Here is a 50,679-nt window from a genome sequence, read left to right as displayed (position 1 = left end):
AAGCCGCGAACGGGCACCGGGCAGGTCGACACACCCAAAGAGAGCCAGCCCCTGCGGGCGGCAGGAAGTACTCGAGTCAGCCTGCCCGGCGTCCTACGGCACGTTACGGGCGGCCAACCCGATCACGAACACCGCTGCCCCCAATACAAGTCGGGAAGTACTGGCCTTGCTGGAAAGGGTGGACTACGGGCGCGGACGGGCCCCTCGGGGCCTCAGGCTCCGCCGGTCCCCGGCACGGGAAACGCCCCGGTGGCCCGCCGTGTGATCTCCCCGTACACCTCGGGGTCGGTCGTGTACGCGCCCAGCGTCACGGTCTTGCGGCTGCCGTGGTAGTCCGAGGAGCCCGTGACCAGCAGGTCCAGTTCCTTCGCCAGGCCCCGCAGCCGGTCGCGCGCGTCGGCGTCGTGGTCCATGTGGTCGACCTCGATGCCGTCGAGACCGGCCTCGGCCATCTCCGCGATCCGCGCCTCGGGGACCGTACGGCCGCGCTTGGCGGCGGCCGGGTGCGCGAACACACAGACCCCGCCCGCGTTCTTGACCAGCCGGATCGCCTCGAACGAGTCCGTCTCGTGCTTCTCCACGAAGGCCCGGCCGCCGTCGGACAGCCACTGCTCGGTGAACGCGTCGCCCACCGTCGGTACGACGCCCAGCTCGACCAGGGCCGTCGCGACATGCGGGCGCCCCACGGAACCGCCGGCCGCGATCCGCTCGACCTGCTCCCAGGTGACCGGCACGCCCAGCCCGTTGAGCTTGGCGATCATGCCCTTGGCTCGCGGCACCCGGTCGTCCCGCACCAGCTCGCGCTCGGCGAGCAGAGCGGGCTCCTCGGGGTCGAAGAGGTAGGCCAGCATGTGCATCGAGATGCCGTCGACACGACACGACAGCTCGGCACCGGTGACCAGCGTGAGCCCCTCGGGCAGCGCGGCGATCGCCTCGGCGTACCCACGGGTGGTGTCGTGATCGGTCAGCGCGACGACGTCCAGCCCAGCCGCGGCGGCGTTGCGCACCAGCTCGGCCGGGGTGTCCGTACCGTCGGACGCCGTGGAGTGACAGTGCAGATCGACGCGCACGGTGACTCCAGACGGGGGGCGTTCACGGAAGGGGACACCTAAGGATAGCGGGGTTTCGAAGCCCGGCTGTCACACCCGCACCCGCCCAGCGCCCCCTACTGCAACTCCCTGGGGCGCGAGGCTGTGTTCGAAATGCGGCTCCGCCGCGTGGGCGCGACCAGCCCACCACTCACCCGCACCCGCCGATGGCGAGCCCCCGCATCCCAGCAGGCGTCACGGCCGAAGCAAGCGCGGCGACAACGCTCCGAAGGGCACCAGATCCAGCTCCGCCCCCGCGTCCCGCAGGTCCGTGAGCACCAGCTCGTCGTACATGAGCAGGCCCGCCTGCTCGGGCCACATGACCGCCCACAGCCACATGCCGAGCGCCTCACCGGCGAAGACGGCCCGGTCGTCGGGGGTGCGGTAGACGTGCCAGAGCGGGGTCGGCCGGCCGACGGCCAGCACCTTGGCCTGGGGCGGCTTCTCGACGTTCATGTACGACCCCGGGTCCGGCCCGTCGATGCCCGCGTACCGCGCGCCGAGGCCGACGCCGAGCTCCTCGGCGACCAGGATGAGCTCGGCCGGCCCGCCCAGGGGGCCGGGTCCGGAGCAGGCGACGGCGGTCGCGCGGCCACCACTGCGGTCGTCGCCCGCGTAGGCCACGCCCGTGAAGAGCCAGCCGACGGGGAGCGGCCAGGGCATCCACACCGGAACGTGCGTGCGGTGCACGACGGCAGCGAGGGCTTCCACACTGGGCGGGATCACGGGCTGCAGCGGATACACCGTGCCGTGCACATCGCACTGCCACGAATCGGCGAAGAGTCCGGGCGCCCTGACCCGGCCACCGCACCTCGGGCAACTGGGTTCGCCCCTCATAGGGCTCCACGGTCCTACCCCGGCCCGCCCACGTCAAGGACGATCACCCGTCCGGCAAACTCGATGTAATACCCATCTGGTTCGCGGCCACCGCCGCGCCCTACTTCGCGCCCAAGATCGAGGAGTGGAGCGACATCCACATCCCGTTCGTGGTGGCGGCGGTCACCGCGCTGCTGGGTGCGGCCGTGGTCGCCGTACGGCGCCGGGCCCTCGCTCACGAGGCGGAGGAGCTGGAGACGGCGCACGCCACCGAGGACGGCGTCACCGTCTTTGCCAACTGACCGAATCCGGCCTGGCGTTGGTGAGATCGGTCACTTACGGATCAGTCGAGCGGGACGGACCTGCGGGCGGGATCCCTCAGATCCGTCCCGTTCGCGAGCCACCGCTCCTGGAGCGCCGGGGCGCCGTGCACCCGCTTCCACGCGGCCTCGTTCGGGGTCATCGGCAGCAGCGGCAGGAACCGTACGGGCTCCATCGGGTCGTCCAGCTCCAGGTCCTCGACCAGGCCGCCGGGCTCGCCCACCAGGACCGAGGTGAAGGGGGCGCCGGGCCACAGCGGCTCACCGACGTCCAGGGAGGCGCCCGGGGTCACGATCAGCCCCTCCACCTGCGGGGTCGCGGCCAGCACGGCGAGCGGGCGGAGCACCTTGTCGGTGTCGGCGCGGCCGGCGCGGACGGAGAGGACCAGCTCGGCGCGGGGGCCCTTGACCGGGTCGGCGAGCATCGCGGTGGGGTCGGTCATGGGGCGCGCGGACATGCCGAGGGTGGCGTACCGCACGACGTCCCCCTCGCTGAATCGGAGCACCTCGATGCGGTCCGTGCCGAGGAAGGTGACGGCGGCGCGCGCGTCCGGTTCGCCCAGCGCGGTGGTCAACCGTGCCTCGACCAGAGGAAGAACATCAACCATGCCGTGAGCATAGAACTCGTCAGTAGCGGGCAAAGCGGCGCCTTGACACATCGGGCGGCTGCTACGCTGAGCCGGTGGTTCGGGACAGCACGCAGAAGCGTCGCTATCGAGTCCCGACGCCGATGAGACTCCCTTACGAGGGACCGGCCGGAGGAGGTGGGGCTGTCATGGATCGAAGTCGACCGTGCAGTACCACTCGCTCTTCCGCCCGCTGATGTAGTCACTGGCTGGTTTCCGGCTGCTCTACGCCTTCCCGTGCGCGTTGCCCTTCGGAAGAGCACTTCGTTTCGCTTTGCCCTGATCGTCTGATCATCCGATCTGCCTGATCGAATCAGTTCTGCATCAGTAGCGAAGTCGCCACCGCGACGGTGCGGTGCTCCCCGCTTTGTGGACGTGCCAAACATCCCGCAGTCAGGACGTCCCCATTCCGGGTAGTTCCACCCGTCGCCGGCGGTCTTTCGTTGCCTGTCGCGAAGGAGCCTGCCCATGTCGATGATCCGCGACCTGCGCGCCGTGGTCCGTCCGTCCCGCGTCTCGCTGCGCAAGCCCACGAGCGCGTCGAACGCGTCGTACGACACCACCCGTGACCCGGCCACCCCGTCGGCCGTCGTGGACTGCGCCGTCTACCGCGAGGGCAAGCGGGTGGCGAGCGCCAAGCCGCTCAGCCCGCACGAGGCGATGCGGCAGGTGCGGCGCGACGGCGGCTTCGTGTGGATCGGTCTGCACGAGCCGACCGAGGCCGAATTCGCCGGTATCGCGAGCGAGTTCGGGCTGCACCCGCTGGCCGTGGAGGACGCGGTGCAGGCCCACCAGCGGCCCAAGCTGGAGCGGTACGACGACTCGTTGTTCACCGTGTTCAAGACCATCCACTACATCGAGCACGACCGGCTCACCGCCACCAGCGAGGTGGTGGAGACCGGCGAGGTCATGTGCTTCACCGGCCGGGACTTCTTCATCACCGTCCGGCACGGCGGCCAGGGCTCGCTCAGGGCGCTCCGGCACCGGCTGCAGGACGACCCGGAGCTGCTCGCCAAGGGTCCCTCGGCCGTGCTGCACGCGATCGCCGACCATGTCGTGGACGGCTACATCGCGGTCGCCGACGCGGTGCAGGACGACATCGACGAGGTGGAGACCGAGGTCTTCTCGCCGGGCCGCAAGGGCGGGGTGTCCCGCGGTGTGGACTCGGCGCGGATCTACCAACTCAAGCGCGAGGTGCTGGAGTTCAAGCGCGCGGTGGCGCCGCTGCTGCGCCCGATGCAGCTGCTGAGCGAGCGGCCGATGCGACTGGTCGACCCGGACATCCAGAAGTACTTCCGGGACGTCGCCGACCACCTCGCCCGGGTCCAGGAGCAGGTGCTGGGCTTCGACGAACTCCTCAACTCCATCCTCCAGGCCAACCTGGCGCAGGCGTCCGTCGCGCAGAACGAGGACATGCGCAAGATCACCGCCTGGGCCGCGATCATCGCCGTGCCGACGATGGTGTGCGGTGTGTACGGCATGAACTTCAAGTACATGCCGGAGCTGCACTGGAAGTACGGATACCCGGTGATCATGGGCATCACGGTCGCCATCTGTCTCGGCATCCACCGCACGCTGAAGCGCAACGGCTGGCTGTGAGCGGGCGCTGGATAGGCTGGGCGCATGACAAGCGAGCTGCTCGACCGGGCCCTCATCGAGGAGGCCTCCAAGAAGTCCGGCCTCATCTGGGTCAGGGCCGCCGGGGCCTCCGCCGCGCGTGCGCTGTGGCACGTGTGGCACGAGGGCGCGGTGTGCCTGGTCGGCGACGGGCCCGGTGAGCAGCCGCTGGAGGGGCTGGTCGACGGCGGCACCGCCGAGGTGACCGTGCGCAGCAAGGACAAGGGCGGCCGGCTGGTGACGTTCCCGGCGACCGTGTCCGAGCTGCCCTCCGGCTCCGAGGAGTGGGAGGCGGCCGTCGCCGAGCTGAAGGGCAAGCGTCTGAACGCCCCCGACGGGGAGCAGATGCCGGCCCGCTGGGCACGCGAGTGCCGGGTGCTGCGCCTGGCTCCGGCCGGGTCTGTGGCGCCGCTGCCCGACGGCAGCTTGGCGGAGCGGCCGGTGGCGACTCCGGCGACCACACGCCGGCCGGTCCCGGCGGGCTTGCCGAAGCTTCTCGCCAAGCGCCGCAAGGGACGGTAGCGCCCGGTACCGGCATCCCCTGCTCCGGGTGGTCGGCGGCGCCGTACCCTGCCCGGCCCGTCCGTCAGGCCCGCCTGCCCGAACGGCTACGACGTCGGCAGCTGCTTGCCGTAATCGACGGTCTCACCCTTCGCGGGCTCGGCCACGGCGAAGTCCTTACCCCAGTCGGAGAAGCTGAGGGCCCCCGCGCCGCCGCCGCGGACCAGGCGGAGGGGATACGGCGTGCCCTCCAGGGAGACGTCGAGGCTGCCGCCGGAGCCCTTGTCGCCGGTGATGCGGATGGTGCGGGTACCCGCGTCGTCGTGGTGGCCGTCCGTCGCCAGTGTGCCGTGCAGTGTGAGCAGTCCGTCGAGGAGGACGTCCTTGTCCGTGAAGCCGCTGAACTTCCGGTACGCGGGGTCTCCCTGCGGCACCTTCACGTACCTGCCGTTCAGCTTCTCCGCCGCGCCGTCGCCGCCGTCCTTGCCGTCGGCCTGGTTCCAGAAGTCCGCGTCGGCCTTCAGATACAGCTGCTTGCCGACCCGCAGCAGCTTGAAGGTCGCCCCCTTCGAGGTCACCGACCCGGTGCCGCCGTCGGCCTTCAGCCGCATGTCCAGCTGGTACGTGCGGCCGCTGGTGACCACGGTGCCGGACAGCCGTACCGCCGGGGCCCCCTGGGCCGCCGCCCGGGTCTTCGCCTGGATCTGGCCGGCGGGCAGCTTGCCCACGCCGTTCGTCCCCGCGTCCGGATCCTCGTCGCCGCACCCGGTCAGCACCGCTGAGCCCGTCACGGCGAGTGCGCAGATCGCGGTCGCCAGCGCGGCCCGGCCCCGGCGGGTACGGCCCTGGGGAATCGCAGTCACAGGTGGGGTCGCCTTTCTGACGGTTCCTGAGCGGCGTGAGGCAGCGTACCGGTGCCCCGGCCGCCCGGCGGAGCCAGTCCGTCCGGACCCCCCCACCACGGCGTATCCGAGCGGTACGGGCTAGCCTGAAGCGCACCCGAGCGGGCAAATCCGAGCAATTCACAAAGAAAGCGGAACGGCCCAGTAAAGGGCGATTCCCAGGCCACGTCAGCAGAGGAAGCAGAGCCATGGCAGCCGGCGCCCCCCGGATCTTCGTCTCGCACCTCGCCGGGGTCCCCGTCTTCGACCCGAACGGCGACCAGGTGGGCCGCGTGCGCGACCTGGTCGTGATGCTGCGCGTGGGCCGCAGGCCCCCACGGCTGCTCGGGCTGGTCGTCGAACTGACCACCCGGCGCCGTATCTTCCTGCCCATGACCCGGATCACCGGTGTCGAGTCCGGGCAGGTCATCACCACCGGCGTGATGAACGTCCGGCGCTTCGAGCAGCGGCCCACCGAGCGGCTGGTCTTCGGCGAGCTGCTGGACCGGCGGGTGACGCTGGTGGAGACCCGCGAGGAGGTCACCGTCCTCGACCTGTCCGTGCAGCAGCTGCCGGCCCGCCGGGACTGGGAGGTCGACCGCGTCTTCGTCCGCAAGGGCAGGAAGGCGAGCGCCTTCCGGCGGGCCAAGGGCGAGACGCTGACCGTCGAGTGGTCGGCCGTCACCGGCTTCTCCCTGGAGGAGCACGGACAGGGCGCCGAGAGCCTGCTCGCCACCTTCGAGCAGCTGCGCCCCGCCGACCTCGCCAACGTCCTGCACCACCTGTCCCCCAAGCGGCGCGCCGAGGTCGCCGCCGCGCTCGACGACGACCGCCTGGCCGACGTACTCGAAGAACTCCCGGAGGACGACCAGATCGAGATCCTCGGCAAGTTGAAGGAGGAGCGCGCGGCGGACGTCCTGGAGGCCATGGACCCCGACGACGCGGCCGACCTGCTCGGCGAACTGCCCGAGGCGGACAAGGAGCGGCTGCTGAGCCTGATGCAGCCGAGCGACGCGGCCGACGTGCGCCGGCTGATGTCGTACGAGGAGCACACGGCAGGCGGTCTGATGACCACCGAGCCGATCGTGCTGCGCCCGGACGCCACCGTCGCCGACGCGCTCGCCCGGGTCCGCAACCCCGACCTCTCCCCCTCGCTCGCCGCCCAGGTCTACGTCTGCCGCCCACCGGACGAGACCCCGACCGGCAAGTACCTGGGCACGGTCCACTTCCAGCGGCTGCTGCGCGAGCCGCCCTACAACCTGGTCAGCTCCATCGTCGACACCGACCTGCAGCCGCTCGACCCGGATGCGGCGCTGCGTGTCGTCGCCGGCTTCTTCGCCACGTACGACATGGTCGCCGCGCCCGTCGTGGACGAGTCCGGGTCGCTGCTCGGCGCGGTCACCGTGGACGACGTGCTGGACCACATGCTGCCCGAGGACTGGCGGGAGACCGAGTTCCACCTGAACGACGAGAACGAGGGGGTGGGTACCTATGGCTCCTGAGCGTGACACCGCGACCCGCGAGCGCACCCCGTCGGGCGCCACGGCCGCCACCCGGCCCCGTGCGCCCCGGCTGGACCAGCCGCGCCCGCCGCGCCGCCGGTTGCTGCCCGAGTGGGACCCGGAGGCCTTCGGCCGGCTGTCGGAGCGGATCGCCCGCTTCCTGGGCACGGGACGCTTCATCGTCTGGATGACGGCCGTCATCATCCTGTGGGTGCTGTGGAACATCGCCGCGCCCCACCAGCTGCGCTTCGACGAATACCCCTTCATCTTCCTGACCCTGGCGCTGTCCCTGCAGGCCTCCTACGCGGCCCCGCTGATCCTCCTCGCGCAGAACCGGCAGGACGACCGCGACCGGGTCAACCTGGAGCAGGACCGCAAGCAGAACGAGCGGTCGATCGCCGACACCGAGTACCTGACCCGGGAGATCGCCGCGCTGCGCCTGGGCCTCGGCGAGGTCGCGACCCGCGACTGGATCCGCTCGGAGCTGCAGGATCTGGTCAAGGAGTTGGAGGACAGGCGACGGCACGAAGGGCACGCCGGGCATGTCGTATTCCCGGCGGAACGGTCGGATCGGCCTCCGGGACGTGACACAGACGACCGCTGAGGGGCATCCCGGACGCCCCTCGGCGCGCCGTACCATCGTGCTTATGGCTACGGAAGACGCGGTGCGCGAGGCACTGGCGACGGTGAACGACCCCGAGATCAACCGCCCCATCACCGAACTGGGGATGGTCAAATCGGTGGAGATCGGGGAGGACGGCGCGGTCACGGTCACCGTGTACCTGACGGTCTCCGGCTGCCCCATGCGCGAGACGATCACCCAGCGCGTCACGGAGGCGGTCTCCCGGGTCGAGGGCGTCACGCGCGTCGACGTCACGCTCGACGTGATGAGCGACGAGCAGCGCAAGGAGCTGGCGACGGCCCTGCGCGGCGGCCAGGCCGAGCGCGAGGTCCCCTTCGCCAAGCCCGGCAACCTCACCCGCGTCTACGCGGTCGCCTCCGGCAAGGGCGGCGTCGGCAAGTCCTCGGTGACGGTGAACCTGGCGGCCGCCATGGCCGCCGACGGCCTCAAGGTCGGCGTCGTCGACGCCGACATCTACGGCCACAGCGTGCCGCGCATGCTGGGCGCGGACGGCCGTCCCACCCAGGTCGAGAACATGATCATGCCGCCGTCGGCGAACGGCGTGAAGGTCATCTCCATCGGCATGTTCACCCCGGGCAACGCCCCGGTCGTCTGGCGCGGCCCGATGCTGCACAGGGCCCTTCAGCAGTTCCTGGCGGACGTGTACTGGGGCGACCTGGACGTCCTGCTCCTCGACCTGCCGCCCGGCACCGGCGACATCGCGATCTCCGTCGCCCAGCTGATCCCGAACGCCGAGATCCTGGTCGTCACCACGCCTCAGCAGGCGGCGGCCGAGGTCGCCGAGCGCGCCGGCTCCATCGCGGTCCAGACCCACCAGAAGATCGTCGGCGTGGTCGAGAACATGTCCGGCCTGCCCTGCCCGCACTGCGGCGAGATGGTCGACGTCTTCGGCACGGGCGGCGGCCAGCTGGTCGCCGACGGCCTCACCCGCACCACCGGTACGACGGTCCCGGTCCTCGGCAACATCCCGATCGACGTCCGCCTCCGCGAGGGCGGCGACGAGGGCAAGCCGGTGGTCCTGACCGACCCGGACTCCCCGGCGGGCAGCGCGCTCAGGGCGATCGCCGGGAAGCTGGGAGGACGTCAGCGGGGTCTTTCGGGCCTGTCGCTGGGAATCACGCCGAAGAACAAGTTCTAGAGAGTCTTCCGGCGAGTCCGGGCACTACCGCGAAGGGGCGCCGAAACCGACCGGCGCCCCTTTGTCACGCGTAAGCGGAAACGTCCTTCACCACGGCGAACCCGAGCCCATACGCACTCATCCCCCGCCCGTACGCACCCAAGTGCACCCCCGCCGCAGTGGTACCGGCGAGCACCCACCCGAACTCCGACTCCCGGTAATAGAAAGAGGCCGCGACCCCGTCCACCGGAAGAGAGAGCCAACTCCACTCCGGCCCCTCGAGATCGTCGGCCAGAGCCCACGCCGTCTCCGTCTGCTGCTCCAGCCAGTCGTCCCGCAGACTGTGGTCCATCTGCCCGGGCCAGGTGAACGACAGCAGCCCCACCCCGGCCAGCCACGCCGCCGAGGACACCGACGTGGCCTCCAGCAGCCCGGTACCGTCGGCGCTCCTGCGGGACGGCTGGGCGGCGACGGTGACGACCACCGCGAACTTCTCCCGCAGCTCACCGGCGGAGCCGGCCTCGCCCCGTACGGTGGGCTCGTCGCCGTGCCCGATCGAACCGTGCTCGACGGCACCGTCGGCCGCCGTACCCACCTGCATCAGCCAGCGCGGCCCGGTGAACGCCTCGTCCAGGCCGTACCACGGGAAGGGTGCCTGCAGATAACCGTCGACCGTACGCCGGGCGAAGGGGAGCTGCTGTCCATCCTCCGCGGCCGGCGCGTGCGCGCCCACCCGACTCGTCGTCTCCATCTGCCCGGACGCCTCCTCGCTCTCGTCGGACCGGGATGGCCCGCCCCCCTTCGGGCGTACTCGCCGGTCCGCACAACAACTCGGCAGCATATCCACACCGATGAGAGCCTCAGGGCAGGCGCTGGATGCGTGGGTCGTGCGAACGACCTGTTCAGGCCGTGTGCGACGGGTGCGGGCTATGAAACGCGTCACGTGCGCCACATACGCACGCGTGCGCGTGTCGGCGCCGGGGTGTGCGACTAGGTGGCGTCCGCGTCGAAGGGCGGCCGCTCGTCCTTGCCGGGCTCCTCCGGCTTCTTCGTCATGTCGATACGCCCGGAGGAGGCCGAACCCGAGGAAGACGCGGACGACGAGGAGGACGCTTCGGTCTCCCGACCGTGGACGGCGTCCGTGACCTCGGCCATCTCCTTCTTCAGGTCGAACCCGTTGCGGATCTCCTTCAGGCCCAGCTCGTCGTTGTCCAGCTGCTTACGGAGGAACGTCTTCGGGTTGAGGTCCTCGAACTCGAAGTCCTTGAACTCCGGACCCAGTTCCTCGCGGATGTCCTGCTTGGCGCTCTCCGAGAACTCGCGGATCTTCCGGATCGTGCGCATGACGTCCTGGATGACCTTCGGGAGCTTGTCGGGACCGAAGACGAGCACGGCGAGCACGATGATCGTCACCAGCTCCAGTGGTCCTATGTCATTGAACACCTGACGCTCCTTGCGATGTCCTCGGTCGCTCAACGGTACCCGGCGTTCCTGTCCGACCGGTACCGTCCCGAGGTGAGACTTCTGTCAGTTCTGCGCTGCCGCGCCCAGTCGGAGCGGGACCTCCCGGTCCGTGCCGGCGCGCCGGACCGTCAGCCGCAGCCGGTCACCGGGCCGGTGGGCGCGGATCTTGACGATCAGCTCCTCGGCCGTGTGCACGCGCTGCCCGTCGACCTCGGTGATGACGTCCCCCGCCTTGAGACCGGCTCGTTCACCGGGGCCGCCCCGCGTCACGGCGGGGCCGCCGTTCGCACTCTTGCCGTCGATACGGGCGCCGTCGCCGGTGTACGCCATGTCGAGCGTGACGCCGATCACCGGGTGGGTCGCGTGGCCGTCGTTGATCAGTTCCTCGGCGACGCGTTTGGCCTGGTTCACGGGGATGGCGAAGCCGAGACCGATGGAGCCGGCCTGTTCGCTGTCCGAGTCGGAGCCGCCGTCGGCGGAACGGATGGCGGAGTTGATGCCGATGACCTGGGCCCGCGAGTCGAGCAGCGGCCCGCCGGAGTTGCCCGGATTGATGGGGGCGTCGGTCTGCAGCGCGTCGACGTACGAGACGTCGCTCCCGTCGCCCTTCTCCCCGCCGGCCGTGATGGGCCGCTCCTTGGCGCTGATGATGCCGGAGGTGACGGTGCCCGCGAGGTCGAAGGGGGCGCCGATGGCGACGACGGGGTCACCGACCCGGACGTCGTCGGAGTTGCCGAGGGGCAGTGGCGTGAGTCCGTGCACACCGTGGACCTGGACGACGGCGAGGTCGTAGCCGCTGTCGCGGCCGACCACCTTGGCCTTGACGGTGTCGCCACTGCTGAACGTCACGGATATCTCACCGCCTGATCCGGCGGGCGCGACGACGTGGTTGTTGGTGAGGATGTGCCCCCTGGTGTCGAGCACGAAGCCGGTGCCGGTGTCGCTCTGCTCGGTCCCGGTGACGTGCAGGGTGACGACACTGGGCAGCGCGCGGGCGGCTATCCCGGCCACGCTGTCCGGCGCCCGCCCGACGGGCACGTGCCCGGCCTGCGGCAGGCGTACGTCGTCCCCGAGTCCCTCCTGCTCAACCCAGGCACCGGCCACCCCGCCGATCGCCGCGGAGACGAGGGCGACCGCAAGGGTCCACCCGGCCAACAGCCGCCTCCCCCGCCGCTTCCGCTGCCCCTCCGTCAACACCCCGACACCGGTCTGCTGCAACGCCCCCTGCCCGGACACCTGCTCCTTGGGCGACCCAGCGGCCCAGGGGTCATAACGCGGCCCCGCCGCCACCGCCGAGGAGGCCGGCGGTGCCGGGGGGCCTGCGGGGGCCGCGACGCCGGGGGCTGGAACGGCGGGGGCGGGGGCTGCGGGGGTTGTGGGGGCGGGAATGCCGGGGGCTGGAACGCCGGGGGCGGGGGCTGCGGGGGCTGGGACGCCAGAGGCGGGAACGCCAGCGGCCGGGGAGCCGGGGGCGGGAACGCCAGGGGCCGGAGCGCCGGGAGCGGGAACACCGAGGGCCGGAGCGCCGGGAGCGGGAACACCGGGAGCGGCGGACGCAGGGGTCGGAGCGCCAGCGGCCGGGGAGCCGGGAGCGGGAACACCGGGGGCGGCGGCCGCAGGGGTCGGAGCGCCAGGGGCCGGGGCGCCGGGGGCGGGAACACCAGCGGCTGAGGCGCCGGGGGCGGGAACGCCGGGAGCAGCGGCCGTAGGGGCCGGAACGCCAGCGGCCGGAATGCCAGGGCCGGGCGCGCCCGAGTCTGGGACGCCGGGCGTGGGCGCACCGGGAGCCGGGATGGCGGTGGTGGTGCCGGGCACGGGTACGCCGGTTGCGGGGCTGTGCGGTCCTGGCGTGGATGCGCCCGGTACGGCGACCGGTGCAGACGGCCCGGGTGCGGGCGTGGGAACCCCCGGTGCAGAGGCGGGCACGGGCGTTCCGTGGGACGCGGTGACCGCCGGGTGCTGTACGGGCGGTGCGGGCGCCCAGGGGCCCGGCTCGCCGTACGGCGGGGTGCTGTAGGGGTCCGGGTCGTGCAGCGGCTTGGGCCGCTCGGTGGGAGCCGCCCAGGCGTTGTCCCCGGGCTCGGGCGACACGCCGTCCGCGGTAGCCCCGTCCGCCCCGGCACCGCCCGTCACCCCGGACACCGGCTTGGCCAGCTCGAAGTCCCCGGCGTCCGCCACCCCCGTCTGCTCCCCCTCGGGGATCCGCGCGGTCTCCGGGCGTGCCAACTCGAAGTCGGTCGGCTCAAGCCGCATCTGCTCGGCATCGGTTCGGGTGGTCGGTGGCGCCCCCGCCGTTCCCTCCGGGTCGTCCTCCGGTGGGACACGGTTCCCCTCGTTCATGCTCTCCCCACGGCTGGACGCGGCCGCCGCCGAAGCGTGCGGGCGCGGAACGTCGACTACGCCCCCGGGTCATCGCCGCGGGAACGGCCCGCACAGATTCAACCAGGTTCGCCGGCCGTGGCGCAGGGGCCGGTCAGGGGGTCTGGCGGGGTGTGGAGGGGGACGGTGTGGGAGCGGGGACGGGGGCGGACGGCAGGCCGGAGCCGGTCACTGCGGGAACCCCGGACCAGGCGGTGAGCGGATAGACCACGGTGTCGTCGAGCGGACGTATCAGTGGGGAGACCGCGGCCGCACCGGCCATCACCGGCGCGGTCAGGCCGCGCATGACGCCGTCGCCCTGGATCCTGCCGGTGCCGGGGGTCGGCAGTCCGGGTACCAGCGGCGCGGCCATCGAGGTCGGGACGGCCGGCGTCGGTCCGAGCTGGGTGCCGCCCTGGGCGAGCAGCGGTCCCACCGAGCGGCGCCGCTGCGTGTCGGGCGTGGCCGACCCGGCGCCCCCGCCGGTGCCCGCCGAGCGCGCCGGGATCACATTGCTGCCGGTGCCGGTGCCGCCGCGGGGGTCCGCGGTGGTGTCACCGGGGATGGCGGTGGTCACACCGCCGAGGGCGACCGCGGCCAGCGACACCGCGCCGGCGGCGGCGAACGCGAACCGCAGACCGCGCGAGGCGAAGCGGCCGTCGTCCGGGCGGCCGACGGGATGGATGCGGAAGCCGCGCTCCTCGGCGGACGGGAGCGGGCCGTCCGGATGCGCGGGGCCGTGCGGGCGGGCGGGGACGTATCCGAACGTGAAGCGCTCGCCGCGCCTCACTCCGAAGACACCGAAGACGCCGGAGGCTCCCGCCGGCCCGGTGGTCTCGTCGTCACCGGGGCCGCGGCCGAAGAGTCCTCCCCCCGGCGGCGACATGCCGTCACCGTCCGGGTCACCTCCTGCGGGCAGGCCCTGGAGGCGGGCCAGGAGGCTCGCCGAGGGAGGCGGCGGCGCCGCCTCCGCGAACACGTTCTTCAGTCGGCGCTGGGCGTCCGCCTCCGCCTTGCACCGGGCGCAGGTGGCCAGGTGGGCGAGGACCCGCTCACGCGACTCATGACCGAGCTCTCCGTCCACCAGGGCGGAGAGCCGGTCTCCAAGGTGCTGCTCTGCGAGGTGTGCCTCCGCAGGTTTGGGCCGGGTTCCACTCACGCGGTCGCGCCCCCTCCCCCCAGAGCGGGGACACGGGCCACGAAGGAGCGCCGCTCGGCCGCGCGCGCCTCCGGGGACCGGTGCGCGAGGGCCTTGCGGAGCTGGGAGCGGCCACGGTGGATACGGGAGCGGACGGTGCCGAGCTTCACGCCGAGGGTCGCGGCGATCTCCTCGTAGGACAGTCCCTCGATGTCGCACAGGACGACGGCGGCGCGGAACTCGGGCGCGAGGGTGTCCAGGGCCTGCTGGACGTCGGCGTCGAAGTGCGCGTCGTTGAAGAGCTGCTGCGGGTTGGGCTCGCGGCTGGCCAGGCGCTCGGCCGCGTCCTCGCCGAGGGCGTCGAAGCGGATGCGCTGCTTGCGCCGGACCATGTCCAGGAACAGGTTGGTGGTGATGCGGTGCAGCCAGCCCTCGAAGGTGCCCGGCGAGTACGTCGACAGGGAGCGGAAGACGCGGACGAAGACCTCCTGGGTGAGGTCCTCGGCGTCGTGCTGATTGCCCGTCAGGCGGTAGGCCAGCCGGTAGACCCGGCCGCTGTGCGTGCTGACGATCTCCTCCCACGTGGGCGGAGTCCACGCCTGCCCGTCCGCGTCGGTGGAGAAGGTCGCGGTCTGGGCCTCGCCTGCGGCGAAACCGGCGTGGTGGTCAGCAGCGGTGTCGGTCACGGATTTCGGCCTGCCCGCCGACCCGAGGAAGCGCCGCAGCACTCCACCCCGGTCTCCGGGCGCAGCCGCACCTCCCCTGTCAGCTCTGGTGGTGTCCAGTGGAGCCCCTACCATAGCCACCTCGCCCGTTAGCTCCCCATAAGCGGTTTTACGAGAATTTGATCTGGGCTGATACGGCTCATACGGCTGCGTCAGCAGTTGCTCGGCGTCCCGATCCACGTCCTGCACCCCCGTCTTACCCCCCGTCGCGTCCCGGCCACCGTCTCAACCCTTTAAACGCCCGGTCCCATCTGCGGGTTCCCGGCGCCAACGGATACAGTCACGCCCAGGCAACCACGGGGACAGGAGAGGGTCATTACCGGCAACCGGCAGACGAGCTGGGCGTTCGCCGACGCCTTTGTCGCCGAGGACGACGCGCTGCGGTGGGCCCGCGACCGGGCCCGCGAGGCAGGGCTGCGCTCGGTGTCGCCCGGCGCCGGCGCCGCGCTGCGACTGCTCGCCGCCTCCGTGGACGCGAAGGCGGTCGCGGAGATCGGCACGGGCTGCGGGGTGTCCGGAATCCATCTGCTGCACGGCATGCGCCCGGACGGGGTGCTCACCACGGTCGATCCGGAGCCGGAGCACCAGCAGTTCGCCCGGCAGGCCTTCCGCGCCTGCGGATTCGCCAGCAACCGGGCCCGCTTCATCCCCGGCCGCGCGCTCGACGTGCTGCCCCGGCTCGCGGACGCCGGCTACGACCTCGTCTTCTGCGACGGCGACCGGCTGGAGTACCTGGACTACCTCGCTGAATCGTTGCGCCTGCTGCGACCGGGCGGGCTGGTGGTGTTCGAGGGCGTCTTCGCCAACGGCCGTACGGTGGACTCCGGACCGCAGCCCACGGAGGTGCTGCGGTTGCGGGAGCTGCTGCGCGCGGTGCGCGAGAGCCAGGAACTGGTCCCGTCGCTGCTGCCGGTGGGCGACGGCCTGCTGTGTGCCGTCAAGAGGTGAACGACCCGCTGCGCGGGTCCAAAAGCGCGACTGCCCCGGCACCGCGTACGATGCCGGGGCAGTCCGAAGGACAGGATCGCTGGGACGTCAGACGACGACCTTCTTGAGGGCGTCGCCGAGCGCCTCGGCCTCGTCAGGGGTCAGCTCGACGACGAGTCGACCGCCGCCTTCGAGCGGAACGCGCATGACGATGCCCCGCCCCTCCTTGGTCACCTCGAGCGGGCCATCACCCGTCCGCGGCTTCATGGCCGCCATGCTCGTTCCCCTTCCTGAAACCAGCTCATCGTCTGCCGAGAGCCCTGGGAGGGCATCCGCGACTCCGAAACGGACACGCGACACCGGCATCGAACACATTGCTTCCCAGCCATTATCCCGCATCGCAGGACCCGATGACCAACATCAGTCGGCATCGCTTGGGCAACGCGCGCGAGCAAAACCACCCAATTCGGCGATGTGGCTGCGATACTGCACCGCCGCACGGACATCCGCCGGCCGGCTCCGCTGTTGTTTTCTTTGATGCAGGTCACATGTCCGGTCCGGCCCTTGGGCGGCGATCTCCGCCATGCTGTGCTTCATACACGGACGTACTGAGCGGTACGTCACCCGCTAACCGGAGGGGATGCGCCATGGCCGACACCGTGCTCTACGAGGTCAGCGACGGACTCGCGACGATCACGCTGAACCGCCCCGAGGCGATGAACGCGCTGAACATCGCGACCAAGGTCGCCCTCCGGGAGGCGGCGGAATCCGCGGCCGGGGACACGGCCGTACGGGCGATCCTGCTGACCGCGGCCGGGGACCGGGCGTTCTGCGTCGGCCAGGACCTCAAGGAGCACATCGGGCTGCTCGCGGCGGACCGTGAGACCGGGTCCGGGCAGACGATGAGCACGGTCAAGGAGCACTACAACCCGATCGTGCGGGCCCTCGCCGGGGCGCCCAAGCCGGTGGTCGCCGCGGTGAACGGCGTGGCGGCCGGGGCCGGCTTCGGCTTCGCGCTCGCCGCGGACTACCGGGTCGTCGCCGACACGGCCGCCTTCAACACCTCCTTCGCGGGCGTCGCCCTGACCGCCGACTCCGGGATCTCCTGGACCCTGCCCCGGGTGGTCGGCCCGGGCCGCGCCGCCGACCTGCTGCTCTTCCCGCGCAGCATCAGCGCCCAGGACGCGCTGGAGCTGGGCATCGCCAACCGGGTCGTCCCCGCGGCCGAGCTGCGCGCCGAGGCCGAGAAGACGGCACGGGCACTGGCCGAGGGCCCGACGGTGGCGTACGCGGCCATCAAGGAGGCGGTGTCCTACGGCCTCACGCACTCCCTCGCCGAGACCTTGGAGAAGGAGGACGAACTGCAGACCCGCGCCGGCCAGTCCGAGGACCACGCAATCGCCGTGCAGGCGTTCGTGAACAAGGAGAAGCCGAAGTACCTGGGCCGCTGAGGCCGGAGCACCATAGCGATCGGTGACCGGCCTGCCCCGGCGGCGCCGCGTCGCCTTCGCAACCGGGCCTGCCGGCTACCGACAGGCCCGAGCGTCGACCGGCGGCAGGGACCGCGGACCCGGTGACGACTGGCGGACCAGGCGGCCCCGGCGCGCGGTGCACAGGGCCTCCGCACAGGCAAGCGGTCGGACGGGGCGGCCTGGCATGCGATGAGCCGGGCCTCCACACCCACCGGACGGCGACGAACAGCGGCAGACCGGCGGCAGCGACAGCGGACCCGGCGGCGGACGGCGGACCAGGCACGCCTGCCATCGCGGCGCACAGGGCCTCCGCGCCGGCCAGACGGTCGGACAAGGCGGCAGACGCGGCGGCCGGGCGTGCGATGAGCCGGGCCTCCACACCCACCGGACGGCGACGAACGGCGGCAGGGACCGCGGGCCCGGTGACGACTGGCGGACCAGGCGGCCCCGGCGCGCGGTGCACCGGGCCTCCGCGCAGGCAAGCGGTCGGACGCGGCGGCCTGGCGTGCGATGAGCCGGGCCTCCACACCCACCGGACGGCGACGAACGGCGGCAGCGGACCCGGCGGCCCCGGCGCGCGATGTGCAGGCCGGTCGGGGCAGGGCGGGGCTAGCGGGCGATGAGGAGGGCCTCCGCGCCCACCGGGCGGTAGCCCGCCGCCTGGAAGGCGCGGACGCTGCGGGCGTTGCCGGCGGCCTGTTGCGACCAGACCCAGTGGCCCGGGGGCACGAGGTGCCGGGCGGCCGTGGCCAGGGCCCGGCCCAGCCCCCGGTGCCGTACGTCCTCGTCCACCTCCACGGCCGTCTCCCAGCGGCCCGCCACACCCCGGCCGAGGACGAGCACTCCCCCGTCCATCGCCCAGACGCGCACGTCGTCCCGGCGCTTGCGGGCGCTGTGCACGCGCGGATGGTCCGGGTCGGTGAGTTCACGCAGGTCCACCGGGGGGTCGCCAGGCAGGGAGCTCGCCACGGTGAGCAGATCGACACAGTCCGTCGTACGGCCCGTGCGGGCCAGGAACGCGGTCAGGAAGCGGGGGTTCATCGCCGCCGCCAGCTCGTCGCAGTCGAGGGACGCGAGCGTGCTGCGCACCCACCGCGGGTCCTCGTCGGTGAACACCACGGAGTGCGCGGTGAACGCGATCACTCCGGCGTCGCGGCGGCTGGGCTGCGGCACCACGGTCGTACCGCCGTCGGGTGCCGGGAAGCGGCCCCGCGCCGCCGCGTCCAGGATGCCGGCCAGGGTCCGGGCCATGGCGGTCAGGCGCCCGCTCCTCTCGCCACGCACGCCTCCAGGTGGTCGTCGACCAGGCCGCACGCCTGCATCAACGCGTACGCCGTCGTCGGGCCGACGAATCTGAGGCCCCGTTTCTTCAGCGTCTTCGACAGGGCCGTGGACTCCGGGGTCACGGCCGGTACGTCGGCGAGGGTCCTCGGGGCCGGGCGGCCGACCGGGTCGGGGGCGTGGGACCAGATCAGCTCGTCCAGCTCGCCTTCCGCCCAGTCGGCGAGCACGCGCGCGTTGGCGAGCGTGGCGTCGATCTTGGCGCGGTTGCGGATGATCCCCTCGTCCACCAGCAGGCGCTCGCGGTCCTCGTCGGTGAACGCGGCGACCTTCTCGATGCGGAAGCCGGAGAACGCCGCGCGGAAACCCTCGCGGCGGCGCAGGATCGTGATCCAGGACAGGCCCGACTGGAAGGCCTCCAGGCTGATCCGCTCGAAGAGGGCGTCGTCGCCGTGCACCGGGCGGCCCCACTCCTCGTCGTGGTACGACACATAGTCGTCGGTGGACAGTGCCCAGGGGCAGCGCAGGGCGCCGTCGGGCCCGATCAGGGCGGCGCCGTCGCTCATCGCCGGTCCTCCGGGTGATCGGGCTTCTCCATGCGGACGTGTGCCGCCGCGGCTCTGGCGCCGGCCAGCGCCGACTCCAGGTCGGCGATCCGAGCGTCCCGCTCGGCGAGTTCGGCGCCGAGCCGGCCGAGGGCGTCGTCGACGTCCGCCATGCGGTAGCCGCGCGGGGCGACCGGGAAGCGCAGGCTGTCCACGTCGGCGCGGCTCACCGGGCGGTCCGGGGGCAGCGGGTCCTGCAGCCGCTCCGGTGCCACCTCGGGCAGCGGGCCGCTCCCGCCGCCGCCCACCACGCCGAGCGTCACCGCCGCGACCACGACGGCCAGCGCGACGACCAGGAACAAGAACATCACCATCGCCAGGGGTCCCCACGGTCCGTGCCGGCCGTGTGCCGGACGCTGAAACTGTCTGGGTCCGATCGTGCCATGCGAGTCTGACAGTTAGGGTCGCAGGCGGCCGTACTGCGGAACGTACTAGGAGAGGTCACAGCGGATGCTCAGGCTGGGCAGGCGGGAATTCGGGCCCCATGAGCCGGTGATCATGGCGATCGTGAACCGGACTCCGGACTCCTTCTACGACCAAGGGGCGACGTTCCGTGACGAGCCGGCCCTCGCGCGCGTGGAGCAGGCGGTGGCCGAGGGTGCCGCGATCGTCGACATCGGCGGGGTGAAGGCCGGGCCGGGCGAGGAGGTCACGGCCGAGGAGGAGGCGCGGCGGACGGTCGGCTTCGTGGCGGAGGTACGGCGGCGTTTCCCGGACGTGATCATCAGCGTGGACACCTGGCGGGCCGAGGTCGGCGAGGCGGTGTGCGAGGCGGGGGCGGATCTGCTGAACGACGCGTGGGGTGGCGTCGACCCGGGGCTCGCGGAGGTCGCGGCGCGGTACGGGGTGGGGCTGGTGTGCACGCACGCGGGCGGTGTGCAGCCGCGTACGCGTCCGCACCGGGTGACGTACGACGACGTGATGGCCGACATCCTCGACGTCACCGTGGGTCTGGCCGAGCGGGCGGTGTCGCTCGGGGTGCCGCGTGAGTCGGTGCTGATCGATCCCGGGCACGACTTCGGGAAGAACACGCGGCACAGTCTGGAGGCGACGCGGCGGCTGGACGAGATGGTCGCCACGGGGTGGCCGGTGCTGGTGTCGCTGTCCAACAAGGACTTCGTCGGAGAGGCGCTGGACCGGCCGGTGAAGGAGCGGTTGATCGGTACATTGGCGACGACCGCGGTGTCCGCGTGGCTCGGCGCCCAGGTGTACCGGGTCCACGAGGTCGCCGAGACCCGGCAGGTACTGGACATGGTGGCGTCCATCGCCGGACACCGGGTCCCCGCGGTGGCTCGCCGGGGCCTGGCCTGACCGACCAGGGGGCCCGTCCCGCGGCCCCGCTCGCGGGAAGGTCCGGGGCGGAGCCCCCGGTGGCCGTGCCCTAGCGGCCCGCCTCCTTCGACACCAGTGCCACCGCTTCCTCCACCTCGTCCGTGACGTGGAACAGCAGCAGGTCCTTCTCCGCGGCCTTGCCCTGGGCGACCAGGGTGTTCTTCAGCCAGGAGACCAGGCCGCCCCAGTACTCGCTGCCGAAGAGGACGATCGGGAAGCGGGTGACCTTCTGGGTCTGGACGAGGGTCAGCGCCTCGAAGAGTTCGTCGAGGGTGCCGAGGCCGCCGGGCAGGACCACGAAACCCTGCGCGTACTTCACGAACATCATCTTGCGGACGAAGAAGTAGCGGAAGTTCAGGCCGATGTCGACATAGGGATTCAGGCCCTGCTCGAAGGGCAGCTCGATGCCGAGGCCGACCGAGACGCCGCCCGCCTCGCACGCACCCCTGTTGGCCGCCTCCATCGCGCCCGGGCCGCCGCCCGTGATCACGGCCCAGCCCGCCTCCACCAGGCCCCGGCCGAGCCGCACCCCGGCGTCGTACTCGGGCGAGTCCACCGGTGTACGCGCCGAGCCGAACACGCTGATGGCGGGCGGGAGTTCGGCCAGCGTGCCGAAGCCCTCGATGAACTCCGACTGGATGCGCAGCACGCGCCAGGGGTCGGTGTGGACCCAGTCCGAGGGGCCGCCGGCGTCCAGCAGGCGCTGGTCCGTCGTGCTCGCCGTCACCTGTCCTCGTCGGCGGAGGACCGGTCCCAGACGCTGCTCGTCCGGCGGGATCTTCTTCCCCTCGGGGTTGCCGGTAGGCATGTGCGCTCCCTCCGCTCGGGGGTGGTTCCACCTCAGCGTAGATCCACGCCGGTTACCGAGGGGGGACAAGCGTATGTCCGGCACGCGTGCGCCGTACGGGCGTCTTACGGCGTTCTACGCGGTGAGCCAGGCGCGCAGGCGTTCCTCGCCCGCCAGGATCTTCGCCGTCTCCACCCGCTCGTCGCGCTTGTGGGCCAAGTGCGGGTTGCCGGGGCCGTAGTTGACGGCCGGGACGCCGAGCGCGGAGAAACGGGAGACGTCCGTCCAGCCGTACTTGGGGCGCGGGGTGCCGCCCACCGCCTCGATGAAGGCCGCGGCGGCCGGGTGGGAGAGGCCGGGCAGCGCGCCGCCGCTGTGGTCGTCGACCACGAACTCCTCCACTCCGCAGTCCGCGAACACCTCGCGGACGTGCGCGACCGCCTCTTCCTCCGTGCGGTCGGGGGCGTAGCGGAAGTTGACCGTCACCACGCACTCGTCGGGGATGACGTTTCCGGCGACCCCGCCGCTGATGCCGACCGCGTTCAGGCCCTCGCGGTACTCCAGGCCGTCGATGACCGGGTAGCGCGGCTCGTAGGACGCCAGGCGGGCCAGGATGGGGGCGGCGGCGTGGATGGCGTTGGAGCCCATCCAGGAGCGCGCCGAGTGGGCCCGCTCGCCCGTGGTCTTCAGCAGCATGCGCAAGGTGCCCTGGCAGCCGCCCTCGACCTCGCCGTCGGAGGGCTCCAGCAGGACCGCGAAGTCGCCCTCCAGCCACTCGGGGTGGGCCATGGCCACGTGCCTGAGGCCGTTGAGCTCGGCGGCGACCTCCTCGTTGTCGTAGAAGACGAACGTCAGATCGCGGTTGGGGGCGGGGACGGTTGCCGCGATGCGCAGCTGCACCGCGACGCCCGACTTCATGTCGCAGGTGCCGCAGCCCCACAGCACGCCGTCCTCGTCCAGGCGTGAGGGCACGTTGTCCGCGATCGGGACCGTGTCGATGTGGCCGGCCAGGATCACGCGCTCGGCGCGGCCCAGGTTCGTGCGGGCGACCACGTTGTTGCCGTAGCGGTCGACCGTCAGGTGCGGCAGGGCGCGCAGGGCGGTCTCGATCACGTCCGCGAGCGGCTTCTCGGTGCCGCTCTCGGAGGGGAAGTCCACGAGCTGCGCGGTGAGCGCGGCGGCGTCGAGCGTGAGGTCAAGCGAGGTGTCGGCCATGGCGTCGACCCTAGCGCGCCGCTCACCGGGACCGGTGGTAAGCGCTGTCCGGTAACCCCAGGTGAGGGCCCGTCGGGCCTCCAGTACCTTGTACGCGTGTCAGAGCCGTCCCCCACCCGTCCCAAGCGTCGCGGCCGCCTCCTGCGTTTCGGTGCGGCCCTGTTGGTCCTGTGCGGCGTCGCCGCGTACCTCGTGGTGCAGTACGTCACCGGAGGCGGCGGAGCGCGCGGCTGCGAGGTGGTCTCGGCCGACGGCGACCGGACGTCGTACGAGTTCACGCCGGAGCAGGCGGTGAACGCGGCGACGATCGCGGCCGTCGGCACCGGGCGCGGGATGCCCGAGCGGGCCGTGACGATCGCGCTGGCGACCGCCCTGCAGGAGTCGGGGCTGCGCAACATCGAGCACGGCGACCGGGACTCGCTGGGCCTGTTCCAGCAGCGGCCCTCGCAGGGCTGGGGCACCGAGCAGCAGATCATGGACCCCGCCTACGCGGCCGGCATCTTCTACGCGCACCTGGCCAAGGTGCCCAAGTACACCGATCTGCCGCTGACCCGGGCGGCCCAGGAGGTCCAGCGCAGCGGCTACCCGGAGGCGTACGCCAAGCACGAGTCGGACGCGAAGCTGCTGGCGGCGGCGCTGACCGGGCGCGCGGCGGCCACACTGACCTGTGACGGGCGCCCGGAGACCGCGGCCTCGGCGACGGGTCCGGACGCGGTGCGGGCCGCGCTGGTACGGGACTTCGGGCGGGACGCGCTGCAGGAGACCGGTGCGGAGGTGGGCGGTACGCCCGTACCCACGCCCTCCCCCTCGCCGAGCGTGACCGCGACCGCGCAGGGGCGGACCGTGACCGTGCCGGTGCCGCAGGGCACGAAGGTGGACGCGATCGGGCGCGGCGAGCGGCAGCGGGGCTGGCAGCTGGCGCAGTGGGCCGTGGCCAACTCCTCGGCGCTGCACATCGAGCGGGTGTCGTACGCGGGGCGGGAGTGGGCCGCGGGGATCGACGGCGGGCAGTGGAGGACGGCCGCTTCGGGCGGGACCGGCCGCGCGGGGGCGTCCATGGACGTCGTCCGGATCGTGACCGGACAGTAGTACGGAAGATCACTCCGGTGGGTTGTGCCGCGCCGGTTCGGGCGGCGGTTCGCAGGGGACGCGCACCGTCTCCGGAATCCCTTGGAAATCAACGGCGGTAAGGATTCTGCGGAATTTCGGGCAGACGTTCTTTGCCCATTTTTATCCACACCTGATAATGCGATGCGTTATCCATTCTTTACCTGGCGCGTCCGCAACCTTCGCGGGCTTCGAGCGGTAGTCACGGCGTCCGGGCCACGACACGGACCCGGACACACACCGTTCTCTCCCGTCGAATGGAGCATCATGTCCCTCCCTCTGACCCGCCGGATCGCCCGTGCCGCGCTGCTCGTCGCAGCGGGAGCGGCAGCCGGGGTCGGTGCGGCCGGCTCCGCCGGTGCGGCCACGAACCTGCCGGCGGCGGCCCCGAACCTGGGCGGCCTGAGCGCCCTGGACACGGCACACGCCGGCCACACCGTCGAGGGTGCCGCGCAGAACGTCGCCTCCCTCGCGGGCCACGCGGGCGGCAAGGCGGTCGGGCAGACGGTGCCGGCCGCGGGCAAGACCACGGGCGGTGCCGTGAAGAAGGCGACGCCGGTGGCGCAGAAGGCCGCTGGTGACACCGCCGGGGCGGCGGGGAAGGTCCTCGGGGGTGCCACGTCCAACGTGACGAAGGGCGGGGTGCCCAACCTGCCGGTGCAGGGGCTGCCGCTGGGTGGCTGAACGCCGCTTTGACCGCTGACGGGGTCCAGGGAGTTTCCCTGGACCCCGTTCGCCTTTGTGGCCACCGCAGGCCGGTGGGCTCTACGCCGTCAGGCGGGACACCGCTGCCCGGACCCGTTCGTCCGTCGCCGTCAGGGCCACTCGCACGAACTTCTCGCCCGCCTCGCCGTAGAAGTCGCCCGGGGCGACGAGGATGCCCAGGTCGGCCAGGTGGGCGACCGTCCGCCAGCAGGACTCGTCCCTCGTGGCCCACAGGTAGAGGCTGGCCTCGCTGTGTTCGATGCGGAAGCCGTGGCCCAGCAGAGCCGCCCGGAGGGCGTCGCGGCGGGCCGCGTAGCGCTCACGCTGCTCGTGGACGTGGGCGTCGTCGCCGAGGGCCGCCACGACCGCCGCCTGAGTCGGTGCGGAGGTCATCATGCCGCCGTGCTTGCGGATCTCCAGCAGCGGGCCCAGGACGGCCGGGTCGCCGGCGACGAAGGCCGCGCGGTAACCGGCGAGGTTGGAGCGCTTGGAGAGCGAGTGGACGGCCACGATGCCGTCGTAGGAGCCGCCGTTGACGTCCGGGTGCAGGACGGAGACCGGGTCGGCCTCCCAGCCCAGCTCCAGGTAGCACTCGTCGGAGAACAGCAGCACGCCGTGCTCGCGGGCCCAGGCCACGATGTCCGTCAGCTCCTGCTTCGACAGCACCTTGCCCGTCGGGTTCGACGGGGAGTTCAGCCACAGGAGCCTCAGGCCCGCCGAGTCCAGGTCGCGGGGGTCGTCGTAGACCTCGTAGTCGGCGCGGGCGAGGCGGGCGCCGACCTCGTAGGTGGGGTAGGCGAGGCGCGGGTAGGCCACCTTGTCGCCGGGGCCGAGGCCCAGCTGGGTCGGCAGCCAGGCGACCAGTTCCTTGGAGCCCACGACCGGCAGCACATGGCGGTGGGTGACCCCGCGGGCGCCCAGGCGGCGCTCCAGCCAGCCGGTGATCGCGTCGCGCAGCGCCGGGGTGCCCCAGACGGTCGGATAGCCCGGGGAGTCGGCCGCGTCGATCAGGGCCTTCTGGATCAGCTCGGGCACCGGGTCGACCGGGGTGCCCACGGAGAGGTCGACGATCCCGTCGGGGTGCGCGGCGGCCGTCTTCTTGTACGGCTCCAGCTTGTCCCAGGGGAAGGTGGGGAGCCGGTCGGAGACTGCGGACACGGGCATCAGGCTCTCTTTCGTACGGTGCGGCAAACGCCGCGGTCCCGTACGGCCGCGATCTGGGCGATCGGGCCGTACGGGACCGAGGCGGCGCGGTCGGTGCGGGCCGCTTGGCGCTTAGACGGTCACTCGCCCTGCGGCGGCAGCGCGGCGATGAAGGGGTGGTCGCGCTCGATCAGCCCCAGCTTGCTGGCACCGCCGGGAGAGCCGAGTTCGTCGAAGAACTCGACGTTCGCCTTGTAGTAGTCCTTCCACTCCTCCGGAGTGTCGTCCTCGTAGAAGATCGCCTCGACCGGGCAGACCGGCTCACAGGCACCACAGTCGACGCATTCGTCCGGGTGGATGTACAAGGACCGCTGGCCCTCGTAGATGCAGTCGACCGGGCACTCCTCGATGCACGCCTTGTCCTTGACGTCGACACAAGGCTGCGCGATGACGTAGGTCACGCTGTCGTTCCTCCTCGATAGGGCGCTGGCGGGCCTCCTCAGGCTCCGCCGCCTGGCGCGCGGGAGCGCGGCGTCGTCGATGCCCGCCCCTAGTATCTCCGTTCCGGAGCATGATCCGAACAGGAGGGGTGAACTGACCAGTGGAAATCTCGGCTGCAGGACGTCTGGAAGTCCGCATCACCCCTGCTGACGTGGGAAAACGCGTCTCTGTACGGCGGTTGAGCGAACCCGGCGCGGCGCAGGAGAAGTTCACCGACACGGTCGGTGTTCTCACATCATGGGACAGTGGCGTGCTCATGATCACACGGCGGGACGGGCGGAGCGTCCGGATCGCCGAGTCCGCGCTGGTCGCGGGCAAGGTGGTGCCGGCCGCCCCAGCGCGCCGCCGGGGGCCCGCCGCCTCGTACGAGGAGCTCGCGCGGGTCTGCTCGCGCGGCTGGCGGCCGCTGGAGACCGAGCGGCTCGGCGAGTGGGAGTTGCGGGCGTCCGGCGGGTTCACCCGGCGGGCCAACAGCGTGCTGCCACTCGGCGACCCCGGCCTGCCCCTCGACGCCGCCCTCGCCGCCGTACGACGCTGGTACGGCGAGCGTGGCCTGCCCGCCTACGTCCAGACGGCCACCGGCGCCGAGGGCACGCAGGAATTGCTGTGCGCGGAGCTGGAGCGGCGCGGCTGGGTGCGGGAGGTGACCGCCGAGGTGTGGACCGGTGCCCTGGCGCCGGTCGCGGACCGGGCGGAGGGCACCGGCGTGGTGCTGTCCCGGCGGGCGGACGAGGCGTGGCTCGCCCGGTACCAGCGCAAGGGGGTGAGCGAGGTGGCCCTGCGGGTGCTCGGCGGGGGTCCGTCGGTGTGGTTCGCGACCGTGCCGGGTGCCGAGGGCGAGCCCCCGGCGGCGATCGGGCGGTGTGTCGTGGACGGGCGGTGGGCCGGGTTCGCGGCGGTCGAGGTGGATCCCGGGCGGCGCCGGCAGGGGCTTGCCACCGAGGTGATGGCCGCGCTGGCCCGGCGGGCGCTGGACGAGGGCGCGTCGGCGGCCTGGCTTCAGGTCGAGACGAACAACGAGGGCGCCCGAGCGCTGTACGCGGCACTGGGCTTCACCCCGCACCACGCCTACCACCATTACCGGGCACCGGACGCGGCAGAGTCGAACGATCAGGACCACGAGACGAGCGCACCCACGGGCGAGGACCGGGCACTGCACACGGCAGAGCTCGACGATCAAGACCACCCGACGAGCGCACCCACGGACCGGGGCCTGGCATCGGACACGGCAGAGTCGACCGATCAAGACCATCAGACGGGCGCGCCCACAGGCCAGGACCAGGCGGCAGAGTCTGACGATCGGGACCACCAGGCGAGCACACCCACGGACCGGGGCCGGGCGGTGGATGCGGTCGGTGGTCGCGACGCGGACGCGGTGGACGGTCGGGACGCGGACGCGGTGGACGGTCGGGGCGCCGTCGGTGGTCGGGACGCGGGGATGCCGGGGCGGCGGAGTCGTGCCGGTGGGACCGTCGGGCGGCGGGGCCCGGCCGTCGGCGAGGCTGGAGGTCGCGCGCCGGAGGATTCCGGCCCGGCCGGGTCGTAGAACCCGCCGTGGAAGGGCATGAGCCTGGCATGCGCCACCCGTATCTGCCACCGCCGTACCCGCCCCCGCCGGAGCGGTCGGCGGAGTTGCGCCGCAGGTTCGCCGAGGAGGCACGGTCCGAGCGGCCTGATCTGTCGGCGCTGTGCCTGCTGATCGGCGCCGAGGGGGACGGCACGCTGGACGAGGCCGGGATCGACGCCGCCCAGCTGGAGCTGGACCGGCTCGCGGGCGAGCTGCCGTACCGGCCCGGTGGGCCGCACGCGTGGGCGGAGGCCGTACAGCGGCTGCTCGGCGCGGGCTACGACTTCCGCGGGACGCCCGGCGACTACCAGCGGCTGGAGTCCTCCCTGCTGCACGAGGTGCTGCGGCGGCGGCGCGGGCTGCCGATCCTGCTGTCGGTGGTGTGGCTGGAGGTCGCGCGGCGGGCGGGCGCCCCGGTGTACGGGGTCGCGCTGCCGGGGCACTTCGTGGTGGGCTTCGGCCCGGCCGAGGAGCAGGTGCTGGCCGATCCGTTCGACGGCGGGCGGATGCTGACCGGGACCGACGCGGAGATGCTCGTGGTGGGGGCCACGGGGGCGCCGCTGGAGCCCTCCATGCTGGAGCCCGCGACGCCGCTGGAGGTCGTCCAGCGGATCCTGAACAACATCCGCGCCTGGGCCTCGGCCCGGCCCGAGCGGTCGGACGTGGCGATGTGGGCCGTGGAGCTGGCACTGCTGGTGCCCGCGCACCCCGCTCGGCTGCGCTACGAGCGCGGGCAACTCCTCGTGCAGCGGGGGGAGTTCGCGTCGGGGGCGGAAGAGCTGGAGTACTACGCCGAGTTGATCGAGGTGGTGGACGAGTCGGCCGCGCAGAAGGTACGGCAACAGGCGCACACCGCCCGCGCGATGCTCAACTGACCCCTCAGAGCCAGCCCTTCTCCCGCGCTATCCGCACCGCCTCCGCCCTGTTGCGCACCGCCAGCTTCTGGATGGCCGTGGAGAGGTAGTTGCGGACCGTGCCCTGGGAGAGATGGAGGGTCTTGGCCAGTTCGGCGTTGGTGGAGCCGTCGGCGGCCGCGCGGAGCACCTCGCGTTCGCGCTCGGTGAGCGGGTTGGCGCCCTCGGCGAGCGCGGCGGCGGCGAGCGTGGGGTCGATGACCCGCTCACCGGAGAGCACCTTGCGGATCGCCTCGGCGAGCTGGGCGGCCGGGGCGTCCTTGACGAGGAAGGCGTCGGCGCCGGCCTCCATGGCGCTGCGCAGATAGCCGGGGCGCCCGAAGGTCGTGAGGACGACCAGCTTGACCTGCGGAAACTCCCGGTGGACCTGCGCGGCCGCCTCGATGCCGGTGCAGCCGGGCATCTCGATGTCGAGCAGCGCCACGTCCACGCCGTGCGCGCCGACGGCCGCCAGCACCTGGTCACCGCGCGCGACCTGGGCGACGACCTCGATGTCCTCCTCCAGGCCGAGCAGCGCGGCCAGGGCCTCGCGGACCATCGACTGGTCCTCGGCGAGAAGGACCTTGATCGTGCTCGTCATGCCCCGGATCCTACGTCCCTCCCGGGGGCCGAGGGGACGCGGGCGACCAGCCGGAACCCGTGCTTGATCCGGGCCGCCTCAAGGGTGCCGCCGGCCTTCTCCAGCCGCTCGGTGAGGCCGATCAGACCGTTGCCGGGTCCGCCGCCGTCGCCGCCGGAGCCGTTGTCCTCGACGGAGAGTTCGAGCATCGCGCCGTCCAGGGTCTGGCGGTGGGTGAGCTGGACGAGGCACTTGTCGGCGCCGCTGTGCCGGACCACGTTGGTGATCGCCTCGCGCAGCGCCCAGGCGAGCGCGGACTCGGACTCCTCGGGGACGCCTTCGAGGTCGGGCTCGGCCGGCACCTCGGCGATGACACCGGCGGCGGTCAGGGCGACCTGGGCGCCGGCGAGCTCGGCGGCGAGCCGGGGGCGCCGGTAGCCGGTGACGGCCTCCCGGACGTCGACCAGCGCCTGCCGGCTGACGTGCTCGATGTCGGCGACCTGCTGGGCCGCCTTGTCGGGGTGGGCGGGCAGCATCCGGCCGGCCAGCTCGCTCTTCAGCGTGATCAGGGAGAGCGAGTGGCCGAGCAGGTCGTGCAGGTCACGGGCGAGCCGCAGCCGCTCCTCGTTGGCGGCGAGCTGGGCGACCGTGGCCCGGGCCTTGCGCAACTCGACGGTCGTGCGGACGAGTTGGCCGACGCCGACCATCGCGAAGCCGATGAGCACGACGAGGACCAGGCTGTCGTCCGGCTTCTGGTCCCAGTGCCGTCCGACGAGGTACATCACCACGCCCGTCGACGGGATCGCCCAGTACGCGGCCCGGACCGGCAGGGTGGCCCCGCAGGCGACCGAGAGGTAGACGAACAGGCCGAGCCAGGCGGGGCCGAGGGTGTAGGCCAGGAGGGGGGCGAGGACGGCGAGCACCGCGAGCATCGAGACGACGACCCTCGGCGAGAAGGGCCGCCCCATGTGCCGGAAGACCAGCGACAGGTAGGTGACCACGAAGGCGGTGAGGCCGAGCGCGCCGGCCACCGTGCCGCCCGTGGTGTGCCGGCCGCCGGTCAGGTCGTGGATCGGGTAGCTGAGGAAGATCAGCCAGACCCCGATCCACAGCAGCTTGACCATCAGCTCGCGCCGGTTGCGCGGCCCCTGGCCGATCCGCACCTGGTGATCGGGCCGCTGTTCGCGGGCCTGCGGGTCTTCCGTCATCGTGCTCACGCCTTCAGCGTGTCCTTCCGGTACAGCCAGGCCGCGCCGCCCGCGAAGAGGACGAAGTAGACGGCGAGGATGGCGATGTCCGTCGCGTGCGGGGCCTGGCTCTGTTCGATCGACCGCCCCAGTGCAGCGTACGCGTGCGTGGGCAGCCACTTCGCGATGTCCTGCAGAACCTTCGGGAAGGTGGTGGACGGCATCCACAGGCCGCCGAGGATCGACAGACCGAAGTAGATGATCATCGTGATCGGGCGGACCGCGTCACCGGAGGCGACATAGCCGATGGCGACGCCGAGCGCGGCGAAGACGAGACTGCCGGCCCAGATGACCCCGGTGAGGGCGAGCCACTGCCAGGCGTCCAGGTGGACGTGCTTGATCGCGGCGGCGGCGGCGAACACCACGATGATCGACGGCAGGCTCACCACGGCGGCGCTGGCGGTCTTGGCGAGGACATAGCCGCGCCCGGGCAGCGGGGTCAGCCGCAGCTGCCGTACCCAGCCGTTCTCGCGCTCCTTGGCGATGCGCTCGCTGTTGCCCATCAGGACGGCGGTCAGCGCGCCGAAGGAGGCCATGGAGACCATCAGATACGTGGCGACGGTCAGGCCGGTGCCGTCGACCTTCTCGTTCGAGCCGGAGCTGCTGGAGAAGATCAGGAAGAGGATCGAGGGGTAGAGCACCGAGAAGAACAGGAACTTCTTGTTGCGCAGGGCACGGGTCAGTTCGAGCTTGATCAGGGCGTTCATGACTGCTTGGCCTCCTCGGCCTCCGTGATGGCGACGAAGGCCTGCTCCAGACCGAGACCGGCGACTTCGAGGTTGCGGGGGTAGACACCGAGGCCGTACAGGGCGTGCACGGTGGCGTCGGCGTCGGACGACTGGATGCGGACGGTCTGCCCGGACACGTCGATCGAGGTGAGGAACGGCAGGCCGCGCAGGGCCGCCTCGTCGATCTCGCCCTCCAGGTCGAAGGAGACCCGGCGGGCGCCCGCCTTGGCCTTGATCTCGGCGGCGGTGCCGTCGGCGAGCAGCCGGCCGCGGTGCAGCACGAGCACGCGGTCCGCGATGGCGTCCGCCTCTTCGAGGTAGTGGGTGGCGAAGAGGACGGTGCGGCCCTGGTCGGCCTGCTCGCGCATGGTGGCCCAGAAGGCCTGGCGGGCGGAGACGTCCATGCCGGTGGTCGGCTCGTCCAGGATGATCAGGTCGCTGTCGCCGGCGGTGGCGAGGGCGAAGCGGACGCGCTGGGCCTGGCCGCCGGAGAGCTTGTTGACCTTGCGGTCGGCGATCTGCGTGATGCCGGCGCGGGCCATGACGTCTGCGGCCTTGTACGGCTTCGGGTGCAGCGAGCAGCTGAGCTTGACCAGTTCCTGGACGGTGACCTCGTCCATCAGGCCGCCGCTCTGCAGCATGGCCCCGACCCGCCCGGCGACGATCGCCTCGCGCGGGGTGCCGCCGAAGAGGCTCACGGTGCCGCCGTCGGGCTGCTTGAGGCCGAGGAGCAGGTCGAGGGTGGTGGACTTGCCGGCCCCGTTCGGACCGAGGAGGGCGACGGTCTCGCCCGGGTACAGCCGGAGCGAGAGCCCGTCGACGGCCCTCACGCTCCCGTACGTCTTGCTCACCTGGTCGAAGCCGACCACCGGGGTGGTGGTGGCCGGTGCCGCAGTTGTCGTCATGGCGTCCATGCTCGCGGCGGCGGCCGGGTGCGGGGCAGTGTCGGGGGTCCTGGGTGCCGGATGACAGATGTCATGCGGATCGGGTGACGGACCTGCCGAAGGGGGCGCCCGCTCGACGGCGGACGCCCCCTTTGTCGGGCCGTGTCCCGGTCAGTTCGGGTTGGTCTGGATGACCGCGACCCGGTTCGTCTTGCTGATCAGCGCCTGGCGCAGGGCGCCATAGACGTCCTGCGGGGTGACCGGCGTCTTCTTGCCGGTGGCGCGGGTGATGAGCACGCCGTCGAAGGTCTTGCCGTAGAGCCCCTTGAGCGCGTTCAGGTCGGGGCTGTCGACGAGCTTGCCGTCCACGGCCTTCACCTTGAGGAACTTCCACAGGGAGTTCCCCGGGCTGAACGCGATGAAGTGGGCGGCGTCCGTCTTCACGGTGACGTTGCCCGACATCGCCGGCTCGGCGAACTCCTTCATCTCGCGGTCGACCTCGGCGTTCGGCACCGTCGGCTGCTTGGTCGTCGTCGGGACGGTGACCGGGGTCGCCGTGCCCGTCTCCACCAGCGTCCGGTAGGCCTGTTCGACCGCCTGGGTCGACTGCGCCGCGTCGATGGCCTTGCCCCCCTTGCCGTAGACGGCGACCGCCCGGCCCGGCTTGAAGTCGATGCCGCCCTCGACGACCGAGCCCGAGCCGCCCCCGGCCTGCTGGAGGGCGGCCTGGAGCTTCTCCTCGTCCACCGGCATCTCGGCGTCGATCACCCGATTCTGCCCGAAGAGCGAGCCGATGACGTGGACCGGGTTGTAGTCGCTGGTCGCGGCCTTGCTCACGGTGGCCTGGAAGTCGAACTGGAGACCGGCGTTCTCCGGCGTGAGGGCGACCGTCCGACCGCCGACGGAGAGCTTCAGCGGCTTGTTCACCCGGCTACCGAAGGCGTCGTCGAGCTTCTTGACGGCGTCGTCACGGGTGCCGCCGCCGATGTCCACGCCGAGGACCGTGGTGCCCTTGGGCACGTCGGTGTGGTTCATCAGCAGACCGGCGCCGTAGGCACCGCCCACGACGACGACCGCGCCGACACCGAGCAGCACCAGTTTGCTGCGGCCCTTCTTCTTCGGCTTGGCCTGCGCCTTGGGCGCGGACGCCGGCTCCGGCTTGGCCGGGGCCTGCGTGCCCGTACCGCCGGACGAGGGGCCGCCGAACGGGGAGGTGCCGGCGGCGCCGGGGACCACCGGGATGCCGCTGGTGACGGTGTGTCCGGAGACGTTGTCGGCCGGACGGTAGCCGGGCGTGCCCTCGGGGGCCGGCTTCTGCGGGGTGAGGATCGCGGTGTCGTCGCTGAGCCCGCCGCCCGGACCGAGACCGGTGGGGGCGGCACTCGGAGCGCCGGGGCGTTTGGGACCGTCGAGGTCGGCGATGTCGGCGAGCGCGCTGCGCGGGGGCTGGGCGGCCGGGCCGCCCGGGCCGTCGTAGCCACCCGTGCCGAGCGGTGCGCCCGTGCCGGACAGGCCGTCGAAGGGTTCGCCCGCCGGCGGGACGAGGGGGCCGTCGCCGGTGACCGGGCCGCTGGTGGGGCCGGCCGGGCCCTGCGGGCCGCTGGGACCGCCGGGGCCGTGCGGGCCGTTGAAGCCGCTGGGTCCGCCGGGGCCGCCCAGGCCGCCGTGTCCGTTCGTACCGGGGGTGCCGGGGAAGCCGCTCTGGCCGCTCGCGCCCGGGGTGCCGGCGAAGCCGTCGCGGCCCGCACCGGCCGTACCGGAGCCCGCCGGGCCCGTGCCGCCGAAGTCGTCCTGGCCGCCGTTCTCCGAGAAGTACGGCAGGTCGTCGCGGCGGCGTTCGCCGTCGGCGGCGCCGGGGCGGGAGCCGCTGCCCAGCGGGCCCGCGTTCAGCGCCTCGGTCACGTCGAAGGAGCCGGTGCCGCCGCCATGTCCGGGGGCGACGGGGCCGCCGGTGGCGCCGGGCAGGCCCTTGCCGCTGGTGGTGCCGGAGCGGCCCGGGACACTCATGGAGCCGACCACACCGCCGGGGCGGCCACCGGAGCGCGCGCCGGTGGTACCGGACGCGCCGGATGCTCCCGGACGGGTGCCCGACGCGCCGGGGGCGGTGGTGGAACCGCCGGGCGCTGCGGCCCCGTTCGTGCCACCGCCGCCCGGACCGGCCTTGCCGGCGGAGGACTTGCGGGGCGCGAACCAGTCGCTGGTCTTCTCCTCGGCCTGGGCCGCGGGCTCGGCGGGGGGCTCGGCGGCGGAGGCCGCCGCCTGGTCGGCCGCGGGGCGCGGATCGCGGGCGGGCGCCTCGTCCCCGGCGACGTCGGTGTCCCCGACGGGCTTGCGCACGACGACCGGCGGGATGGGCCGGGATCCGGGGATGTTGATCCGGATCCGGGTGGTCAGCGTGGTCTCGGTCTTCTTCTCCTCCGGACGCCTGGCCGAACGACCGGCGTCCGTACCGTCGTCGGAAGCCATGGGGGTCCCGTACGGCGGCGTACCGGAGGGGTATGCGGCTCCGCCGCGCCCGTTGGGCCCGGAGGACGGAGTGTCAGTTTCACGACTCAAGGCAGGTTCTCCCAGTTGGCTTCGCCGTCCGTTACGACCTCAACCAGCTCGGGCGGCTCGGCGGCGCGCACCACCATACTGGCCACTTCCGGCGTGTATCCCATGACCGCAGAGGAAACCCACACCGGACTCGCACCTGCGCAGCACGGCGAAGTGGTACGTCACTTGCCAAGTCGGGCGGGACCGCCCCGAGGTTGCCGCCCGGCGCCAAGGGTGGCGCAGATCACAGCAAGGGCCATGCCGCCGAGCAGGAAGAGGTAGGAGCCGAGTCCCGCGCCGAACAGGAAGTCGCCCTCGGGGCGCGAGGTGGTGAGCAGGATGACGGTGACGATCCAGCCGACCACCGGTGCGACCGCTCCGCCCCGGCCGCCCATGGCGTACGCCCCGCCGAGGAACAGCCCGGCCGCGCCCGCGAGGGCGAGCAGCAGCCCGCCGGGGAACCAGGCGGCCTGCACGAGGGCCCCGGCGAAGCCGATGACGGCGCCGAGCAGGAAGAGGCCGAGGTAGGCCGCGACCCGTCCGGCCGAGGGCCGCCCGAGCGGCTGGGCGAGCAGCGAGCCCTGTCCGTGGTCGCTCACGCCCCCGCCTCCTCGATGCCCGCGAACAGGTCGGTCTCCCCGGGCCCGCCCTCGCCGCGCACCAACTCGTAGTACTCGGTGGTGAACAGCGGCTGGGCCAGTTCGTTGGAGAGCGCGAAGTAGGGCTCGGCCACCTCGATCTGGGTGACGTGGGCGCGCATCGCGGCGGCCTTGGCGATGGCGAACGCGCTCCCGTCGACGCTGGTGGTGACCCGCTCGTCGGCGACCACGCCGGGTACGTCCGCCACGGTGGCGCTCTTCTCGAAGGGCAGTACGGCCAGCTCGTCCTGGAGCCGGGCGAAGGCGGCCTCGGCGACGGAGCACGGGACGCGGTTCCAGTAGACCTTGGCGACCCGGTGCCCGCGCTCGTCCGCGAGCTCGACGGCGCGCATGGCGACGCGGTGGGCCTGGATGTGGTCCGGGTGGCCGTAGCCGCCGTTGTCGTCGTACGTCACGAGGACCTGGGGGCGGATCTCCAGGATCACCTCGGCCAGGTGCCCGGCGGCCTCGTCCACGTCGGCCTGCCAGAAGCACCCGGGGTCGTCATTGTCCGCGATGCCCATCATCCCGGAGTCGCCGTAGCGGCCCGCTCCGCCGAGCAGCCGGGCGTCGCTCACGCCCAGCGCGCGCACGGCGGCGGCCAGCTCCCCACGCCGGTGCGCGCCGAGGGCGGGCCCCGACAGATGCCGCAGCTCCGGCGGGATGACCTCGCCCCGCTCCCCGAGGGTGCAGGTGACCAGGGTCACGTGCGCGCCCTCGGCCGCATACCTGGCCATGGTGGCGCCGTTGTTGATCGACTCGTCGTCCGGGTGCGCGTGCACCAGGAGCAGACGCCGGGCGGGCAGATCCGTCATGGGACCACCCTACGAGGCAACGGCGCCCATACCGCACATGCCCGGGTCCCGCAGCCTTGCCCGGCCTTCGCACCCAGCACCCCCGAGTGCCCCTGGGACCGCCCGCTACCCCGACCGAGACCCGAAAACCAGGCCAGCCTCCCCACCCGACACCCACAAGCACCCCTGGGACCGCCCGCTACCCCGACCGACATCCGGAAGCCAGGCCAGCCTCCCCACCCGACACCCACAAGCACCCCTGGGACCGCCCGCTACCCCGACCAGTGTCGTGCTTCCGCGAGCTGCATCAAGGGCGCTGCGCGTCGCCTTCGGCGATGGCCCTCCGGGCCACCCTTGACCCACCTCGCTCCAGCACGGGGAAGAAGCGAGCGGGCAGCCCGGGAAAGTGGGCCCCTTACCGGCACCGGCCCCTTGCCTCGGCCGCGCCCGCACCCTGCACTGCGGAGGGCGCGGTCGCGTCTCGCATGCACGCCGGGTGGGGTTGGCGGCTTGCGGTCCGAGGGGTGGTGGAGAGGTGAGTGGGGGGTACGGACGGGCTGCGGCGGGTGGGACACATGGGTGGGAATGGGGCGCTTGGGTAGGCGGGTGCGGCGGGGGTTGGTGGGGGGCGACACGGGGCGGCGCAGGCGTGCGGCAGGCGCGACACGTTGGCAGGGCGAGACCAGGCGACGCAGGCGCGGCAGGCGGGCGGGCGCGAGACCGGGTTGGCGCTGCGGTGCGGTGTGTGAGCGGGGGCGACGCGGGGCCCCGCGGAGCCGGCGTGGCACGGCGCGTGGCCGGGCCGAGACCTGGCGGAGCGGGCGCGGCGCTTGGGCGAGGCCGGGTTGCGGCGTGGGCGCGGGGCAGGCACTCCCGCCGCAGCCCGTCTGCGCCACCGCCGGCCCGCCCGCCCTCTCCACGGCTGACGGCTGGCCGGGAGCGGCGCCGCCCCACGTGCCCCGGAGTGCACCGCATGGTGATTGGCAGGTTTGTGCCACCCCCGCCGAGAAGGCCACTCCCTGACCTGCGGCTTTGGAAATGCGCCCTGGAATAAATCTGCCAATCGCCGCCTGAGCGGGACGAGTGATGCCCTTGTGACGGCAAGGGAAAGTGGCCGAGACGGCCCGGCGTGCCCCCGCCGACCCCTGCGCCACTCAACCGACGGGGCCGCCCGACCGCCCCAGGGGCCGGTACCGGCCAGGGCCACCGTCTTTCCGGCCGCTCGCTCGCTTCTTGCCCGTGCTGGAGCGGGCCGGGTCAAGGGTGGCCCGGAGGGCCATCGCCGAAGGCGACGCGCAGCGCCCTTGAGGCGGGCCGTGGAAGCACGACTCTGAGGAAGAAGCGAGCGGTCCGACGGCAACCACACGGCGGGCGCCCAGCGGAACACCGTGACGGCGCCGGGGTCCACCTCGGGGCTTGAGGTCGCCGGTCAGAACTTGATGCTGCTGATCATGCTCGCGACGTTGGTCGTCAGTTGGCTGATCGTGGGGGCGACGGTCGAGGAGGCGAGATAGAAGCCGAGCAGGACGCAGACCACCGCGTGGCCGCCCTTCAGCCCCGACTTCTTGATCAACAGGAAGACGATGATCGCCAGCAGCACCACCGCCGAAATCGAGAGTGCCACGGCGGCTCACCTCCAAAGATCGTCAGATCTAGATCAGTTGAGCAAATCCATGCAGACGCCAGCAGGTTCATACCCACACAGCGGTAGTGATCATAACTATCCGTACTCGCGCATCGCGCGGCGCACGGCCGCACAAGGGGGCGCATGGCCAATATGGTCGGGGTATGACGACCGAGTCTGACTCCTTCCCCCGTCGGCACGCCCGGACCCAGCGGTTCACGCTCGGCGTGCCGCGTGCGTTCACGGTGGCGCCCGACGGTGCGCGTGTCGCGTTCCTGCGTTCCGGCTCCGGCACCGACCGGGCCAACTCCCTGTGGGTCATGGATCTTCCGGAGGGCGCAGAGCGCCTCGCGGCCGATCCCGGCGCCCTCCTCGGCGGCGCCTCCGAAGAGCTCTCGGCCGAGGAGCGGGCGCGCCGCGAACGCAGTCGGGAGGGAGGTGCCGGCATCGTCGGCTATGCCACCGACAGCGCCCTGGAATTGGCGTCTTTCGCCTTGTCAGGGCGGCTTTTCACGGCCGAGTTGCGGGCCGGTACGGCACGCGAACTCCGGGTCCCCGGACCGGTGATCGACCCGCGCCCCTCCCCCGACGGCCGGCACATCGCGTATGTCGCGCAGGGCGCGCTGCGGGTGGTGGGCGCCGAGGGCGAGGGCGACCGGGCGCTCGCCGAGCCGGAGCCCACGGACGGACCGGGGCGGGTCACGTACGGGCTCGCGGAGTTCATCGCGGCCGAGGAGATGGGCCGTTCGCGGGGATTCTGGTGGGCGCCGGACGGGCGCCGGCTGCTCGTGGCGCGCGCGGACGACACGCCGGTGAAGCGGTGGTGGATCGCGGACCCGGCCCACCCGGAACGTGAGCCGATCGACATCGCCTACCCGGCCGCGGGCACGCCGAACGCGGACGTGCGGCTGTTCGTGCTGGGGCTCGACGGGGAGCGCACGGAGGTCGCGTGGGACCGGTCCCGGTATCCGTATCTGGCCCGTGTGCACTGGTCAGCGGCGGGTGCGCCGCTGATGCTGGTGCAGGCGCGGGACCAGCGCAGCCAGCTGTTCCTGGCGGTGGACCCGGATACCGGGGCGACGCGCATGGTGCACGCGGACGAAGATCCAAGTTGGCTTGAACTGTTCGCTGGAGTGCCCTGCTGGAGCCCGTCCGGACAGCTTGTCCGGATCGCGGACGAGGGTGGCGCACGCGTGCTGGCGGTCGGCGAACGGCCTTTGACCAGCGGCCAGTTGCACGTCCGTGCGGTCCTGGACGTGGGCGACGACGACGTGCTGGTTTCCGCCTCGGCGGGCACGGAGGCGCAGGCGCCGGAGACCGGCGAGGTCCATGTGTACCGGGTGAACGAGCTGGGTGTGGAGCGCGTGTCGCAGGAGCCCGGCGTGCACTCGGCGGTGCGCGCCGGCCATGTGACCGTGCTCGTGTCCGCGACACCGGACACTCCGGGCACCCGTGTCCAGGTGCTGCGTGACGGAAAACCGGCGGCGACTGTCCGGTCGTACGCCGAAAGTCCCGGTTTCTCCCCCCGCATGACGCTGACCCAGGGGGGCGCACGCCGAATTCCGTGCGCCGTGCTTATGCCACGGGACTACCACGGTGACACTCCCCTGCCCGTCCTCATGGACCCCTACGGCGGCCCGCACGGCCAGCGGGTGGTCGCCGCGCACAACGCCCACCTGACCTCCCAGTGGTTCGCCGACCAGGGTTTCGCGGTGGTCGTGGCGGACGGACGGGGCACTCCGGGGCACTCACCGGCCTGGGAGAAGGCGGTCCGGGACGAGCTGGCGGCCGTCGTGCTCCAGGACCAGGTGGACGCGCTGCACGCGCTCGCCGGGGAGTTCCCGCTGGACCTGGGCCGGGTGGCGATCCGCGGCTGGTCGTTCGGCGGCTATCTGGCGGCGCTGGCGGTGCTGCGCCGCCCGGACGTCTTCCACGCGGCGGTCGTCGGCGCCCCGGTCACCGATCTGCGGCTGTACGACACCCACTACCAGGAGCGCTACCTGGGCCTGCCGGACGAGCAGCCGGAGGTCTACCGCCGCAACTCCGTGATCGACGACGCGGGTCTGGTCGGCCCGGCCGAGCCGCACCGCCCGATGATGATCATTCACGGGCTTGCGGACGACAACGTCGTCGTCGCCCATTCCCTGCGGCTGTCCTCCGCCCTGCTCGCCGCGGGCCGCCCGCACGAGGTGCTGCCGCTGTCCGGGGTGACGCACATGACCCCGCAGGAGACGGTCGCGGAGAACCTGCTGCTGCTCCAGCTGGACTTCCTCCGGCGTGCGCTGTCCGACCAGGGAAAATGACCGTGAACCGCGTTAACACGCAGGCAACTTCACGGAAGCGGTACCGATATACGGACGCGGGAGGCTGATCAGCGTACGGCCGTGCGGGTGCCGTGAGCGGGCCGGGGTGCGCCATGTCGCCCCGGCCCGCTGCCGTACGCCTGCCCCTACGAGTCCTCCGCCGGAACCACGTGCTTCTCCTCCGCGAAGTGGCAAGCCGAGGCGTGGGCCGCCGGGCCGGAGGTGTCGCGGAAGACGGCCGGGACCGCGAGGGCCGGCACCTCCAGGGCGCAGCGCTCCTGGGCCTTCCAGCAGCGGGTGCGGAAGCGGCAGCCGGAGGGGATGTTCGTCGGCGACGGCACGTCCCCGCTGAGGATGATCCGCTCGCGCTGTTCCCGGGCCTCGGGATTCGGCACCGGGACCGCCGAGAGCAGGGCCTGGGTGTAGGGGTGTGTGGGGTGGTCGTAGATCTCGGCGTCCCGGCCGATCTCCACGATCCGCCCGAGGTACATCACGCCGACCCGGTCGGAGATGTGGCGGACGATGGACAGGTCGTGCGCGATGAAGACGTAGGAGAGGTCGAACTCGGACTGGAGGCGGTCCAGGAGGTTGATCACCTGGGCCTGGATCGAGACGTCCAGCGCGGACACCGGCTCGTCGGCGACGATCACCTCCGGGCGCAGCGCCAACCCCCGTGCGATGCCGATGCGTTGGCGCTGGCCGCCGGAGAACTGGTGCGGATAGCGGTTGACGTACTCGGGGTCGAGACCGACCACGTCGAGCAGTTCCTGGACCCTGCGCCGGCGGTCGCCCTTCGGCGCGACCTCGGGGTGGATGTCGTACGGCTCGCCGATGATGTCGCCGACCGTCATACGGGGGTTGAGGGAGGTGTACGGGTCCTGGAAGACCATCTGGATGTTGCGGCGTACGGCCTTCAGGGCCTTGCCGGACAGCTTGGTGATCTCCTCGCCCCTGAACCTGATGGACCCCGCCGTCGGCCGCTCCAGATTGCAGAGCATCTTGGCGACCGTCGACTTGCCGCAGCCCGACTCGCCGACGATGCCGAGGGTTTCGCCCTTGCCGAGGGTGAAGTCGACGCCGTCGACGGCCTTCACCGCGCCGATCTGCCTCTTGAACAGGATGCCCCGGGTGAGGGGATAGTGCTTGACGAGTCCGGTCACTTCGAGGATCGGCTCAGTGCTCGCGGCCATCCAGGCACTCCCTCCAGAAGTGGCAGGCGCTGCCGCGGGTGCCGGAGACTTCGTACAGCGGGGGTTCGTCGGTGCGGCAGACGTCTCTCGCCATCGGGCAGCGCGGGTGGAAGGAGCAGCCCGGCGGGATGTGCATCAGGTTCGGCGGCAGGCCCTTGATGGCGTACAGCTGCTGGCCCTTCTGATCCAGGCGCGGGATGGAGTCCAGCAGGCCGCGGGTGTAGGGGTGGGCCGGCGCCTTGTAGATGTCGCGGACGGGCGCGGACTCGACGATCTTGCCGGCGTACATGACCGCGATCCGGTCGGCCACGTCCGCCACGACGCCGAGATCATGGGTGATGAGGATCAGCCCCATGTGGTACTCGCGCTGCAGCTCGGCGAGCAGGTCCATGACCTGGGCCTGCACGGTGACGTCGAGGGCGGTGGTGGGCTCGTCGGCGATGATCAGCGCCGGTTCCAGGGCCAGCGCCATGGCGATCATGATGCGCTGGCGCATACCGCCGGAGAACTGGTGGGGGTAGTCCCGCACCCGCTGGGCGGCGGCCGGGATGCGCACCCGTTCCATCAGCTCGACGGCCTTGCCGCGCGCGTCCTTCCTCGACATCCCGCGATGCACGACGAACATCTCGCCGAGCTGATCCCCCACGGAGAGCACCGGGTTGAGCGCCGACAGCGCGTCCTGGAAGATCATCGCCATGCCGGCGCCACGGACCTTCCTGCGCTCCTCTTCTTTCAGTGTGAGCAGATCCCGCCCCTGGAACAGGATCCGGCCGCCCGTGACCTTCCCGGGCGGGGTGTCGAGGATGCCCATCACGGCCTGCGCGGTCACGGACTTGCCCGACCCCGACTCGCCGAGCACGGCCAGGGTCTCCCCCGCGTCCACCTCGTAACTCACCCCGTTGACGGCATGCGCAATCCCGTCCCGGGTCCGGAACTCCACCTGCAGATCCCGCACTTCGAGCAGCACGCCACCGTCACCTCAACTTCGGATCGAGGGCGTCGCGGACCGCGTCGCCGAGCATGATGAAGGCCAGGACCGTGATCGCCAGGGCGCCCGAGGGCCACAGGAGGGCGTGGGGGGCGTTGCGGATGTAGGGGGAGGCGGCGGAGATGTCGATGCCCCAGGAGACGCTGGGCGGTTTCAACCCCACACCGAGGTACGACAGGGTCGCCTCCAGCGCGATGTAGGTGCCGAGCGCGATGGTCGCCACCACGATCACGGGGGCCACGGCGTTCGGGGCGATGTGGCGCAGCAGGATGCGCGAGTCGGAGGCGCCGAGGGCGCGGGCGGCCTGGACGTAGTCGTTCTGCTTGGCGGTGATGACCGAGCCGCGGGCGATACGGCTGATCTGCGGCCAGCCGAGCAGGACCATGAAGCCGATCACCGGCCAGACCGTGTTGCTGGTGACCACCGACAGCAGCACCAGACCGCCGAGGACGACGGGGATGGCGAAGAAGATGTCGGTGATCCGGGACAGGATCGAGTCCCAGACGCCGCCGAAGTAGCCGGCCAGGGCCCCCAGGACCGATCCGAGGACGCCCACCCCGAGCGTCGCCAGCACGCCGACCGTGACGGACGTGCGGGCGCCGTACACCGTGCGCGTGTAGACGTTGCAGCCCTGGCCGTCGTACCCGAAGGGCGCCCCCGGGCCCGGGCCGTCCTGGGCCTTGGCGAGGTCGCACTTCAGGGGGCTGCCGGTGGCGATCGCCTGGGGCCAGACGGAGATGAAGACGAGGAAGAGGATCACCACGGCGGAGACCAGGAAGACCGGGTTGCGGCGCAGGTCCCGCCAGGCGTCGGACCACAGGGAGCGCGGCTTGCCCGCCGGGCCCGTGCCCTCGGGGCCGCCCGGGGTCCGCTCCAGGGTGGCGGCCTCGCTCGCGCCCAGGTCCATCGCGCCTCCCATGCCGGTCCCGGCGATCGCGCCCTTGGGTTCGTACGGCTGCTCAGGCATAGCGGATCCTCGGGTCGAGTACGGCGTACAGGAGGTCGACCAGGAGGTTGGCGACGAGGAAGACCAGGACGAGGACCGTCACGAAGCCGACGACCGTCTGGGTGTTCTGGCGCAGGATGCCCTGGTAGAGCTGGAAGCCGACGCCATGGATGTTGAAGATCCGCTCGGTGACGATCGCACCGCCCATCAGCGCGCCGATGTCGGCGCCGATGAAGGTGACCACGGGGATCAGCGAGTTGCGCAGCAGGTGGCGGATGACGACCCGGTGCCGGGGCAGGCCCTTGGCGATCGCCGTACGGACGTAGTCGGCCCGCTTGTTCTCCGCGATGGAGGTGCGGGTCAGCCGGGTGACGTAGGCGAGGGACACGGAGGCGAGGACCAGGCCGGGCACGATCAGCTCGTCGTAGCTTCCATAGCGCACGGACGGACTGATCCACTGCCACTTGATGCCGAGCAGCAGTTGGAGCAGCAGACCGGTGACGAAGGTGGGTACGGAGATCACCACCAGGGTGGACAGCAGCACCCCGGTGTCGACGGGCCGGCCGCGCCGCAGGCCGGTGAGCACGCCCAGCGTCACGCCGACGACGATCTCGAAGAGGATGGCGACGATCGTGAGCCGGATGGTGACGGGGAACGCCGTGCCCATCAGCTCGGTGACCGGCTGGCCGTTGAACGCCGTGCCGAAGTCTCCGGTGAAGACGTTCCCCATGTACGTGAGGTACTGCTGCCAGAGCGGCTTGTCCAAGCCGAACTCCCGCTTGAGCTGGGCGGCCGTCGCCGGATCGCAGGCCCGCTCGCCGCACAGGCCGGCGATGGGGTCGCCCATCACGTTGACCATGAGGAAGATCAGCAGGGTGGACCCGATGAACACGGGGATCATCTGGAGCAGCCGCTTCGTGACATAGCGCCCCATGGGGATCAGCCGACCTTGATCTCGTTGTAGACCGGCACGCTGAACGGGTTGAGCGCCACGTGGGAGAGCCGGGCGGTGTAGCCCGCGCTGCCGTTCTGGTACCACAGCGGGATGGCCGCCATGTTGTCGCGGACGACCTCCTCGGCCTGCTGGAAGAGTGCGACGGCCTTGGCCTGCCCGGTCTCGGCGTTGGCCCGGTCGACGAGCCGGTCGAAGTCGCTGTTGGACCACTTGCCGTCGTTGGAGGAGGCGCCCGTGTAGTACAGCGGCTGCAGGAAGTTCTGGATCAACGGGTAGTCCATCTGCCAGCCGGCCCGGAAGGGCCCGGTCATCTTGTGCTGCCCGATCTGGTTGCGGAAGTCGGCGAAGGTGCCGACCGGGTTGCCCACGCAGGCCTTGTCCTTGCCGAGCGCGTTGTTGATGGAGTTGCACACGGCGTCCACCCATTGCCTGTGCGAGCCCATGTCCGCGTTGTAGGTGATCTTCAGCTGCCCGCCGGGGATCCCGCCGCCCTCCTGGATGAGCCTCTTGGCCTGCGCGGGGTCGTAGTCGCAGGCGTGGCCGCACAGCCCGGGCTTGTAGCCGCCGGCCGCGCCGAGGACCGGGGAGGTCCAGTCGGTGGCGGGGGTGCGGGTGTTCCGGAAGATGGTCTCGGTGATCTGCTTGCGGTTGATCGCCATGGACAGGCCGGTGCGGACCTTCCGCGCGCCGGGGGTGTCCCACTTCGGGTCGTAGTACGGGAAGGCGAGGGTCTGCAGGATGCCGGCCGGGGTGTTGATGTAGCGGCCGTTCAGATCTGTCTCGACGTTCTTGAGCTGGGTGGAGGGCACGTCGTCGACCAGGTCGAGGTTGCCGGCCAGCACGTCGGTGTAGGCGGTGTTGCTGTCGGTGTACACCAGCAGGGTCACCCCGGCGTTCCGCGCCCTGTCGGGCCCGGGGTAGCCGTCCCACTTCCTCAGGTTCATCGCCGAGCCCCTGGTGTAGGACTCGATCCGGTAGGGCCCGTTGCCGACCGGCTTCTTCACCCAGGCGGCGTGGTCGGTGAAGAAGGTGCGGGGCAGCGGGGCGAAGGCCGCGTAGCCGAGGGTGTCGGGGAAGCTGGAGAACTTCTGGTTGAGCCGGACGGTGAAGGTCATCGGGCCGGTGACCTTGAGTCCGGACAGGGTGTCGGCGGTCTGCGCGCCGCTGTCGGGGTGGACCTTGTCGTAGCCGTCGATGTAGGCGAAGAAGTAGGCGTTCTTCTGGTTGTTCTTCAGGCTCGCCCCGTAGTTCCAGGCGTCCACGAAGGAGCGGGCGGTCACCTTCTCGCCGTCGGAGAAGGTCCAGCCGTCCTTCACCTTGATCGTGAAGTTCCGCGAGTCGCTGGTGTCGATGGAGGCGGCGAGCCAGTTCTGGGCCTTGCCGGTCCTCGGGTCGTACTTCTTCAGGCCCCGGAAGATCATGTCGAGGACCTTGCCGCCCTGCACCTCGTTGGTGTTGGCGGGCTCCAGCGGGTTCTGCGGGTCGCCCCAGGAGGAGGTCAGCACCCCGGCGCCGCCGAAGCCGCCGCTGTCTCCGCACGCGGTGACCAGCAGCCCGGCGGCGATCACACAGGCGGCCCATCGGGCGTGCCCGATACCCCGCATGGCCGCCTCCTCCGCGAGCACAGATCCGATACCGGTCAATATCGGTTCATACGACCACATACCATAGCCCGACTGCCGGATTGAGAGACCGCCGGCGGGACACGTCAGCCGAAAGCAGGCAGGGTCCCCGAGGCGCCCGGACGATCTTGGGCGGGGAGCGCAATAGATCTTCGTACAACGATGCCGAAACGTTGGATTACGACGTGTCGATGTACGCATTTCGACACGTCGACGTCCGCATATCGAACTCATCGCCCGATTGGTCGGATTAGTCCGATGTGAAGCACGGATCGATCACGGCACGCTACACGCGTAGCTACGGAATGATCAAGTGCGGGTAAAGAAGGTAAAGACGCAACCAAGGCGACCGAGAATTTATTGACCCTGCATGAATTGCGTTGAAAAAGTCCGGCGTAGCCCGTAGGGGAGCGCCCTGCGGAGTCATCAAGACCCTCCCTTGGGCCAGGAGCACCATGACCCCCCCATCCCCATCCGCGGCTGCCCCGCTTGAGGTGACCGACGACAGCGTCGACAAGTCACCCTCGCCCTCCACCCCTAAGGGCAGCGAGAGCCGCTCCCCGGGCCGACTCGCCTGGAACCGCTTCAAGCGCGACCGCACGGGCGTCATATCCGCCTACGTCGTGATCTTCTTCTTCGTGGTCGCGATCTGCGCTCCGCTGATCGCCAAGCTCTACGGCAAGAATCCGTACGAGCAGTACGGCCAGGAGACTCCGGGGCTGCTCAACGACTTCGCCTACCCGGTCAAGCCCAACGGCGGCATCTCCGGCGACTTCTGGTTCGGTATCGAGCCCCAGCTGGGCCGGGACGTCTTCACGTTCCTGATCTACGGCATCCGGACCTCGCTGCTGATCGCCACCGCCGCCACGCTGCTGACCACGGTGCTCGGCGTGGTGATCGGCACCACCGCCGGCTACCTCGGCGGGAAGACCGACTACCTCATCGGCCGGGTCATCGACATCCTGCTGTCGTTCCCGTCGACGCTGTTCTTCATAGCCTTCATGCCGGTCGTCTACGGCATATTCGTCCCCTTCGACGAGGATGTCCCGGCCTGGCTGCGGGCCACTTGCCTGATCCTCGTCCTCTCCGCCTTCGGCTGGGCCTCCATCGCGCGACTGCTGCGCGGCCAGGTCCTCGGACTCCGCGAACGGGAGTTCGTCGAGGCGGCCAAGGTGACGGGCGCCTCCCCGCGCCGCATCATCTTCAAGGAACTCCTGCCCAACCTGTGGACGCCGATCCTCATCCAGTCGACCCTGATGCTTCCGGCCTATGTCACGGCCGAGGCGGGCCTCGCGTTCCTGGGTGTCGGCATGATCGACCCGACCCCGGACTGGGGCGTGATGATCGGGCGCGGCGCGCAGTTCTACTCGGACGACATCACCTTCATGATCTTCCCAGGCGTGTCGATGATCCTCTTCGTCCTCGCCTTCAACCTCCTCGGCGACTCGGTGCGCGACGCGCTCGACCCGAAGTCCAAGCGCTGAGCCCCGTTCCTGTCCGGTCACCGCCGTCCGGCTGGTCTGCACGTCTCTCATCCATCGATCACTAGGCAGGTAAGCCATGTCCTTCTCCCGCAGAAACTTCCTCATAGCCACGGGTGTGGCGGCCGGTGCGAGCACCGTTCTGAGCGCCTGCAGCAGCGGCAACGCGGGCGGCGCGGGCACGAGCAAGGCCCCCTCCGTGGACAAGGCCAAGGCCGCGACCATCGCCGTCGGCACCAAGGCCGACTCCACCGGCCCGGCCCCCGAGGTCCCGGGCGCCGTCAAGGGCGGCACGATCTACACGCTCGACCAGATCGACTGGGACCACCTTGACCCGGCCCAGCTCTACTCCTCCTACGAGGGCGCCTGCTCGGTGCTGTTCCTCCGCGGTCTGACCGGCTACAAGGTCGACTCCAAGGGCAACACCACCCTCGTCGGCGACCTCGCCACCGATGCGGGCACCACCAAGGACGGCGGCAAGACCTGGTCCTTCACTCTGAAGGACAACGTGAAGTGGGAGGACGGCGCCGACGTCACCATCGAGGACGTCCGCTGGACCTTCGAGCGCCTCTTCGCCAAGTTCGTCACCCAGGGCCCGCGTTACCCGCAGAGCTGGCTGCTCGGCGGCGACAAGTACAAGGGCCCCTACGAGGGCAAGCACCTCGACTCGATCGAGGTGGCCGGCAAGACCGTCACCTTCAAGCTGAAGGAGGCGCACGCCGACTTCAACTTCATGCTTGCCATGCGCGGCTTCTCCATCGTGCCCAAGAAGCACGACACCAAGGAGAAGTACGACAAGCGTCCGTTCTCCTGCGGCCCGTACAAGATCGCCAATCGCGACATCGGCAAGTCGGCGTCGCTGGTCCGCAACACGCACTGGGTCGCCGAGACGGACCCGATCCGCAACGCCTACCCGGACAAGTTCGAGTTCCAGTTCGGCTTCCAGTCGCTGGCCTCCACCGACCGCTACATCGCCGACCAGGGTAACGACCAGCACACGCTGTCGATGCTCAACGAGGTCGCCCCCGAGCGCCTCCAGAACGTGATGACGAAGCCGGCGCTGAAGAGCCGCGTGCTGACTCAGGTCGACACCACCTGCTACTACTTCGCGATCAACACCACGCGCGTGAAGGACGTCAAGGTCCGCCAGGCGCTCAACTACGCGTGGCCGTCGCAGCAGCTGAAGCAGATCCGCGGCGGTTCGCTGTCCACCGCGACCGCGACCACGATCATCAGCCCCCTCACCCCGGGTCACAAGGACTTCGACCTGTACGGCAAGAAGACCAAGCCGATGGGTGACCCGGACAAGGCCAAGGCCCTGCTGAAGGAGGCCGGCAAGGAGGGGCAGCGCATCGTCGTCGCGATGCAGCAGTCCGACAACTCCGTCAAGCAGGCCGTCGCCATCAAGACCGCGCTGACCAAGGCCGGCTTCGTCCCGGTCCTCAAGCAGGTCGACAAGACGTCCTTCTACAGCCAGATCGGTCAGCTGGACAACGAGTACGACATGTTCGCCGCGGGCTGGGGCCCGGACTGGCCTGCCGGTTACGCCGTCATCCAGCCCTGCTTCGACGGCAGCCAGATCGCCGACGGTGGCGTCAACTGGCCGCAGCTGAACGACACGAGCGTGAACAAGGCGATCGCCGCCGCCACGGCCGAGACCGACCCGGACAAGGCCAACAAGATGTGGGGCGACATCGACGAGCAGATCATGCGTCTGGCCGCGGTGGTTCCGGACTACAACCCGATCCGCAACTACTTCTACGGCTCCAAGGTCGGCGGCGTGATCTACGACTCCGGCAACACCTGCATCGCTCTGGGCAAGGTCTTCGCCAAGGCCTGATCCAGTTTCCGGGGCGGCGGCCACCCCGCCGCCCCGGATCCCCTCCGACTCGCTTCCCCACACCCCGGCGACGGCGCCCCGTCCGGAAAGTCACGAGATGTTCCGTTTCCTAGTCCGCCGAGTGCTCGGCGCACTTGTCATTCTGCTGATCATCAGCGCCGTCACCTTCATGCTGTACTACGCGCTCCCGCGTGACCCGGCCCGCATGGCCTGCGGCAAGGTCTGCACGCCGGAACTGCTCAACCAGGTCCGGCACAACCTCGGGATGTCCGACCCCCTGCCTGTGCAGTACTGGCACTGGCTGGAGGGCATCTTCCTGGGCCGCGACTACGGCGGCCTGGGCAACTGCAACGCGCCCTGCCTGGGCTTCTCCTTCACCAACCGTGAGCCGGTCCTCGGCACCATCATGAAGCGCATGCCGCTGACCATCTCGCTGGCTCTCGGCGCCTCGTTCTTCTTCCTCATCGTCGGCGTCGGCACCGGCATGATCGCCGCGGTCAAGCAGGGCAAGGCCGCTGACAAGATCGCCAGCTCGTTCTCGCTGATCGGCTCCTCGCTGCAGATCTACTTCGTCGGCTACATCGCCATGTTCTTCCTGGTGCAGCAGCTCGGCATCCTGGACCAGCCCTCGTACACGCCGTTCACCGAGAACCCGGCGAAGTGGGCCTCTGGCCTGCTGCTGCCCTGGCTGGTGCTGTCGATCATCTTCACCGCCAACTACACCCGCATGACCCGCTCCCAGCTGGTGGAGCAGCTCAGCGAGGACTACGTGCGCACCGCCCGCGCCAAGGGCCTGTCCCGGCGCTCGGTGTTCTTCCGCTTCGCCTGGCGCGGCGCGATGGGCCCGATCGTGACGATCTTCGGCATCGACATGGGCACGCTGATCGGCGGCGCCATCATCACCGAGTCCGTCTTCAGCCTCCAGGGCATCGGCCGGCTCGCGCTGACCGCGGTGGACGCCAACGACCTGCCGATGCTGCTCGGTGTGACCATGGTCGCCGCGGCCGCCATCGTCTTCTTCAACATCATCGTCGACGCCGTCTACGCCTTCATCGACCCGCGGATCCGGCTCGCCTGACCTCCATCCCCGGCCCCTACCCCGCATCACCCCCTCAGGAGCGTCCCCGTGACGAGCACCGATCAGCAGCCGTTCCTCTCCGTCAGGGACCTGAAAGTCCATTTCTCCACCGAGGACGGCATCGTCAAGGCCGTCGACGGGCTCACCTTCGATCTCGCCAAGGGCAAGACGCTCGGCATCGTGGGTGAGTCGGGTTCCGGCAAGTCCGTCACCAACCTGACGATCCTGGGTCTGCACGACCGCGACCGCACCGCCATCGACGGGGAGATCCTGCTCGACGGCCAGGAGCTGCTCAACGCCAAGGAGTCGGAGCTGGAGCGGCTGCGCGGCAACAAGATGTCCATGATCTTCCAGGACGCGCTGGCCTCCCTGTCGCCGTACCACACCGTCGGCAAACAGATCGGCGAGACGTACCGCAAGCACACCGGCGCCTCCAAGGCGGAGGCCCGGGCGCGGGCCATCGAGATGCTCCGCCGGGTGGGCATCCCGCAGCCGGACATGCGGGTCGACGACTACCCCCACCAGTTCTCCGGCGGCATGCGCCAGCGCGCGATGATCGCCATGGCGCTGGTCTGCGACCCCGAGCTGCTGATCGCCGACGAGCCGACCACGGCCCTCGACGTGACGGTCCAGGCCCAGATCATGGACCTGCTGAAGGACCTCCAGCAGGAGTTCGGCACCGCGATCATCTTCATCACCCACGACCTCGGCGTGATCGCCGACATCGCGGACGACGTGCTGGTGATGTACGGCGGCCGGTGCGTGGAGCGCGGCACCAAGAAGCAGGTGCTGAGCACCCCGGACCACCCCTACACCCTGGGCCTGCTGAACTCGATGCCGAACCTGAACGGCCCGGTGGACGTGCCGCTGACGCCGATCCCGGGTTCGCCGCCCTCGCTGCTCAACCCGCCGTCC

47 protein-coding genes and 2 pseudogenes (1 of these 49 only partly in view) are annotated in these 50,679 nt (G+C 71.3%); 18 read left to right on the top strand and 31 right to left on the bottom strand.

Annotation, left to right across the window (positions count from 1 at the left end):
* Nucleotides 1-212: 212 nt before the first annotated feature.
* Together ACIBJF_RS11275 and ACIBJF_RS11270 are read right to left on the bottom strand one after the other, a co-directional pair.
* Nucleotides 213-1,070 (bottom strand): PHP domain-containing protein, encoded by an 858-nt coding sequence (locus tag ACIBJF_RS11275; protein ID WP_399173428.1) that lies wholly within the window; start codon nt 1,068-1,070, stop codon nt 213-215.
* 213 nt (nt 1,071-1,283) lie between these two features.
* Nucleotides 1,284-1,925 (bottom strand): DUF6758 family protein, encoded by a 642-nt coding sequence (locus ACIBJF_RS11270; protein ID WP_351799333.1) that lies wholly within the window; start codon nt 1,923-1,925, stop codon nt 1,284-1,286.
* A gap of 77 nt (nt 1,926-2,002) precedes the next feature.
* Between ACIBJF_RS11270 and ACIBJF_RS11265 the strand changes: the two are divergent.
* A pseudogene (locus ACIBJF_RS11265) lies at nt 2,003-2,206 on the top strand (MFS transporter); the annotation flags it as partial.
* A 41-nt stretch (nt 2,207-2,247) separates the two neighbouring features.
* Here ACIBJF_RS11265 and ACIBJF_RS11260 read toward each other — a convergent pair.
* The gene (locus tag ACIBJF_RS11260) at nt 2,248-2,832 is read right to left on the bottom strand and encodes a suppressor of fused domain protein (RefSeq protein WP_399173427.1); all 585 of its coding nucleotides are present in this window, start codon (nt 2,830-2,832) and stop codon (nt 2,248-2,250) included.
* A gap of 486 nt (nt 2,833-3,318) precedes the next feature.
* Between ACIBJF_RS11260 and ACIBJF_RS11255 the strand changes: the two genes are divergently transcribed.
* Nucleotides 3,319-4,449 carry a magnesium and cobalt transport protein CorA gene (locus ACIBJF_RS11255; protein ID WP_399173426.1) on the top strand — a complete coding sequence of 377 codons (1,131 nt, stop codon included), beginning with the start codon at nt 3,319-3,321 and terminating at the stop codon, nt 4,447-4,449.
* Nucleotides 4,450-4,473: 24 nt separating this feature from the next.
* A complete protein-coding gene (locus ACIBJF_RS11250; protein WP_399173425.1) occupies nt 4,474-4,989 on the top strand; it encodes a hypothetical protein in 516 nt (171 codons plus the stop codon).
* An 86-nt stretch (nt 4,990-5,075) separates the two neighbouring features.
* Here ACIBJF_RS11250 and ACIBJF_RS11245 read toward each other — a convergent pair whose 3' ends face one another.
* Nucleotides 5,076-5,831: a hypothetical protein gene (locus ACIBJF_RS11245; RefSeq protein ID WP_399173424.1), complete on the bottom strand. Its 756-nt coding sequence runs from the start codon at nt 5,829-5,831 to the stop codon at nt 5,076-5,078.
* A 227-nt stretch (nt 5,832-6,058) separates the two neighbouring features.
* Between ACIBJF_RS11245 and ACIBJF_RS11240 the strand changes: the two genes are divergently transcribed.
* Genes ACIBJF_RS11240 through ACIBJF_RS11230 form a run of 3 tightly spaced genes read left to right on the top strand, consistent with a single transcriptional unit; the run spans nt 6,059 to nt 9,132 of the window.
* Nucleotides 6,059-7,351: a magnesium transporter MgtE N-terminal domain-containing protein gene (locus ACIBJF_RS11240; protein ID WP_399173423.1), complete on the top strand. Its 1,293-nt coding sequence runs from the start codon at nt 6,059-6,061 to the stop codon at nt 7,349-7,351.
* The gene (locus tag ACIBJF_RS11235) at nt 7,341-7,955 is read left to right on the top strand and encodes a DUF1003 domain-containing protein (protein ID WP_399173422.1); all 615 of its coding nucleotides are present in this window, start codon (nt 7,341-7,343) and stop codon (nt 7,953-7,955) included. Before ACIBJF_RS11240 ends, ACIBJF_RS11235 begins: the two co-directional genes overlap by 11 nt.
* 43 nt (nt 7,956-7,998) lie before the next feature.
* A complete protein-coding gene (locus ACIBJF_RS11230; protein WP_399173421.1) occupies nt 7,999-9,132 on the top strand; it encodes an Mrp/NBP35 family ATP-binding protein in 1,134 nt (377 codons plus the stop codon).
* 64 nt (nt 9,133-9,196) lie between these two features.
* Here ACIBJF_RS11230 and ACIBJF_RS11225 read toward each other — a convergent pair whose 3' ends face one another.
* The 5 genes from ACIBJF_RS11225 to sigE form a co-directional block, all read right to left on the bottom strand.
* Nucleotides 9,197-9,862, bottom strand: a complete 666-nt coding sequence (locus tag ACIBJF_RS11225) for a hypothetical protein (protein ID WP_399173420.1) — start codon at nt 9,860-9,862, stop codon at nt 9,197-9,199.
* Between the two features lie 239 nt (nt 9,863-10,101).
* The gene (locus tag ACIBJF_RS11220; protein ID WP_399173419.1) at nt 10,102-10,554 is read right to left on the bottom strand and encodes a sec-independent translocase; all 453 of its coding nucleotides are present in this window, start codon (nt 10,552-10,554) and stop codon (nt 10,102-10,104) included.
* 84 nt (nt 10,555-10,638) lie between these two features.
* Complete coding sequence (locus tag ACIBJF_RS11215; protein WP_399173438.1) at nt 10,639-12,369, bottom strand: trypsin-like peptidase domain-containing protein; 1,731 nt, start codon at nt 12,367-12,369, stop codon at nt 10,639-10,641.
* A 679-nt stretch (nt 12,370-13,048) separates the two neighbouring features.
* Entirely contained in the window at nt 13,049-14,092 is a 1,044-nt protein-coding gene (locus ACIBJF_RS11210) for a zf-HC2 domain-containing protein (protein WP_399173418.1), read from the bottom strand.
* Entirely contained in the window at nt 14,089-14,799 is a 711-nt protein-coding gene (gene sigE, locus ACIBJF_RS11205; RefSeq protein WP_351799302.1) for an RNA polymerase sigma factor SigE, read from the bottom strand. The genes ACIBJF_RS11210 and sigE overlap by 4 nt, the downstream gene beginning before the upstream one ends.
* 246 nt (nt 14,800-15,045) lie before the next feature.
* Here sigE and ACIBJF_RS11200 point away from each other — a divergent pair, with 246 nt between their 5' ends.
* The gene (locus tag ACIBJF_RS11200; protein ID WP_399173437.1) at nt 15,046-15,744 is read left to right on the top strand and encodes an O-methyltransferase; all 699 of its coding nucleotides are present in this window, start codon (nt 15,046-15,048) and stop codon (nt 15,742-15,744) included.
* 87 nt (nt 15,745-15,831) lie between these two features.
* On the opposite strand, the gene ACIBJF_RS11195 is transcribed toward ACIBJF_RS11200, so the two are convergent.
* Both ACIBJF_RS11195 and ACIBJF_RS11190 read right to left on the bottom strand, forming a co-directional pair.
* A complete protein-coding gene (locus tag ACIBJF_RS11195) occupies nt 15,832-15,999 on the bottom strand; it encodes a DUF3117 domain-containing protein (RefSeq protein ID WP_018544333.1) in 168 nt (55 codons plus the stop codon).
* A 144-nt stretch (nt 16,000-16,143) separates the two neighbouring features.
* On the bottom strand, nt 16,144-16,308 hold the full coding sequence (locus tag ACIBJF_RS11190; protein ID WP_399173417.1) for a hypothetical protein: 165 nt from the start codon (nt 16,306-16,308) through the stop codon (nt 16,144-16,146).
* 62 nt (nt 16,309-16,370) lie between these two features.
* On the opposite strand from ACIBJF_RS11190, the gene ACIBJF_RS11185 reads away from it, so the two are divergent.
* On the top strand, nt 16,371-17,174 hold the full coding sequence (locus ACIBJF_RS11185) for an enoyl-CoA hydratase/isomerase family protein (RefSeq protein ID WP_399173416.1): 804 nt from the start codon (nt 16,371-16,373) through the stop codon (nt 17,172-17,174).
* Between the two features lie 630 nt (nt 17,175-17,804).
* Here the strand turns inward: ACIBJF_RS11185 and ACIBJF_RS11180 are convergent.
* From ACIBJF_RS11180 to ACIBJF_RS11170, 3 genes are read right to left on the bottom strand one after another with little or no spacing between them, the layout of a single operon-like run.
* A complete protein-coding gene (locus tag ACIBJF_RS11180; protein WP_399173415.1) occupies nt 17,805-18,446 on the bottom strand; it encodes a GNAT family N-acetyltransferase in 642 nt (213 codons plus the stop codon).
* A gap of 5 nt (nt 18,447-18,451) precedes the next feature.
* A complete protein-coding gene (locus ACIBJF_RS11175) occupies nt 18,452-19,042 on the bottom strand; it encodes a DNA-3-methyladenine glycosylase I (RefSeq protein WP_399173414.1) in 591 nt (196 codons plus the stop codon).
* Nucleotides 19,039-19,395, bottom strand: coding sequence for a DivIVA domain-containing protein (locus tag ACIBJF_RS11170; protein WP_399173413.1), 357 nt, complete (start codon nt 19,393-19,395; stop codon nt 19,039-19,041). The genes ACIBJF_RS11175 and ACIBJF_RS11170 overlap by 4 nt, the downstream gene beginning before the upstream one ends.
* 136 nt (nt 19,396-19,531) lie before the next feature.
* Between ACIBJF_RS11170 and folP the strand changes: the two genes are divergently transcribed.
* Entirely contained in the window at nt 19,532-20,392 is an 861-nt protein-coding gene (folP, locus tag ACIBJF_RS11165; RefSeq protein WP_399173412.1) for a dihydropteroate synthase, read from the top strand.
* A 70-nt stretch (nt 20,393-20,462) separates the two neighbouring features.
* Here the strand turns inward: folP and ACIBJF_RS11160 are convergent, their stop codons facing one another.
* Nucleotides 20,463-21,221, bottom strand: coding sequence for a TIGR00730 family Rossman fold protein (locus ACIBJF_RS11160; RefSeq protein ID WP_351799286.1), 759 nt, complete (start codon nt 21,219-21,221; stop codon nt 20,463-20,465).
* 114 nt (nt 21,222-21,335) lie between these two features.
* Nucleotides 21,336-22,415 (bottom strand): succinyl-diaminopimelate desuccinylase, encoded by a 1,080-nt coding sequence (gene dapE / locus ACIBJF_RS11155; protein ID WP_399173410.1) that lies wholly within the window; start codon nt 22,413-22,415, stop codon nt 21,336-21,338.
* Nucleotides 22,416-22,511: 96 nt separating this feature from the next.
* On the opposite strand from dapE, the gene ACIBJF_RS11150 reads away from it, so the two are divergent.
* Together ACIBJF_RS11150 and ACIBJF_RS11145 are read left to right on the top strand one after the other, a co-directional pair.
* Nucleotides 22,512-23,504, top strand: a complete 993-nt coding sequence (locus tag ACIBJF_RS11150) for a heavy metal transporter (protein WP_399173409.1) — start codon at nt 22,512-22,514, stop codon at nt 23,502-23,504.
* Between the two features lie 285 nt (nt 23,505-23,789).
* Nucleotides 23,790-24,206, top strand: coding sequence for an ATP-binding protein (locus ACIBJF_RS11145; protein ID WP_399173408.1), 417 nt, complete (start codon nt 23,790-23,792; stop codon nt 24,204-24,206).
* Between the two features lie 81 nt (nt 24,207-24,287).
* On the opposite strand, the gene ACIBJF_RS11140 is transcribed toward ACIBJF_RS11145, so the two are convergent.
* Nucleotides 24,288-25,385: a bifunctional succinyldiaminopimelate transaminase/glutamate-prephenate aminotransferase gene (locus tag ACIBJF_RS11140; protein ID WP_399173435.1), complete on the bottom strand. Its 1,098-nt coding sequence runs from the start codon at nt 25,383-25,385 to the stop codon at nt 24,288-24,290.
* Between the two features lie 125 nt (nt 25,386-25,510).
* Nucleotides 25,511-25,831, bottom strand: coding sequence for a ferredoxin (fdxA, locus tag ACIBJF_RS11135; protein WP_018561461.1), 321 nt, complete (start codon nt 25,829-25,831; stop codon nt 25,511-25,513).
* 140 nt (nt 25,832-25,971) lie between these two features.
* On the opposite strand from fdxA, the pseudogene ACIBJF_RS11130 reads away from it, so the two are divergent.
* A pseudogene (locus tag ACIBJF_RS11130) lies at nt 25,972-26,970 on the top strand (GNAT family N-acetyltransferase); the annotation flags it as partial.
* A 476-nt stretch (nt 26,971-27,446) separates the two neighbouring features.
* Complete coding sequence (locus tag ACIBJF_RS11125; protein WP_399173407.1) at nt 27,447-28,313, top strand: tetratricopeptide repeat protein; 867 nt, start codon at nt 27,447-27,449, stop codon at nt 28,311-28,313.
* A gap of 4 nt (nt 28,314-28,317) precedes the next feature.
* Here the strand turns inward: ACIBJF_RS11125 and ACIBJF_RS11120 are convergent, their stop codons facing one another.
* From ACIBJF_RS11120 to ACIBJF_RS11085, 8 genes are all read right to left on the bottom strand, one after another.
* Nucleotides 28,318-28,932, bottom strand: a complete 615-nt coding sequence (locus ACIBJF_RS11120; RefSeq protein ID WP_351799271.1) for a response regulator transcription factor — start codon at nt 28,930-28,932, stop codon at nt 28,318-28,320.
* Nucleotides 28,929-30,119: a sensor histidine kinase gene (locus ACIBJF_RS11115; protein ID WP_399173434.1), complete on the bottom strand. Its 1,191-nt coding sequence runs from the start codon at nt 30,117-30,119 to the stop codon at nt 28,929-28,931. The genes ACIBJF_RS11120 and ACIBJF_RS11115 overlap by 4 nt, the downstream gene beginning before the upstream one ends.
* A gap of 5 nt (nt 30,120-30,124) precedes the next feature.
* A complete protein-coding gene (locus ACIBJF_RS11110; RefSeq protein WP_399173405.1) occupies nt 30,125-30,865 on the bottom strand; it encodes an ABC transporter permease in 741 nt (246 codons plus the stop codon).
* Nucleotides 30,862-31,791, bottom strand: a complete 930-nt coding sequence (locus tag ACIBJF_RS11105) for an ABC transporter ATP-binding protein (RefSeq protein WP_399173404.1) — start codon at nt 31,789-31,791, stop codon at nt 30,862-30,864. The genes ACIBJF_RS11110 and ACIBJF_RS11105 overlap by 4 nt, the downstream gene beginning before the upstream one ends.
* Before the next feature lie 150 nt (nt 31,792-31,941).
* Nucleotides 31,942-34,326: a hypothetical protein gene (locus ACIBJF_RS11100; RefSeq protein ID WP_399173403.1), complete on the bottom strand. Its 2,385-nt coding sequence runs from the start codon at nt 34,324-34,326 to the stop codon at nt 31,942-31,944.
* 161 nt (nt 34,327-34,487) lie between these two features.
* The gene (locus ACIBJF_RS11095; RefSeq protein ID WP_399173402.1) at nt 34,488-34,904 is read right to left on the bottom strand and encodes a DUF6113 family protein; all 417 of its coding nucleotides are present in this window, start codon (nt 34,902-34,904) and stop codon (nt 34,488-34,490) included.
* Nucleotides 34,901-35,758: an N-acetyl-1-D-myo-inositol-2-amino-2-deoxy-alpha-D-glucopyranoside deacetylase gene (gene mshB, locus ACIBJF_RS11090; RefSeq protein WP_399173401.1), complete on the bottom strand. Its 858-nt coding sequence runs from the start codon at nt 35,756-35,758 to the stop codon at nt 34,901-34,903. The genes ACIBJF_RS11095 and mshB overlap by 4 nt, the downstream gene beginning before the upstream one ends.
* A gap of 1,408 nt (nt 35,759-37,166) precedes the next feature.
* On the bottom strand, nt 37,167-37,361 hold the full coding sequence (locus ACIBJF_RS11085) for a hypothetical protein (protein WP_194294050.1): 195 nt from the start codon (nt 37,359-37,361) through the stop codon (nt 37,167-37,169).
* Nucleotides 37,362-37,525: 164 nt separating this feature from the next.
* Between ACIBJF_RS11085 and ACIBJF_RS11080 the strand changes: the two genes are divergently transcribed.
* The gene (locus ACIBJF_RS11080; protein ID WP_399173400.1) at nt 37,526-39,664 is read left to right on the top strand and encodes a prolyl oligopeptidase family serine peptidase; all 2,139 of its coding nucleotides are present in this window, start codon (nt 37,526-37,528) and stop codon (nt 39,662-39,664) included.
* A 146-nt stretch (nt 39,665-39,810) separates the two neighbouring features.
* Here the strand turns inward: ACIBJF_RS11080 and ACIBJF_RS11075 are convergent, their stop codons facing one another.
* From ACIBJF_RS11075 to ACIBJF_RS11055, 5 genes are read right to left on the bottom strand one after another with little or no spacing between them, the layout of a single operon-like run.
* Complete coding sequence (locus ACIBJF_RS11075) at nt 39,811-40,854, bottom strand: ABC transporter ATP-binding protein (RefSeq protein ID WP_399173398.1); 1,044 nt, start codon at nt 40,852-40,854, stop codon at nt 39,811-39,813.
* On the bottom strand, nt 40,838-41,821 hold the full coding sequence (locus ACIBJF_RS11070) for an ABC transporter ATP-binding protein (protein ID WP_399173397.1): 984 nt from the start codon (nt 41,819-41,821) through the stop codon (nt 40,838-40,840). The genes ACIBJF_RS11075 and ACIBJF_RS11070 overlap by 17 nt, the downstream gene beginning before the upstream one ends.
* Before the next feature lie 7 nt (nt 41,822-41,828).
* Nucleotides 41,829-42,809: an ABC transporter permease gene (locus ACIBJF_RS11065; RefSeq protein WP_399173396.1), complete on the bottom strand. Its 981-nt coding sequence runs from the start codon at nt 42,807-42,809 to the stop codon at nt 41,829-41,831.
* Entirely contained in the window at nt 42,802-43,722 is a 921-nt protein-coding gene (locus ACIBJF_RS11060) for an ABC transporter permease (protein WP_399173395.1), read from the bottom strand. Before ACIBJF_RS11060 ends, ACIBJF_RS11065 begins: the two co-directional genes overlap by 8 nt.
* Nucleotides 43,723-43,727: 5 nt before the next feature.
* Entirely contained in the window at nt 43,728-45,347 is a 1,620-nt protein-coding gene (locus tag ACIBJF_RS11055; RefSeq protein ID WP_399173394.1) for an ABC transporter substrate-binding protein, read from the bottom strand.
* 512 nt (nt 45,348-45,859) lie between these two features.
* Between ACIBJF_RS11055 and ACIBJF_RS11050 the strand changes: the two genes are divergently transcribed.
* The 4 genes from ACIBJF_RS11050 to ACIBJF_RS11035 all read left to right on the top strand — a co-directional run.
* Nucleotides 45,860-46,849, top strand: a complete 990-nt coding sequence (locus ACIBJF_RS11050; RefSeq protein WP_399173393.1) for an ABC transporter permease — start codon at nt 45,860-45,862, stop codon at nt 46,847-46,849.
* 76 nt (nt 46,850-46,925) lie between these two features.
* Complete coding sequence (locus ACIBJF_RS11045) at nt 46,926-48,686, top strand: ABC transporter substrate-binding protein (RefSeq protein ID WP_399173392.1); 1,761 nt, start codon at nt 46,926-46,928, stop codon at nt 48,684-48,686.
* Nucleotides 48,687-48,783: 97 nt separating this feature from the next.
* The gene (locus ACIBJF_RS11040) at nt 48,784-49,764 is read left to right on the top strand and encodes an ABC transporter permease (protein ID WP_356301430.1); all 981 of its coding nucleotides are present in this window, start codon (nt 48,784-48,786) and stop codon (nt 49,762-49,764) included.
* A 48-nt stretch (nt 49,765-49,812) separates the two neighbouring features.
* Nucleotides 49,813-50,679, top strand: the 5' portion of a protein-coding gene (locus ACIBJF_RS11035; protein WP_399173391.1) for an ABC transporter ATP-binding protein. The gene runs 171 nt beyond the window's last position; only the first 867 of its 1,038 coding nucleotides appear in the window; it begins with the start codon at nt 49,813-49,815; its stop codon lies beyond the right edge, outside the window.

The organism is Streptomyces sp. NPDC050743, assembly GCF_044456925.1.
Lineage (GTDB): Bacteria > Actinomycetota > Actinomycetes > Streptomycetales > Streptomycetaceae > Streptomyces.
Note: the sequence above shows the minus strand (reverse complement) of the source record. Positions and strands in the feature narration are given on the sequence as shown.

Coding starts and splice junctions, on each gene's coding strand:
- ACIBJF_RS11270 (WP_351799333.1), bottom strand. CDS start 1,925: ATGAGGGGCGAACCCAGTTGCCCGAGGTGCGGTGGCCGGGTCAGGGCG.
- ACIBJF_RS11260 (WP_399173427.1), bottom strand. CDS start 2,832: ATGGTTGATGTTCTTCCTCTGGTCGAGGCACGGTTGACCACCGCGCTG.
- ACIBJF_RS11255 (WP_399173426.1), top strand. CDS start 3,319: ATGTCGATGATCCGCGACCTGCGCGCCGTGGTCCGTCCGTCCCGCGTC.
- ACIBJF_RS11250 (WP_399173425.1), top strand. CDS start 4,474: ATGACAAGCGAGCTGCTCGACCGGGCCCTCATCGAGGAGGCCTCCAAG.
- ACIBJF_RS11240 (WP_399173423.1), top strand. CDS start 6,059: ATGGCAGCCGGCGCCCCCCGGATCTTCGTCTCGCACCTCGCCGGGGTC.
- ACIBJF_RS11235 (WP_399173422.1), top strand. CDS start 7,341: ATGGCTCCTGAGCGTGACACCGCGACCCGCGAGCGCACCCCGTCGGGC.
- ACIBJF_RS11230 (WP_399173421.1), top strand. CDS start 7,999: ATGGCTACGGAAGACGCGGTGCGCGAGGCACTGGCGACGGTGAACGAC.
- ACIBJF_RS11225 (WP_399173420.1), bottom strand. CDS start 9,862: ATGGAGACGACGAGTCGGGTGGGCGCGCACGCGCCGGCCGCGGAGGAT.
- ACIBJF_RS11195 (WP_018544333.1), bottom strand. CDS start 15,999: ATGGCGGCCATGAAGCCGCGGACGGGTGATGGCCCGCTCGAGGTGACC.
- ACIBJF_RS11190 (WP_399173417.1), bottom strand. CDS start 16,308: ATGGCGGAGATCGCCGCCCAAGGGCCGGACCGGACATGTGACCTGCAT.
- ACIBJF_RS11185 (WP_399173416.1), top strand. CDS start 16,371: ATGGCCGACACCGTGCTCTACGAGGTCAGCGACGGACTCGCGACGATC.
- ACIBJF_RS11180 (WP_399173415.1), bottom strand. CDS start 18,446: ATGGCCCGGACCCTGGCCGGCATCCTGGACGCGGCGGCGCGGGGCCGC.
- ACIBJF_RS11175 (WP_399173414.1), bottom strand. CDS start 19,042: ATGAGCGACGGCGCCGCCCTGATCGGGCCCGACGGCGCCCTGCGCTGC.
- ACIBJF_RS11170 (WP_399173413.1), bottom strand. CDS start 19,395: ATGGTGATGTTCTTGTTCCTGGTCGTCGCGCTGGCCGTCGTGGTCGCG.
- folP (WP_399173412.1), top strand. CDS start 19,532: ATGCTCAGGCTGGGCAGGCGGGAATTCGGGCCCCATGAGCCGGTGATC.
- ACIBJF_RS11160 (WP_351799286.1), bottom strand. CDS start 21,221: ATGCCTACCGGCAACCCCGAGGGGAAGAAGATCCCGCCGGACGAGCAG.
- dapE (WP_399173410.1), bottom strand. CDS start 22,415: ATGGCCGACACCTCGCTTGACCTCACGCTCGACGCCGCCGCGCTCACC.
- ACIBJF_RS11145 (WP_399173408.1), top strand. CDS start 23,790: ATGTCCCTCCCTCTGACCCGCCGGATCGCCCGTGCCGCGCTGCTCGTC.
- ACIBJF_RS11125 (WP_399173407.1), top strand. CDS start 27,447: ATGCGCCACCCGTATCTGCCACCGCCGTACCCGCCCCCGCCGGAGCGG.
- ACIBJF_RS11120 (WP_351799271.1), bottom strand. CDS start 28,932: ATGACGAGCACGATCAAGGTCCTTCTCGCCGAGGACCAGTCGATGGTC.
- ACIBJF_RS11115 (WP_399173434.1), bottom strand. CDS start 30,119: ATGACGGAAGACCCGCAGGCCCGCGAACAGCGGCCCGATCACCAGGTG.
- ACIBJF_RS11110 (WP_399173405.1), bottom strand. CDS start 30,865: ATGAACGCCCTGATCAAGCTCGAACTGACCCGTGCCCTGCGCAACAAG.
- ACIBJF_RS11105 (WP_399173404.1), bottom strand. CDS start 31,791: ATGACGACAACTGCGGCACCGGCCACCACCACCCCGGTGGTCGGCTTC.
- mshB (WP_399173401.1), bottom strand. CDS start 35,758: ATGACGGATCTGCCCGCCCGGCGTCTGCTCCTGGTGCACGCGCACCCG.
- ACIBJF_RS11080 (WP_399173400.1), top strand. CDS start 37,526: ATGACGACCGAGTCTGACTCCTTCCCCCGTCGGCACGCCCGGACCCAG.
- ACIBJF_RS11075 (WP_399173398.1), bottom strand. CDS start 40,854: ATGGCCGCGAGCACTGAGCCGATCCTCGAAGTGACCGGACTCGTCAAG.
- ACIBJF_RS11065 (WP_399173396.1), bottom strand. CDS start 42,809: ATGCCTGAGCAGCCGTACGAACCCAAGGGCGCGATCGCCGGGACCGGC.
- ACIBJF_RS11060 (WP_399173395.1), bottom strand. CDS start 43,722: ATGGGGCGCTATGTCACGAAGCGGCTGCTCCAGATGATCCCCGTGTTC.
- ACIBJF_RS11055 (WP_399173394.1), bottom strand. CDS start 45,347: ATGCGGGGTATCGGGCACGCCCGATGGGCCGCCTGTGTGATCGCCGCC.
- ACIBJF_RS11045 (WP_399173392.1), top strand. CDS start 46,926: ATGTCCTTCTCCCGCAGAAACTTCCTCATAGCCACGGGTGTGGCGGCC.
- ACIBJF_RS11040 (WP_356301430.1), top strand. CDS start 48,784: ATGTTCCGTTTCCTAGTCCGCCGAGTGCTCGGCGCACTTGTCATTCTG.